This is a genomic window from Prevotella corporis DSM 18810 = JCM 8529 (genome assembly GCF_000430525.1).
GTDB classification, from domain to species: Bacteria; Bacteroidota; Bacteroidia; order Bacteroidales; family Bacteroidaceae; genus Prevotella; species Prevotella corporis.
The window spans coordinates 1-51425 of the sequence record NZ_AUME01000020.1 but is presented as its reverse complement, the minus strand read 5'-3'; the positions used below and the strand labels follow the sequence as shown (position 1 = coordinate 51425).

Annotated in this window: 46 protein-coding genes, 1 tRNA gene and 1 pseudogene; 28 read left to right on the top strand and 20 right to left on the bottom strand. The window is 44.9% G+C overall.

The window, feature by feature from the left end; translation table 11 throughout:
• On the bottom strand, positions 1 to 291 hold a 291-nt coding region (locus H515_RS0105270; protein ID WP_028901676.1), incomplete at its 3' end, for an ISAon1 family transposase N-terminal region protein.
• A 348-nt stretch (positions 292 to 639) separates the two neighbouring features.
• Between H515_RS0105270 and H515_RS0105265 the strand changes: the two genes are divergently transcribed.
• The 6 genes and pseudogenes from H515_RS0105265 to H515_RS15030 form a co-directional block, all read left to right on the top strand.
• Positions 640 to 2709, top strand: a complete 2070-nt coding sequence (locus H515_RS0105265) for a protein-disulfide reductase DsbD family protein (protein ID WP_028901675.1) — start codon at positions 640 to 642, stop codon at positions 2707 to 2709.
• Between the two features lie 157 nt (positions 2710 to 2866).
• Positions 2867 to 3895 (top strand): hypothetical protein, encoded by a 1029-nt coding sequence (locus H515_RS0105260; protein ID WP_154653651.1) that lies wholly within the window; start codon positions 2867 to 2869, stop codon positions 3893 to 3895.
• A 27-nt stretch (positions 3896 to 3922) separates the two neighbouring features.
• Positions 3923 to 4111, top strand: a complete 189-nt coding sequence (locus H515_RS0105255) for a hypothetical protein (protein ID WP_025876092.1) — start codon at positions 3923 to 3925, stop codon at positions 4109 to 4111.
• 524 nt (positions 4112 to 4635) lie between these two features.
• Positions 4636 to 4800 (top strand): hypothetical protein, encoded by a 165-nt coding sequence (locus H515_RS14485; RefSeq protein WP_154653650.1) that lies wholly within the window; start codon positions 4636 to 4638, stop codon positions 4798 to 4800.
• A 55-nt stretch (positions 4801 to 4855) separates the two neighbouring features.
• Entirely contained in the window at positions 4856 to 9454 is a 4599-nt protein-coding gene (locus H515_RS0105245; protein ID WP_028901674.1) for a T9SS type A sorting domain-containing protein, read from the top strand.
• 67 nt (positions 9455 to 9521) lie between these two features.
• Positions 9522 to 9644, top strand: a pseudogene (locus H515_RS15030) (IS982 family transposase); the annotation flags it as partial.
• 73 nt (positions 9645 to 9717) lie between these two features.
• Here the strand turns inward: H515_RS15030 and rodA are convergent.
• The 7 genes from rodA to H515_RS0105210 all read right to left on the bottom strand — a co-directional run bounded on the left by rodA (position 9718) and on the right by H515_RS0105210 (position 17194).
• Positions 9718 to 11193: a rod shape-determining protein RodA gene (gene rodA / locus H515_RS0105240; protein WP_025876094.1), complete on the bottom strand. Its 1476-nt coding sequence runs from the start codon at positions 11191 to 11193 to the stop codon at positions 9718 to 9720.
• Positions 11194 to 11226: 33 nt separating this feature from the next.
• Complete coding sequence (mrdA, locus tag H515_RS0105235) at positions 11227 to 13368, bottom strand: penicillin-binding protein 2 (protein ID WP_025876096.1); 2142 nt, start codon at positions 13366 to 13368, stop codon at positions 11227 to 11229.
• On the bottom strand, positions 13365 to 13868 hold the full coding sequence (gene mreD / locus H515_RS0105230) for a rod shape-determining protein MreD (protein ID WP_025876098.1): 504 nt from the start codon (positions 13866 to 13868) through the stop codon (positions 13365 to 13367). Before mreD ends, mrdA begins: the two co-directional genes overlap by 4 nt.
• 63 nt (positions 13869 to 13931) lie before the next feature.
• Positions 13932 to 14813: a rod shape-determining protein MreC gene (gene mreC / locus H515_RS0105225; protein ID WP_025876100.1), complete on the bottom strand. Its 882-nt coding sequence runs from the start codon at positions 14811 to 14813 to the stop codon at positions 13932 to 13934.
• An 81-nt stretch (positions 14814 to 14894) separates the two neighbouring features.
• On the bottom strand, positions 14895 to 15917 hold the full coding sequence (locus tag H515_RS0105220; protein WP_025876102.1) for a rod shape-determining protein: 1023 nt from the start codon (positions 15915 to 15917) through the stop codon (positions 14895 to 14897).
• A gap of 101 nt (positions 15918 to 16018) precedes the next feature.
• A complete protein-coding gene (locus H515_RS0105215; RefSeq protein WP_025876104.1) occupies positions 16019 to 16612 on the bottom strand; it encodes an IMP cyclohydrolase in 594 nt (197 codons plus the stop codon).
• A gap of 219 nt (positions 16613 to 16831) precedes the next feature.
• Positions 16832 to 17194, bottom strand: a complete 363-nt coding sequence (locus H515_RS0105210; RefSeq protein ID WP_025876106.1) for a hypothetical protein — start codon at positions 17192 to 17194, stop codon at positions 16832 to 16834.
• Positions 17195 to 17509: 315 nt separating this feature from the next.
• Here H515_RS0105210 and mutY point away from each other — a divergent pair, with 315 nt between their 5' ends.
• A complete protein-coding gene (gene mutY / locus H515_RS0105205; protein WP_025876107.1) occupies positions 17510 to 18499 on the top strand; it encodes an A/G-specific adenine glycosylase in 990 nt (329 codons plus the stop codon).
• A gap of 19 nt (positions 18500 to 18518) precedes the next feature.
• Here mutY and H515_RS0105200 read toward each other — a convergent pair whose 3' ends face one another.
• Positions 18519 to 19796 carry an MFS transporter gene (locus H515_RS0105200; protein WP_028901672.1) on the bottom strand — a complete coding sequence of 426 codons (1278 nt, stop codon included), beginning with the start codon at positions 19794 to 19796 and terminating at the stop codon, positions 18519 to 18521.
• A 470-nt stretch (positions 19797 to 20266) separates the two neighbouring features.
• On the opposite strand from H515_RS0105200, the gene H515_RS0105190 reads away from it, so the two are divergent.
• Positions 20267 to 21838, top strand: coding sequence for a helicase HerA-like domain-containing protein (locus H515_RS0105190; protein ID WP_028901671.1), 1572 nt, complete (start codon positions 20267 to 20269; stop codon positions 21836 to 21838).
• 235 nt (positions 21839 to 22073) lie between these two features.
• On the opposite strand, the gene H515_RS0105185 is transcribed toward H515_RS0105190, so the two are convergent.
• Entirely contained in the window at positions 22074 to 23171 is a 1098-nt protein-coding gene (locus H515_RS0105185; protein ID WP_025876112.1) for a winged helix-turn-helix domain-containing protein, read from the bottom strand.
• A 165-nt stretch (positions 23172 to 23336) separates the two neighbouring features.
• On the opposite strand from H515_RS0105185, the gene H515_RS13025 reads away from it, so the two are divergent.
• Positions 23337 to 24191: a GLPGLI family protein gene (locus H515_RS13025; protein ID WP_161625399.1), complete on the top strand. Its 855-nt coding sequence runs from the start codon at positions 23337 to 23339 to the stop codon at positions 24189 to 24191.
• Positions 24192 to 24280: 89 nt separating this feature from the next.
• Positions 24281 to 26755 carry a carboxypeptidase-like regulatory domain-containing protein gene (locus H515_RS0105175; protein WP_051274671.1) on the top strand — a complete coding sequence of 825 codons (2475 nt, stop codon included), beginning with the start codon at positions 24281 to 24283 and terminating at the stop codon, positions 26753 to 26755.
• 274 nt (positions 26756 to 27029) lie between these two features.
• Here H515_RS0105175 and H515_RS14475 read toward each other — a convergent pair whose 3' ends face one another.
• The gene (locus tag H515_RS14475) at positions 27030 to 27224 is read right to left on the bottom strand and encodes a hypothetical protein (RefSeq protein WP_154653649.1); all 195 of its coding nucleotides are present in this window, start codon (positions 27222 to 27224) and stop codon (positions 27030 to 27032) included.
• A gap of 232 nt (positions 27225 to 27456) precedes the next feature.
• Between H515_RS14475 and H515_RS14470 the strand changes: the two genes are divergently transcribed.
• The 3 genes from H515_RS14470 to H515_RS0105155 all read left to right on the top strand — a co-directional run bounded on the left by H515_RS14470 (position 27457) and on the right by H515_RS0105155 (position 28936).
• A complete protein-coding gene (locus H515_RS14470; protein WP_025876116.1) occupies positions 27457 to 27654 on the top strand; it encodes a hypothetical protein in 198 nt (65 codons plus the stop codon).
• Positions 27655 to 27839: 185 nt separating this feature from the next.
• A complete protein-coding gene (locus H515_RS0105160; RefSeq protein WP_025876118.1) occupies positions 27840 to 28325 on the top strand; it encodes an RNA polymerase sigma factor in 486 nt (161 codons plus the stop codon).
• A 14-nt stretch (positions 28326 to 28339) separates the two neighbouring features.
• On the top strand, positions 28340 to 28936 hold the full coding sequence (locus H515_RS0105155) for a hypothetical protein (protein ID WP_025876119.1): 597 nt from the start codon (positions 28340 to 28342) through the stop codon (positions 28934 to 28936).
• Positions 28937 to 29081: 145 nt separating this feature from the next.
• Here H515_RS0105155 and H515_RS0105150 read toward each other — a convergent pair.
• Positions 29082 to 29155 (bottom strand) — tRNA-Met (locus H515_RS0105150).
• 139 nt (positions 29156 to 29294) lie between these two features.
• On the opposite strand from H515_RS0105150, the gene H515_RS0105145 reads away from it, so the two are divergent.
• The 9 genes from H515_RS0105145 to H515_RS0105105 all read left to right on the top strand — a co-directional run bounded on the left by H515_RS0105145 (position 29295) and on the right by H515_RS0105105 (position 39179).
• Positions 29295 to 29690 carry an START-like domain-containing protein gene (locus H515_RS0105145; protein WP_025876121.1) on the top strand — a complete coding sequence of 132 codons (396 nt, stop codon included), beginning with the start codon at positions 29295 to 29297 and terminating at the stop codon, positions 29688 to 29690.
• A gap of 141 nt (positions 29691 to 29831) precedes the next feature.
• Positions 29832 to 31745, top strand: a complete 1914-nt coding sequence (locus H515_RS0105140) for an LptF/LptG family permease (RefSeq protein ID WP_025876123.1) — start codon at positions 29832 to 29834, stop codon at positions 31743 to 31745.
• 83 nt (positions 31746 to 31828) lie between these two features.
• Positions 31829 to 33040 carry a bifunctional 3,4-dihydroxy-2-butanone-4-phosphate synthase/GTP cyclohydrolase II gene (locus H515_RS0105135; RefSeq protein WP_025876125.1) on the top strand — a complete coding sequence of 404 codons (1212 nt, stop codon included), beginning with the start codon at positions 31829 to 31831 and terminating at the stop codon, positions 33038 to 33040.
• A 555-nt stretch (positions 33041 to 33595) separates the two neighbouring features.
• Positions 33596 to 34435 (top strand): MotA/TolQ/ExbB proton channel family protein, encoded by an 840-nt coding sequence (locus H515_RS0105130; protein WP_025876126.1) that lies wholly within the window; start codon positions 33596 to 33598, stop codon positions 34433 to 34435.
• 31 nt (positions 34436 to 34466) lie between these two features.
• On the top strand, positions 34467 to 35126 hold the full coding sequence (locus H515_RS0105125) for an ExbD/TolR family protein (RefSeq protein WP_025876128.1): 660 nt from the start codon (positions 34467 to 34469) through the stop codon (positions 35124 to 35126).
• A complete protein-coding gene (locus tag H515_RS0105120) occupies positions 35126 to 35785 on the top strand; it encodes an ExbD/TolR family protein (RefSeq protein WP_025876130.1) in 660 nt (219 codons plus the stop codon). The genes H515_RS0105125 and H515_RS0105120 overlap by 1 nt, the downstream gene beginning before the upstream one ends.
• A 33-nt stretch (positions 35786 to 35818) precedes the next feature.
• Entirely contained in the window at positions 35819 to 36706 is an 888-nt protein-coding gene (locus H515_RS0105115) for an energy transducer TonB (protein ID WP_025876132.1), read from the top strand.
• Positions 36707 to 36719: 13 nt separating this feature from the next.
• A complete protein-coding gene (locus H515_RS0105110; protein ID WP_025876134.1) occupies positions 36720 to 37682 on the top strand; it encodes a PstS family phosphate ABC transporter substrate-binding protein in 963 nt (320 codons plus the stop codon).
• A gap of 81 nt (positions 37683 to 37763) precedes the next feature.
• Positions 37764 to 39179: a tetratricopeptide repeat protein gene (locus H515_RS0105105; RefSeq protein WP_028901669.1), complete on the top strand. Its 1416-nt coding sequence runs from the start codon at positions 37764 to 37766 to the stop codon at positions 39177 to 39179.
• Between the two features lie 505 nt (positions 39180 to 39684).
• Here the strand turns inward: H515_RS0105105 and H515_RS13950 are convergent.
• Entirely contained in the window at positions 39685 to 39852 is a 168-nt protein-coding gene (locus tag H515_RS13950; RefSeq protein ID WP_081410121.1) for a DUF362 domain-containing protein, read from the bottom strand.
• A gap of 212 nt (positions 39853 to 40064) precedes the next feature.
• Here H515_RS13950 and porT point away from each other — a divergent pair, with 212 nt between their 5' ends.
• A complete protein-coding gene (gene porT, locus H515_RS0105100; protein WP_025876136.1) occupies positions 40065 to 40811 on the top strand; it encodes a type IX secretion/gliding motility protein PorT/SprT in 747 nt (248 codons plus the stop codon).
• Positions 40812 to 40841: 30 nt separating this feature from the next.
• Here porT and H515_RS0105095 read toward each other — a convergent pair whose 3' ends face one another.
• Together H515_RS0105095 and H515_RS13020 are read right to left on the bottom strand one after the other, a co-directional pair.
• Positions 40842 to 41684 (bottom strand): bifunctional metallophosphatase/5'-nucleotidase, encoded by an 843-nt coding sequence (locus H515_RS0105095; protein ID WP_025876138.1) that lies wholly within the window; start codon positions 41682 to 41684, stop codon positions 40842 to 40844.
• Positions 41681 to 42502: a 5'-nucleotidase C-terminal domain-containing protein gene (locus H515_RS13020; protein WP_025876140.1), complete on the bottom strand. Its 822-nt coding sequence runs from the start codon at positions 42500 to 42502 to the stop codon at positions 41681 to 41683. Before H515_RS13020 ends, H515_RS0105095 begins: the two co-directional genes overlap by 4 nt.
• A gap of 306 nt (positions 42503 to 42808) precedes the next feature.
• Between H515_RS13020 and rplS the strand changes: the two genes are divergently transcribed.
• Positions 42809 to 43171, top strand: a complete 363-nt coding sequence (rplS, locus tag H515_RS0105085; protein ID WP_025876142.1) for a 50S ribosomal protein L19 — start codon at positions 42809 to 42811, stop codon at positions 43169 to 43171.
• An 80-nt stretch (positions 43172 to 43251) separates the two neighbouring features.
• Here the strand turns inward: rplS and H515_RS0105080 are convergent, their stop codons facing one another.
• On the bottom strand, positions 43252 to 43536 hold the full coding sequence (locus H515_RS0105080) for a hypothetical protein (RefSeq protein WP_028901668.1): 285 nt from the start codon (positions 43534 to 43536) through the stop codon (positions 43252 to 43254).
• Positions 43537 to 43705: 169 nt separating this feature from the next.
• Between H515_RS0105080 and H515_RS0105075 the strand changes: the two genes are divergently transcribed.
• Both H515_RS0105075 and H515_RS0105070 read left to right on the top strand, forming a co-directional pair.
• A complete protein-coding gene (locus H515_RS0105075) occupies positions 43706 to 44896 on the top strand; it encodes a phosphoribosylaminoimidazolecarboxamide formyltransferase (RefSeq protein WP_262499232.1) in 1191 nt (396 codons plus the stop codon).
• 138 nt (positions 44897 to 45034) lie between these two features.
• Complete coding sequence (locus tag H515_RS0105070) at positions 45035 to 45220, top strand: hypothetical protein (protein ID WP_028901667.1); 186 nt, start codon at positions 45035 to 45037, stop codon at positions 45218 to 45220.
• 593 nt (positions 45221 to 45813) lie between these two features.
• Here the strand turns inward: H515_RS0105070 and pgeF are convergent.
• The 4 genes from pgeF to hpt all read right to left on the bottom strand — a co-directional run bounded on the left by pgeF (position 45814) and on the right by hpt (position 49003).
• Positions 45814 to 46626 carry a peptidoglycan editing factor PgeF gene (pgeF, locus tag H515_RS0105065; RefSeq protein ID WP_025876146.1) on the bottom strand — a complete coding sequence of 271 codons (813 nt, stop codon included), beginning with the start codon at positions 46624 to 46626 and terminating at the stop codon, positions 45814 to 45816.
• Positions 46619 to 47788: a GTPase ObgE gene (gene obgE / locus H515_RS0105060; RefSeq protein ID WP_202898980.1), complete on the bottom strand. Its 1170-nt coding sequence runs from the start codon at positions 47786 to 47788 to the stop codon at positions 46619 to 46621. Before obgE ends, pgeF begins: the two co-directional genes overlap by 8 nt.
• A gap of 103 nt (positions 47789 to 47891) precedes the next feature.
• The gene (locus H515_RS0105055; protein WP_025876150.1) at positions 47892 to 48464 is read right to left on the bottom strand and encodes an adenylate kinase; all 573 of its coding nucleotides are present in this window, start codon (positions 48462 to 48464) and stop codon (positions 47892 to 47894) included.
• The gene (hpt, locus tag H515_RS0105050; RefSeq protein ID WP_025876152.1) at positions 48464 to 49003 is read right to left on the bottom strand and encodes a hypoxanthine phosphoribosyltransferase; all 540 of its coding nucleotides are present in this window, start codon (positions 49001 to 49003) and stop codon (positions 48464 to 48466) included. The genes H515_RS0105055 and hpt overlap by 1 nt, the downstream gene beginning before the upstream one ends.
• Positions 49004 to 49093: 90 nt before the next feature.
• Between hpt and H515_RS0105045 the strand changes: the two genes are divergently transcribed.
• Positions 49094 to 50611 (top strand): bifunctional ADP-dependent NAD(P)H-hydrate dehydratase/NAD(P)H-hydrate epimerase, encoded by a 1518-nt coding sequence (locus H515_RS0105045; RefSeq protein ID WP_028901666.1) that lies wholly within the window; start codon positions 49094 to 49096, stop codon positions 50609 to 50611.
• Positions 50612 to 51127: 516 nt separating this feature from the next.
• On the top strand, positions 51128 to 51425 hold a 298-nt coding region (locus tag H515_RS0105040), incomplete at its 3' end, for an ISAon1 family transposase N-terminal region protein (RefSeq protein WP_028901665.1).

Sequence of the window (51425 nt, the reverse complement as noted above, 5' to 3'; positions counted from 1 at the left end):
TAAAGCAATGGGAAGGGTAAAACTCTTGCCCGTGCGCAAATCCGTCCATCGTCTGCGACGAATTTTCAAGATCACCTTATGGCCTCGAATAGGGAAGTCGGTTATATTAACTGCTTCCATGAACCCCTTGGACTCGAAGGTGGCATTACCTGACAAAGTCTTGTCCATACGTTCGTCAAGACTAATATGAAACTCAGGTCCAACCTCGCAGACAGAAACGATAGTAAAATAATCTAATATTTGAGAAGGCAAAACAAGAGTTGCCAAGGTGCGTAACATTTTTTCTTCCATAATGCGAAGGTCGGAATTATTAAGATAAATAACAAATTATTCCCCCATTGATTTTCTACTGAGCCGAAATTATTTCGAATTACACAAGCAGCAGCGAGTTTTTTTTACCCTTCAGTCATTAATCATGAACTCCCTGATGTATCATGAACGAAGAAACCGATGTACATCTGTCTCTTTTTTATTATCTGTCGTAGTGATAAAACTCAAGAAAATTCAAAAAGTCTAAAGTAAATTAAGATGTAATATTCTTTTTTAAAAAAAAATATTACCTTTGCAAGGTTGAAATAAATTCCATCAACAGTGGAGGCCATACGATCTAAAAAAAGAAAAGCAAAATTTATGAAAGCGATGAGATATAAATTATTATTTGTCCTTGTTGTTTTATTCAACCTAACAGCATTGGCTCAAAACCCCGTGCATTTCAGTGTTCAGCAAAAACAAATATCACCCACCGAAGTTGATGTTATCTTCACTGGTAAGATAAATTCAGGTTGGCATGTCTATTCAACTGGACTGCCAGCTGATGGCCCTATATCAGCAACCATTACCACAGAAAAAGCTGAAGGAGCTCAAGCCGTGGGCAAATTATTGGCGCGGGGAAAGGAACTGAATGTTTTTGATAAGGTTTTTGGAATAAAACTCCGCTATTTTGAGAATAATGTCAGCTTTGTACAGCGTTATAAGATAACAGGGAAAACCTATAACATCAAAGGCTATCTGGAATATGGCGCTTGCAATGACGAGATGTGTCTCCCACCTACCGATGTAGAGTTCAGATTCAAGGGGAATGGTCCTGCCGATGCCCCCAAGACTGTTGAAACACCAGAGGAAGAAAAAAAAACTGAAGCAGACCAATTAGCCTCCCTCGCAGCACTTTCCGCTGCCACATCTGACACCTCAGCAACGAATGTAGGCGATTCAACCATCTCGGCAGACAGTATTGGGGCAGCAGCCAATGTCGAGACGGCTTCACCTTCTGACCTTTGGCGTCCCGTTGTTAAGGAGCTGCAGGCTTTCAATTCAGGACAAGACACCAAGAATAATTCTTTATGGTACATTTTCCTAATGGGTATCATTGGTGGGCTTGTCGCATTGGTGACTCCTTGTGTGTGGCCGATTATTCCTATGACGGTAAGTTTCTTTCTTAAGCGTGCAAAAGACGATAAAAAGAAGGGTATTCGCGATGCCGTCACCTACGGAATCTCAATCATTATAATTTATATGGCACTGGCTGCCATCATTACAGCATTGTTTGGACCTCAGAAGTTAAATGAGTTGGCTACAAATGCTCCATTCAATATTTTCTTTTTCTTATTGCTTCTTGTTTTTGCATTGAGCTTCTTCGGGTGGTTTGAGCTGACTTTGCCTTCATCCTGGGGTAATGCAGTGGACAATAAAGCGTCTTCAACTACTGGATTGCTTTCTATTTTCTTGATGGCATTTACCTTGTCATTGGTAAGCTTTTCTTGTACGGCACCTGTAGTAGGACTCCTTTTGGTTCAAGCGGCAACAAGTGGCGACTGGGTAGCACCGGCTGTTGGTATGTTCGGCTTTGCATTGGCACTGGCTCTGCCGTTCACGCTCTTTGCTTTGTTCCCGACATGGCTCAAACAAGCACCGAAATCGGGTTCATGGATGAATATTGTAAAGGTTGTTCTTGGCTTCATAGAATTGGCATTTGCTCTGAAATTCTTCTCTGTTGCTGACCTGGCTTATGGGTGGAGATTACTTGACAGGGAAACATTCCTCGCTTTATGGATTGTTATTTTTGGACTATTGGGCCTATATCTTATCGGAAAGTTGAAGTTTCCACACGATGATCCCGACCAAAAGGTTATGCCCGTCCCGTCTATCATGCTTGGAATGATTTCATTAGCCTTTACAGTGTATATGATTCCTGGGCTTTGGGGGGCGCCACTAAAGGCTATCAGTGCATTTGCACCACCAATGAATACGCAGGATTTCAATCTTCAGCCACAAAAAGTTCATGCAAAATTCACAAATTATGAAGAGGGTATGCGTGCAGCTGCCCAAGCTGGCAAACCTGTTCTGCTTGATTTCACTGGATTTGGCTGCGTGAACTGCCGAAAGATGGAAGGTTCTGTTTGGACAGATCCTGAAGTTGCGAAAAAGTTGAACGATGATTATGTGCTTATCTCCTTGTACGTGGACGATAAAACTCCTTTGAAAGAGCCAATCAAGGTTCAAAGACCTGATGGAACGAGTCGCACTTTGCGTACAATTGGTGACAAATGGAGTTATCTCCAGGAAACAAAGTTCGGCTATCTTGCTCAACCTTTCTATGTGACAATAGACAATCAAGGCAATCCGCTTAGTGGAAGTTTTGCACATAAAGAAGATATTCCGGCTTATCTCGACTTCCTTAACAAGGGTATAGATAATTACAAAAACAGGTAAATTACCCCCCTTAAGGCATAATAATCTGTAGATATTTTGGACAGCAAACTTTATTTCTGATGATAAAGTTTGTTGTTCTTTTATATTAGTAGTACTTTTGTACTGAAAAAACACATGAGCAACACACAAAAAGGATAAGAACCTTAATAATATAATAATGAAAAGCATTTTACGATTTACATTTTTTGTCGTGATGTTGAGCCTGAACTGCGGTCATGCCGCTGCAGACAAAATAACGTTCAACGCTACAATAGACAAATCGACTACCGCCGACAGTGTTATTACTAAAGGAGGAATTACTATTATGGCTACAGATGCGGATTTTAGCTGCAAGGACTACGAATCCTATAATTTCCATATCACAAGGAATTTTCATATATCTTCCACTGTTGGTAAAATAACGTCTATAGATTTTGGGAAAGATGACGTCAAAAAGCTTCCCTTTTTTTCTGAATCTAATTCATCGAAAGGAAAATGGAAGAAGTCTGGCTCTCCTCAAACCCCATATCTTTGGAATGGAGATCCAACTGAAGATTTTTACGCATTCGTTGACAAAGGAGGATTAATCAATAAAATTACTATCACTTACGACCCATCAACAGCTCCAACTTTGCCGTCAACAGTCACACTCAATATCTCCAATGTGGGATATTCGACATTATCTTCAGCATATCCATTAGATTTCTCATCAATTCAAGGTCTCGAAACCTATGCTGTTACTGAGTTTAATCAGAACAAAGCCAAAATACAAGTGCTCGACCTCGGTATCATACAAGCCAACACCGCCGTGCTCATTAAGGGTGCGCCGGGTGAATATAAAATACCAGTTGCTATTGGAAAGCCAAAGGCCATTGAAAGAAATTTGCTTTTGCCGACTTCTAATTGTGATGTGATGGGTAACGGAACTCAATATATCCTCACTTATAAAAAATCCAGTGTAGGATTCATAAGAGTCCGAAAAAACTCGAAAATTGCAAAGAACAGAGGCTATCTTGTCCTTGACGGCAATGAAATCTCTACTTCAAAGGAGTTTGTCGCAGTTGATGGCGCAACCTCTGACATCAAGCATGCAGAATATAACCATACCGACGATGATGCAACGGCTTATGACCTGACAGGGAAACCTATTGGCAGGCATGCCAAAGGAATTGTCATCATCAACAATAAGAAAATAATCAGACGGTAATTTATTCAAAAAACAAAATCTTAAGCGATGTCACGAAAACGCTATATTCAACCATTAATATTCAAAATTGGTATTCAGTCCGAAGGTTTGCTGGCGGACACCGAGCTTTCCAATCAATCTGGCGAAGAAGATGGAGCTAATGCCCTTTCGAAGTTTATAGACTTTGATGAATGCGAAGATAGATCATCTGATTACAATTACAATCTCTATCAATGATTACAACATCTCATATAACGAGGAACTGCCATAAAACAGCAGAGCCTCGTTGTATGAAGTGTAATAACTGATCATTATTTCATGGAAAATTAGCTAAAATTCCCTACCTAATCCTCTTTTTTCAAAGATATATCATGTATGTTTTCTGTCACAATTCAGTTGGCGTTGGGTGAAAGCTTCGTTAACCACAAAATTTGAATGGACTATCGTTGTTCATGACCATTCAAAAACAAATTTTTAGAAATCTTCTTGAATACAGTGATAGGTTACAAACCTGTTAAACTTTCAAGCATTAAACATAATTAACGTTATGGGGGGGGTAAAATTAACAAAACTTCATAACTTTGCACCTAATTTATGCTCGTAAGACATGTGCTGCTTTCTAAATAGACAAGTTTTCTATGTGTATCGGTCGTTAACACTTTGACAATAAGATTTGTTTTTAATGATACCAGAAATGGTAAGCTACTGTCTGAAAAGACATACATGCCTTGTGTAACGAATAAAAGCTAATAATTGAAAATATGAAGAAAAGTTATGTAAGTCCCAGTATTTTATTGCTTCCCATGCAAATTGGTCCCAATGCGGGTGTGAGCGGTGAAGACAATGGGGGTATGCAACCCATTGGTGCAAAGGAAGGGCCTTTTGAAGAGGAAGTCTTCGAAAGGAATGCAGGATTGGACGAATAGGTCTCCAATGCTGTATGTATGTTTTGAAACAGTAAAAAGATTTAAAGAAAATGCAATGAAAAATTTTACGAATACGAGGTCATATAAAATTCAATTGTGGCAACGCAGTTTGCTCATGCTCGTCATGATGCTCACCTTTGGTGTGGCGGCTTTTGCCCAGACCTATCCCTACAAAGTGTCAAAGATAGACATTGGTTGTGGAGCCACTGGAGGTTCGGTTACGCTAAGTGTGACAGGCACCAACAGCGAGAAGCCTAATGGATCAGCACAACTTCGTAAGCCAGGTAATAAAAATGATGTTATCACGGTTAATGGTGTGCCGCAGGGAGATGATGCCAATTTGACGCAGTCGACAACCGATCCTAACACGTGGACTAAAACATGGTTTAACCTTTCAGAGGGCACATACGACGTGTACTTCCAAACTACCAGCGGTAATAAACAAGAGTATGCTGGGCAGGTTGAGGTGAAGAAAATCAACGAAACGTATGTTTCGCCAACCATGACCTATACCCAATCGGATTCCTATTGCTCTATCAATGGCAGCAACAACGGTAGTGTTGAGGTAACGGTGAAAAATGGTTTAGGCCCTTTCCATTATACGGCTGAAATCACAAGTACAAATGGTACGGTGACAACCCAGACTTCGGGTAGCGATGCTATTGCCGCCCGTACTTGGAAAGTTACAAAACTCTCTCAAGGTGATAAGGTAAAGGTAACAGTGTCAGACACGCAAAATGGTGTATGCCCCACTACTCAAACATCGGTAAGTGTTGAAGGTATTACCATGGGACAGGCCCCTGCACCTAAATTATGGTGGAAAAAATATTCCAGAATGTATCTTGGTAACTGTCAATACCAAGACTATGTAGCTGTTGAGGTCTATGGCAGCACGAAGGAAGCCAGGGAAGAGCAAGCCGAAATGTTGAAAAACGGTGGCGTTAGAGTGGATGCGTGGTATCAGATCAAAGATGTCTTGAATCTTGAGTATGACGAGGCGAAAAGTACGTCAGACAATTCTTCCATTACCTTGGTGTTCAAGGCAACCCCAAAGGGAAACCGACCGCAAGATAAATGGCTTGTCAAGCAATACAAGCCTTTGTGTACGGGTGAAATGACAAATGGAAAAACCTTGTATGCAAAGGATATGAACCTTGGTAGTGATGGCGGAAACGATGAAAATTTCAGTGCACCGTTTAAACTGACTCCTATCTCCAACTACAATACGGATGAGAACTGTAACGTTCTCAGTAAAGAATTTAAAATTAAATATTCTACCACGGTGAGTGGCACCCATTACTACTTTCCTGAAGGAACCAAAGCAAAACTTCAGAAAAAGAATACAGAGACGGGCAACTGGGACGAGCTGCCTGTTGAAGTGCCGATGGGTGGAGGAACATTGTTTGAAAAAGATGAAAGAACCGTAGACGTTACTGATTATGGCCCCGGAACCTACCGCTTTGTTTATGATGACGGTTGCGACGTGGTAAACGTGACCAAGGAAGTAGAAGTGACACTGCCTAAAAACTTAGACATCAAAAGTGGTTCAACTTTATGGCCTTCGTGCAATTATGGTATTCATGGCAACACCGCAGGCACATGGATAGAAGTGTCAAAGAAATCCATGCAATATGGAGTGCATATAGAGCGAAAGGACGGTGCTACATCAACCACGTTCAAGACAACACCGTTCTTGAGCAATGTTGAATATGAGCATACCTTGTCTTTCCCTATTGATTTTAAGACCACGCCTCGCAATGGCTATCTCCAAATTTACGATTTGCCCGTTGGTGAGTATGTGATACGTATCAGTCGATGCGGCGAAATGTCCTCACCGATGAGTTTGACCATTGGCGAAAGCGACGTTATTAAATATCAGCCTCGCAACGACAGCGGTTATAAGAACGGTGTAAAGGTTCAGGCGGGTTGTGGAGACAATACGGTTGGCTTCGACTTTGGGTTAGGAAAATGTAATCACCTGTCACAAGTTTATTATAAATCGAATAGTCCGGGCTCTTCATATAATTCACCTGGAGATTTTGAGGAAGACACACCGATTAAAGTAAGTCCTTATCTTCCTAATTGGCAATTTGCCATTGGTATCAATGCGCAGACAGACGATCATGTGTATTCTCCTATCGAGCAAGCGTATGTTCCTAAACATTATGGTGCAGCTATTGGTGTGAACAACTTTGCTAACAAGACATTTGCTTTCCGTTTCAATCCTTCCAAGGGTGACGGTGCTTTCGAGGTGCAAGGTGCGATGTGTGATCTTAAAAATCCAAACTCTGGTCTTATCAGTGTGGGCATCAAGAAAGGATATGAAGCTACTTATCCTTTGCACTACGAAATTAAAAAAGCTACAGAGCAGAATGGTGTGGTAACTCCAGGTGAAGATGCTCGTGAGCCTGTGGATATCACCAATAACAGTGGCGAAAACGCTTCACTTCATGTGTTCAGTGGACTTGCAGAGGGTTGGTATCAAGTAATTGCACAATATAGTTATGGTAATGGTTGCCCTGCACAGGTGTCAAACGTTTATATCTCTCCTGTAGGAATTCCTGAAGTAGAAGCAGAGTGGGCAGAGAAATGCTATGGTCAGGGACTTGCTCCCAACCATTTGGAGTTACCCGTTTCTACATATATGTATGATGTGACATGGACTCGCAAAGACCTTGAAACGCAAGAAACGGTACAGGTGGGCACAGGTAATGCCATCGATGCCACTTTCCCCAAAGCTGGAAAGTATGAGTTCACTGTAGGTACCAAGTTCGCACAATCGATACCTACCTGTGCTGGCAGCTCTGGTGGCGAACGTAAGGTAATCATCACTGTAGGCGACTGCACGGGACCGATGGAGAAAAACCTATGGGTAGGTAATGAGGACACCAAGTTTGAGAATCAAAACAACTGGACGGTCAAAGTACCAGGAGATGGTGAGGACGTGGTATTTGCCACTGAGGCAAACAATGCCAATCCCAAGAATCCTGCACAGAAAGGCGCTGCCAAGAACGACTGCGTATTGCCAGAGGGCAAGGTGCTGACCATCGGAACACTGGAAAACCAGTCGGAAAAGGCACTTGTGGTATCGAAGAAAAGTAGTGTGGTGGTTTCTACTGCGTTAGTAGGTTACAATCAGCCAGGCGATGCCAAGAAGTTGGTGATCAAGACCGATGAGAAAGGAACAGATGCTGGCGGCTCGTTTGCTGTTTCGTTTGCCGACCCATGCAAATCTGAGGTATATGCAACGGTAGAACTCTATGGACGTGGACAGAAGATTGGCACCGACAAGATAAGGACTAAGGACAATCTTCAGGGCTCGCCAACCTACGGCCGCACGTTAATAGCAGAGCCTTACACATGGCAACAGATTGGTATTCCTGTGAAGGAAATGGTACCAAGCCCTGTATTCAAAGGTTCTTACCTGCAATACTATTCCGAGGCGAAGAACAGCCCGAAGCAGTATTACCAAAAGTGGAGCTGGATGACTAAGGACAATACGATGTCTCCATTCGTGGGCTATCAGTTGACACAGGACGCACCGAAGGTATATGCCCTAACAGGTAAGTTGAACCTGTGTGACCATAACTTAACGTTGACACGCCAGGCTGCTGAGGTGACTAAATCTACCTCAACCAACGTGGGCGAGAAGCACTGGGGATTGGGACAAAACATCTTTGCCAACTCTTACACGGCTGCCATCGATATTGCCCAACTTTCCTTCCCTGAAGAGGTTGATCCTACGGTGTATGTGTACCATACGGGTAGTTTCAACAATTGGTATGAAAACAAGTCGACGAATGGAACGCAAGATTTGAATGTGGCAGCAGGTGGCTACCTGGCTGTTCCAAAGAACACAGCAGCAACCATTGGTTACAAGTCGATACCTTCCATGCAGGGCTTCTTGCTGAAGTTCACCGACGCAGAGACCAAGGTGAGTGATGTTCCTGCAACAGTTACTATTCCTTACCAAAGTGTGGTAAAGAACGAACGGGCAGCCATGGCAAAACCTTTTGAGGTCATAACGACAGAGCCTGGAGCCGTACAGTTGATTTTGGAAAGCAGCAAGAGCAGCGATGTACTTTGGCTCATCGAGGCAGAAGGCACCACCGACCGCTACGACCGTGGTTGGGATGGTCGCAAACTGTTGACAAATGCACCTGCCAGTCTGTATGTACAAACCGTTGATGGACAGATGCAGGTGAACGCAACTGCCGACCTCACGCAGCAGCAAATTACTGTAGAGGGTAGCGACAGCGAGTTGTACACGTTGACCATCCGCAAGAAGAATCTACCACAATACGAGCATCTGAAGTTGGTTGACAATTCCGCACGTCAGTTGGTTGACTTGAGTGACGATGTAACATCTTACACTTACACAATGCGTCATACGGGTGTGGATAGCAATCGCTTTATGCTGGTAAACACTACGGCAACCTCTTTCGACAATTTGCCTACCGACATCCAAGGGGTAACGACGGCAACTTGGAATGTTCCCGCTGTTGTGTACACCGTATCGGGTGAACGGGTAGCAAATGTTCGTCAGCCTGAGGACCTGATGCGCCTCAAGTCACAATTGCCAAGTGGTGTGTATATCGTCTCAATGCAGATAGACGGTAAGACCGTGAATCAGAAGATGGTCATTCATCAATGATGACCTCAATAATAGCAATGTAAAGCGAAGGGTGACAGCTTAGTGCTTGTCACCCTTTGTTTTGCTTTTTTGTGGTACTGTATCCAACAATCGTTTCGTGGAACTCATGCCACATGTTTTCTTCAGGATAATGATGTTTATGAAGCTTTATGCCTTTGGCAAATGTACGGGAATAACATTTGTCGACAGTATCCCGCACACATACGGCAAGGGGCTGCTTTCATGATGAAAGCAGCCCCTTGCCGTTGTTACAATCTGAGTAATCACTGACGAATAAGGTTTCTTCCAGCATCAATTCGCAAAAAGATGAACAGAAGCAAGGTGAATCCCCACAAAGAAGAACCTCCATAACTGAAGAACGGGAGTGGGATTCCGATGACAGGTGTCAATCCAAGAACCATCCCCACATTGATAAAGACATGGAAAAGGAAAATTCCAGCCACGCAATACCCATAAACTCGCCCAAACTTGAACGGCTGCCGCTCAGCAACGTACATCAACCGCAATATCAAAGCCAAGAAAAGGAAGAGCACTGCAGCCGAGCCAAGGAAGCCTTCCTCCTCGCCCACTGTACAGAAAATAAAGTCGGTGTCTTGCTCTGGTACGAAATTGAGCTTTGTCTGCGTTCCATTCAAGAACCCCTTGCCTCGCAAACCGCCAGAGCCTATGGCTATCTCGCTCTGATGGACGTTATATCCCGCACCCGCCAAGTCCTCCTCAAGTCCTAATAGTACATTGATACGCACTCGCTGGTGGGGCTGCATAACATCGTTCAACACATAATCGGCTGAATAGAAGAAAGCTATCGAACCAATGGTGAAGAGCGCTATAAAAAGATAGTTGCTAAAAAATGACGTCAGGGAATTATAAACAAGGTAGCCGATGATACCCGCTGACAAGACAAGCTGTACCCACACGACATCGAAGGGAATGACAAATTCAGAGAAAAGCAATGCCGAAAGGGTGACAACCAAAACAAAGGCCAACATTTTCGGGGCTTTGTCCTTGTTCTGTGTATATATCCACACCATACCAATGCTGAACAGCTGAACCAGTAACAAGACAAAAAATTTGCCCACTGACGTCGGAGTATTCCACAACATCAACCCTTCATACTTTACTCCAACTACAAAATAAACAATCATGGCTATCCCTGTAAAGAGAATTGAGCCGGGCATTCCCTCGCGGTAAAACATGAGGAAGAACGAGAGATAAACCAAAGCCGAACCCGTCTCACTCTGTCCGACGATACAAATCATCGGCAAAAGGATGATTCCACAGGCCGTGGCAAAATGCTTCCAATTATGAATTGTAAATCCGTATGATGACATGAACTTGGAAATGGCCAATGCCGTGGCAAATTTGGCGAACTCAGCTGGTTGAAGCCTCAAGGGTCCTAAAACAATCCACGATCGTGAGCCTTTTATGGAGTGAGGATTGAAAATCGTTGCAAAGAGCAGCAGTACTAACAATCCATAGATGACGTAGGCAAAAGTATCATAGAGACGGTCGTCCATCATCAGAAGCACGAAGCCCAAACAGATGGATGTGCCAATCCAAATGACCTGCATGCCGGAACGTGTGCCCAGAGAAAAGATGTCTGTATCACCATAGGTGTAACTCGCCCCGCAAACACTCACCCATCCGAAAACAAGAAGGGAAAGATAAATGCCTACCGTCCACCAGTCTAATGAACGGATGACACCTGGTTGTTTGTTTGCATGGTAATTGTTTGCCACTATCTTTGCACTTTATTTAATGTAAATGTTTCGTTAGTTTTTGTTTGGAATGGACGAACGTTCTTTCTTCTTACCGCCGTCGGTCTTGTCTTTACTCTTGTTCCGTTCTTTTTCGTCCGTTTTCAGTTTAACCTCGTCATCCATGCGGATTATTGGATCGTTGAGTGGCTGTTTTTCCTTCTCTTTTTTCTCAGCCTCTCTCTTCGCTTCTCGTTCCTTTTGCTCCTGCGCACGGGTCTGCCGTTGTTTATGAGCCTCAAGCTTCAATGAGTCTTTGATATGATTGACGCGCTTGATTGAATCCAGACGTAGCGAATCGGCAATACTCAAAGAGCGTTTGAATGGATAGCTGATGTGACGCTTCTGTATCTCATTGGCTTTGCGTGCGTCGCTTTCCGTCAGTTTGCCATTAATGTATTGTTCAATCATCAACGAACCAATTGGCACACCAAAGACAGCTCCAAAACCTCCGTTCTCAACATAGACAGCAATAGCAATTTTCGGAGTATCTATTGGTGCGAAGCCCATGAACACCGAGTGGTCTTTTCCACGGTTCTGGGCCGTTCCTGTCTTGCCGGCAAGCGTATAACCTGGATGCACGGCGTGGGCGCATGTTCCTCCTCTGACAGATGATGCCATACCGGCAATGACCTCCTGATATGAGCGAAGGCTACCTTTCGTTCGGTGTTTCTCCATGAATTTCTTGTCAAGGTTCATTCCTTGGATTTTCCTGACGACATGAGGCGTAATGTAATATCCGCGGTTGGCTATTGTTGCTCCAAGATTAGCTATCTGCAGCGGGGTAAGATTAACCTCTCCCTGACCAATGGAAATAGAAATAACGGTCAATGGATTCCATTTGCCGAAGGCATTGTCGTAGAAATGTGCATTGGGAATCATTCCACGCTTCTCCCCTGGCAAGTCAATGCCCAGCTTATAGCCAAAGCCCATTGACACCATGTAGTCGCGCCATGTATCCATAGCAACTTCAAGAGTCCTGTATTTCTGCCTGTTCGACAACATGTGGTAGAGCCCCCAGCAGAAATAGGCATTGCAAGAGGTGCTCAGGGCTGGAACAATGGAGATGGGAGAGGCATGTCCATGACAGCCTACATGAAGTCCTCTGAAAGAAAAGCCGTGCGGACAAGGATATTTTGTTGAGTCATTGACGATTCCTTCTGTAAAAAAGGTCACGGCTTGGCTTGTCTTGAATGTCGAACCAGGAGGATATTGCCCCATGATTGCCCTATTCAGTAGAGGCTTCGCTGGATCAAGAGTAAGCTTCTGCTGATTCTTACCGCGCAGTTTGCCAATCATCTCTCGCGGATCGAAAGTGGGCGATGACACCATTGCCAATATTTGGCCTGTTTTCGGCTCAATTGCCACTACCGCCCCCAACTTCCCTTCCATTAAACGCTCACCAAGCACTTGTAAGTCGGCATCGAGTCCTAACTGAATATCACGTCCAGGACGAGGCTTTTGGTCATATTTACCTTCCTGATAACGACCTTTTATTCGGCCATGAGCATCGCGAAGAAGAATCTGCACTCCTTTTTGTCCACGTAATGACTTTTCATACTCACGCTCAATTCCCATCTTTCCAATGTAATCGCCTGGCTGATAGTAGTCGTCTTCCTCAACATCACTCTGGCTTACTTCGGCCACATCGCCCAAAACGTGTCCGGCTATAGGTCGATGATATTGTCGTATGCTACGTTTCTGAATGTAAAATCCCGGAAAACGATAGAGTTTTTCTTGGAACGCACTGAATTCTTTATCACTCAACTGGCTCATGAAGAGTTGTTGGGTAAACCTTGAATAACCAGGATTCTTATTGGGGTCCTTAATTTCATTCATCCGCTGAATGAAGAACTGTTTGGTGATATTCAAAGCCCTACAGAAATCCATTGTGTCAAGTCGGTCCTTTTCCTCATTCATGACTACCATGATGTCATAAGCCGGCTGGTTATAGACGAGTAATTTTCCTTTTCTGTCGGTGATTATTCCTCGCGAGGGAAATTCAATCTTCTTGAGAAAAGCATTGGAATCGGCCCTCTTTCTATAGTCATCGCTCGCAATCTGCAATGCAAACAAACGAATTACGTAAATAACGATAATCGCTATTGCAACACCGCTGAGCACCATTCGACGTTTTTCCAAATCAAAGTTCTTCATGAGCGGTTCCTTACATGTTCTACAACTAAAATAAGGAATAAAGTCAACAACGTACTTCCAAAAACACAAGCAAGCCATTCCAGAACATTGAAGAAGCTGAACATCTCCAAAGTATAAAAAGAAACATTGTAAACCAGGGTAAGAATGGTGGCATACCAGAAATATTGCATGTAACCTAACGAGCTAATACTTGGGCGAAGGTCTTCAGCACTGTCACGAGGAATAAACGGTCGAAATACAAAGGGCTGCAAGGCGGCTATCAATGTCATAGAGCCAGCTGCCACACCAGGAGTATTAGAGAAAGTATCAATGAAAAATCCCATGAAAAAACCACACAGCATCATGGCCCATTGTGGATAATTACGCCTGTAAAGCAAGACAAAATAGATATAAAGCAATGGTGTGGCGACACCAAACAAATGTATGTGATTAAGCACAAACACTTGAGCCAATACCAATACTATGAACCACACTGAGTTCTTTAGAAATTCTATAGTCATCTCTTACTTCAAATGCACATTCACCATCGGCCCGTTAGTGAGCCTCGAAAATCTTTCCCAGAATTAATCTGACTGGCTGATGCCATCACCCATCTTCTTTAAAGAATCCTGAGCAGCTACCATCATCTCCCGTTGTTGACGAATAGAGGCATCATCAATAACACACACGTCGCGAAGATTGCCGAAATCAGTTGAAAGTTGTATTGCCAAACGGTAGGAAAGTCCGTCATCCGAATTATAAACATGTCGCACTTTTCCCACCAAAACGCCCTCAGGGAAGATGGAAGAATACCCACTGGTCACAACCCTATCGCCTAATTTGAAGCGTGCATGGCGTGGCACATCATCCAAATAAGCCATGTCGGTTGCACCCCCAGTCCAATGCAGATAACCGAAATAACTGCGGCCCAGTATGGCACAACTGATGTTGGATTTGGCATTCAACACTGGAATTACAACCGAATAATGGATACCGACTAGATACACCGTGCCGACAACTCCGTTTCCGCAAACCACACCCATGTCTCGGCGAACCCCGTCCCAGCTTCCCTTGTTAATTGTGATGAAATTCTCTGACTTGTTCAAAGAGTTAGACACCACTTTAGCCTGAATCAACTTGAAAGGAGACAAGAATCGATACTGCCCTTTTTTCAAATACTTAGGGTCTCGCGTATGCTCATAGAGTTTCTTCGACAATTCATTAATCTGCTGTTCGAGTTCAACATTTCTCAGAGTCAGTTCCTCGTTCGTTTTGCCCATCGTCAGGAATGAGCCCACTTTTGAGCTAATATCATAGGCCTTGCCAGCCACAATGTTAGCAGATGTGAACCACACGCTCCCTTGATAGTTGTTAAAACGGAACAACAATACGAGACTGGCTACTTCTAATAGAACGAAAAGGAACCAGTGCTTGTACTTTGAAAGAAACTCCGCCAGATTGTGCATGCCAATACTTAGTGGATAACCAAGCACCGACTATTGAAATGACGACAGACACCCCAATCGTCAATGCGAATTATCCCTTGTTTATCTCATTAAGAATGAAAAACGATCAACGTTGTTCAATGCAATGCCTGCACCCTTGGCAACACTGTGCAACGGATCTTCGGCAATATGGAACGGAATATTTATCTTGTCGGTCAGTCGTTTGTCGATACCACGCAGCAAGGCGCCACCACCACTGAGATAGATTCCGTTTTGAACAATATCAGCATACAACTCAGGTGGTGTGCTCTCCAATGCCGACAGGACAGCGTTCTCAATCTTAGCTACCGTCTTGTCCAAGCAATGGGCAATTTCCTGATAACATACTGGAACTTCCATTGGAAGTGCAGTAATTCTGTTCGGCCCATGAACGACGTAATCCTCTGGAGCCTCCTCGCCTAAATCAGTCAATGCCGATCCCACGTGTACCTTGATTCGCTCGGCCATTCTTTCGCTGACTTTTACATTGTGCTGACGGCTCATATATTCCTGAATATCGGCAGTCAGGTCATCACCGGCTACTCGAATGGAGTTATTGCAAACAATTCCTCCCAATGAGATAACAGCAATTTCAGTACTACCACCGCCAATATCGACAATCATGTTGCCCTCCGGCGCCTCAACGTCAAGTCCCATGCCAAGCGCAGCTGCCATTGGCTCAAAAATCAAATAGACATCCCTACCGTCGGCATGTTCAGCAGAGTCGCGAACAGCGCGAAGCTCAACTTCAGTAGAACCTGAAGGTACGCCGATTACCATTCGCAACGAAGGAGTGAACAGACGATTTCCGCTGTGCACCATCTTGATGAGTCCACGCATCATCTGCTCGCAAGCCGTAAAATCTGCTATCACACCATCACGAAGCGGTCTGATGGTACGGATATTAGGATGCTCCTTCTCGTACATCATCTTGGCATCACCTCCCACTGCAATCATCTTGTCCGTGCGACGGTCAAGCGCAACCACAGAAGGTTCATCTACAACGATTTTGTCATCACTGATAATAATCGTGTTGGCTGTTCCCAGGTCCATTGCTATCTCCTGGATAAATGAAAAAAATCCCATTCTTTATAATTTGATAATAAGTGTCGAATCGAATTAAACCCGATCAACAGGTAAATGATTAATACTATCTCTCAATGCCATTCCCTAAGGAATAGTAATTCTTACCTTGCGAACCAGTTGTGAATAGCTGTGTCATACTGACTGCTCACCCCAAAGGCACGCTCTGCAAACATCTTGCGATCCTCAAAATCAGTCATGGCACCCTTAGTGTTCAACAACTGAAGCAGTACTGGATACTCGGCTTTGCTTGGTACAATGACAACATCGTTGAAATTCTTCGCACCGGCACGAATAAGGGAAATGCCACCGATATCAATCTTTTCGATGATGTCCTGCTCACTGGCGCCACTGGCAACCGTCTGTTCAAACGGATAAAGGTCAACAATAACCAAGTCAATCTCAGGAATATCATACTCCCTCATCTGCTTCTGGTCGCCCTCGAAATTGCGACGCGCAAGAATTCCACCGAAAATCTTCGGATGTAAGGTCTTTACCCGACCACCCAAAATAGAGGGATAGGTTGTCACATCCTCAACTTTCTGACATTCATAGCCCAAGGACTCGATAAACTGTTGCGTGCCTCCAGTACTAAGGAACTTAACGCCCTCTTTGTTCAGCTTTTCCAACAGGGCATCCAACCCATCCTTGTGGAAAACAGAAATGAGTGCAGTCTTGATTTGTTTTGTACTTGCCATTGTAAGAGATATTTAGATTTGATGTGCAAAGTTACAAAAACCAAACGACTAAACAATATTTTTAGTTCAAAAAAACTAAAATATGCCCTCATTATTGTCTGATATCAATTTCGCTGATAATTCACCTATTGAAGAGCGAACTTGCGAATAAGGATTATCTTTGCAAACATCCCATCTATTCGCTCACGAAAAGAAGCACGACAACACAGCTATGAAACATCAGTTTGAATAGCCAATTCCGTCGAGTATTCCTTGTATTTCCTTACCGAACACTAATATATTATCGAGCGCCCCATCTTTCGCACCCTGAACCATATACTTGGCACACTGCCCCTCTAATCTTCCTATCTCCTCCCGTTCAGAAGCCGTGTAGTCGTGTTTTGAAATCCGCTTGCGTATCTTGACAAACCTGTCGGCAGCTCCACGCCACTCCCTGACCGTATAGTTGCGGCTGTTATCTCTGAGATCATAAGACAACCTCTGTAAGTCGTTGATTGCCGCTTGCTTTGTGGAGCAAGAATCCAACATGAGTGCCGGCATCAAGATGACAAAGCTCATGGATATTTTCTTTAAGTATTGCATATCCAATAAAAATTAGTCGGGTTCTATAAATTAGCCTTGTCAAATTTTGTTTACTTTTCAAATTCAATGTGCCTACAAACGAACGAGTGCAGCGGCCTATGCGACCGAATGCGCTCACACATCAAACTGAAAAGAAAAGAAAAGCCAACAAGACGTAACCCACATTCCATTTATGACTTGTTACGGTGGTAATTTATAGAACCCACCTTTCATTAACACTCCCTTATCATGGCAAAAATAGAAAATTATCTGAACCTATCCAACTTTTTTTCTGTTAACTTTTTGCAATTTATGTCTTTTCCCTATCTTTGCAACATGAATTTCACTCATACAATCCTCCATTGGTTCGCCGAAAATGGGCGCAATCTCCCGTGGCGCGAGACAACAGATCCCTACGCAATCTGGCTGAGCGAAGTCATATTGCAACAGACACGCGTTGCTCAAGGCCAAGCCTATTGGGAACGATTTATCGCCCGTTGGCCTCACGTGTCCGCCCTTGCCCATGCAAGCGAGGACGAGGTGTTGCGCGAATGGCAGGGACTGGGCTATTACTCACGTGCCCGCAATCTCCATGCGGCAGCCAAACAGATTGTCGAAAGAGGTTCATTTCCCAAGACTTTCAATGAAATAAAGATGTTGAAGGGTGTAGGCGATTATACTGCCGCAGCCATTGCCTCCATTTCGTTCAACGAGCCAATTGCTGTGGTTGATGGTAATGTCTATCGCGTACTGTCAAGATACTTCGGTATTGGAACTCCGATAGACTCGACAACGGGGAAAAAGGAGTTCAAGACCATGGCACAAGAGCTTATAGACAAGCGACAACCTGCGACATTCAACCAAGCGATCATGGATTTCGGAGCAATCCAATGCACTCCCTCAGCTCCCCGATGCGACAGCTGCCCACTGCTCGAAACATGCGTGGCTTTCAGAACTCACAAAACTGAATTGCTGCCTGTGAAGAGTAAGAAAATAAAACTAAGGGAGCGCCATTTCACTTACATCTACACGAAGAACGGAGATGAGATCGCCATCCGGAGACGAGGAAAGCGAGACATCTGGCAAGGGCTGTGGGAATTTCCTACCACCAAAGATATCACATTGCCCACGGAAGCCAAGCTCCTGAAATCGAAAGTCAAGCACGTACTCACCCATCAGATAATCTTCGCCGACTTTTACTTATGGAACACGGAAATCCGCCCAGAAAACTTGCCGGGAGACTTCATTTGGATAAAAGAGAATCAGCTCGACGGCTATGCCCTGCCCAAACTGATTGAAAATCTTCTCAAATCACTGTCACAGTAAGACATAACCAGCCGATCGACTATTCTTTGCCTTTCTTTCCAAACTCAGGGTCTATCTTCAACAAAGACGCAACCAAGAATGGGAATACGCATGACACCATGACAATCACGAAAAACCAATCGTAGCCTACCCAGTCTGCCAATGCTCCAGCAAAGAAACCCGGCAACATCATCGACAGCGCCATAAATCCCGTACAAAGGGCGTAATGACTGGTTTTGTGGTCACCCTGACTGAAATAAATCATAAAGAGCATGTAGGCACTGAATCCGAAACCATAGCCGAAATTCTCGATAAAGATGGCCAGACTGATGGCAAAAAGACTTGTAGGCATCACAAAACCGAGATAAACATATGCCATATTCGGCAGCGTGATGGCAATGGTCATCGGCCAAAGCCACTTTTTCAGTCCGCCTTCACTGGCTACCAGTCCACCAAGAATGCCTCCCAAAAGCAACCCCACGACACCCACCGTTCCGTTCACCATACCAAAGGCCTCAAGTGACAACTGCAAACCACCGACATGTTTTGGCGCTTGCAGGAAAAGAGGCGACACAGGATTGAGCAATGCCTCTGGAAAACGGAAAAGAAGCATAAAGGCGATGGCCACCCAAATCTGTTTCTTCTCGAAAAAGGTGACGAATGTGGCTCCGAACTCCCTCAACAGACTTGTGGCGTCTAAGCCTCCGCGCTCCGAATCCTCTGCTGGTTTGGGCAAAATGAAGTTATGATAGAGCGACATACCGATGAAGAGAGCCGCTAAAGCATAGAAAATCAACGCCCACGACATCTGAATGTTCATCGTTTCCTGCAAGAGTCCAGCCAAAGCCACCAGACCTCCTTTGCCCACAATCCACGATACACGGAAGAACGTGGAGCGGATTCCCACGAAGAATGCCTGCTCGTGCTGCTTAAGGCCCAACATATAGAAGCCGTCAGCACCGACATCGTGGGTGGCACTTGAGAAAGCCAACAGCCAGAAGAAGCAAATTGACCCTTGTAGCCACCAAGAAGTATTGACCGTGAAAGCGACACCGGCAAACGCCGCACCTAACAACGTCTGCATAGCGACAATCCACCATCGCTTCGTTTTCAGCAAATCGAGGAACGGACTCCACAAGGGCTTTATCACCCACGGAAGATAGAACCACGAAGTGTAGAATGTTATCTCAGCATCGGTCAACCCCATCTGCCGATACAATACGAGGGAAAGCAAGGTCACCGCCACATTGGGTAATCCCTCAACGAAATAAAGCGTTGGCACCCATGCCCAAGGCGATGTATTATAATTTGATTTCAATGTTCCGTTTATTAATTTGGTTCATCATTATGCTGTGCCGCGAAAGCGCAACGCTTGCAAAGATAAAGAAAAAAGCTCAAACAACGTTCATTCCATCCCACAAAATAGCCTAAGAATCTGTCAGGCAGTCTGCATCCGTTGGCCCGCAACGGTCCGAAAAGTACGGAAAAGAAAAAACTTGACAAAACAGCCTCGGCAGACAACTTAATAAACAGCTGATTTACAAGCAAATATATTTTACCTTCAAAAAGCTCATCTTTGACCGTGTGAAACCTTACCTTTCGCAATACCATAGCTTACCAACGACAACATAAAAGCCAAGTTATCGTAAGCTAATGATGAAAATTCTTGACAAGATAATGGCATTATTAAAGAAAATATAAATATTATCAACTATTTAATCCATTAAATTTTCAATTGTCAAGGGAAAAACTTAACTTTACGGACAAATAGCAAAATTAGAGGACATTATGTACACACAAGAACAAGGATTATACATTGCACATGGGACCAATGGTCCAATCGTGATGAACGGAAAGATGGCGAATCGTCATGGCCTCATCGCCGGTGCGACAGGTACAGGTAAGACCGTGAGCCTTCAGGTGATTGCAGAGTCGTTCTGCCAAGCAGGAGTACCTTGCTTCATGGCCGACATGAAGGGCGACCTATCAGGTATCAGCCAAGTGGGCAAACTTTCAGACTTCATCGAGAAGCGCATGACCGAGTTCGGCATTGCCTCACCACAGTTCCAGTCATGTCCGGTGCGTTTCTTCGATGTGTTTGGCGAGCAGGGGCATCCCATGCGCGCAACAGTTTCGGAGATGGGCCCCGAACTTCTCACCCGCCTATTGGAGCTTAACGAAACCCAAGCAGGTGTCCTCAATATTGTTTTCCGGGTGGCCGATGAACGGGGACTACTCATTCTCGACATGAAAGACCTCCGTTCCATGCTCGACTACGTGGGGAGTCATGCAGGCGAATATACCACAAAGTACGGCAACATCTCGACAGCCTCCATCGGAGCCATACAGAGAGCCTTGCTCACGTTGGAAGGACAAGGAGCCGACAAGTTCTTTGGCGAACCGTCATTCGACATCAACGATCTGCTGCAAACCGAGGGTGGTAAGGGTATCATGAACGTTTTGGCCGCCGACAAACTGATGATGCAGCCCAAACTTTATTCCACTTTCCTATTGTGGCTGATGTCGGAGCTATACACCTCGCTGCCGGAAGTGGGCGACCAGCCTCTGCCAAAGCTGGTTTTCTTCTTCGACGAGGCCCACATGCTGTTCAAGGGAACATCCAAGGCACTCACTGACAAGATAGAACAGGTCATCAAGCTGATCCGTAGCAAGGGCGTGGGCATCTACTTCATCACGCAGAGTCCCACTGACATTCCATTGAACATTCTCGGACAGTTGGGTAACAGGCTTCAGCATGCGCTCCGGGCCTACACCCCAAAAGACCAGAAAGCTGTGAAGGCTGCCGCCGAAACATTCCGCGAGAACCCAGCTTTCAAGACCGACGAGGCCATTATGAACCTCGAAACCGGTGAGGCTCTTGTGTCATTCCTCGATGAGAAGGGTGCCCCACAGATTGCCGAACGGGCCAAGGTGCTGTTCCCGTTGAGTCAGATTGGCGCCATCACCGATGACCAGCGAAAGGAGATCATACAACATTCCAATGTTGCGGGGAAGTACGACAATCCAGTGGATCGCGAAAGTGCTTACGAGCAACTCCTGAAAATGGAGCAACAGGTTGCCACGCAGCAGAATGAGAAGAATATAGAGAAAACAGAGCAGGCAACAACGCAGAAGAAAGGCTCGTCGGTCATCGGTAAAATATTGAAGTCCATCCTGACTGCCATCACCGCAACGCTGGCGACGGTTTTGGGGACAGCTATTTCAAACAAAGTGACGGGCAAGAAGTCGCGTTCCACCACAAGCGCCACTGGAAGAGTCGTGAAGAACGCCACTTCCGCCGCTACCCGCACCATGACACGTGAGCTAACTCGGAGCATATTGGGCAACTTGATAAAATAATTAGACAGCAAACCATCATGAAAGACTGGGCCAGCAAACCTATTTTATAGAAATATCGGATTCGGTGGCTGGCCTGTCTTTTCCGTGTTTCTGAAAAGTCATGGCCCGTCATACCGTTGACAGGAAATGGAAAGATGCCGAATAAAAACAAGAAGGCACAAAGAAAAGGAAGGCTGTCACGACGTTTCGCATAACTGAAACTGATCAGAGCCATGTTGAATAAGAAAGCCTGCGGTCATGACTGCCTGCAGGCTTTCTCCTTTACATTCAGTATATATCCTTTCTTATAGACAACCTCAATGGCCAGTCGCTCATCCGACCTAATGGCCTGGCGCAGGTAACTTATCTGAACGTTCAGTGCCATGGAGTTCGAATAGGAGTCATCGCCCCACGCTGCAAGCAAAATCTGCTCGCGTGGTACGATTCTATTGGGCGAATCGCTCAGAATCTTGAAGATTTCGGCTTGCCTTGAGGTGAGCATCACTCGTTCGGACTCATGCTGAAGCTCATTCATGCTGTACCTGAAATCAGTATCGCCGATACGTAGCACATCTTCGGCGGCATTAGGCTCAACGGGTTGTTTCATCTCGAATATCATATTTTTCATGAACTCATGACGCATGGCGTCGATTCGTTTCTGAATCATGATGGTTTTAATCTGATAATAGAGACAAAAAGCCAAAACGAGCAAGAGCAAAAGCGACGCACCCAACTGCCACGTCAAGGTCTTTATAATTGTATTGACGGGGATTGGAATGGCGAAGGTGACAGCCTCCTTCCTCAAAGGATTGCTGCAATAAGCTACTTTCAGCATCTTTCTCAATCCTGTTGTTACCTCATATTGCGGCAACATCACAACACCCTCCTTGCGAATGGTCCTGAAATCCCTCATGCCGGCATAGCCCTTGCTTGCCATCACCGAATCAATGGTCTGTGCTTGGATGGGCTTGAAGCAGGCAATTATGTATCGGTCAAGAATCATCGACAACTCATCATTGCTCAATCCTTTCACCCTGATGAAATAACGGGTATTGTCTCCCAACGTGTAAGTGACGTCAAGTATTCGGTTCGACTCGTTGGCATTTTTATTTACGGACTTCGATGCAATCCTGATCTTGTTGAACCGATTGTCTTTTTCTGTTTCCTTCATGCGCCTGACCTCCCTGATTCCTTGCTCGTCCTTGATGGCCGTGGTGCATTCTCTCTTCATTTGTTCTGCCAACATATCGCCGGCATATTGGTATTGGGAATAAATCCAGTAGGCTTGCCCTACGAAAATGAGCAAGATGGTGGTGACACTGAGATACCAAACTATTTTTATTCGCTTGTCCATTAGATTTAATTGTTTCGACAAAGATAAACCATTTTCATCAGATAAATAGCTATAGTAAGAATTTAGTAAGAAAAATAATGGCTGGAAGTAAGAAACGGATAAGAAAAAGAGACGGTTTCATCGATGGTTAGCGATAACTTTGCCCGAAAACAAATACAAATGATTATGAAAAGAATTATCTCCAGTATCGTCTTGTGTGGACTGTCGGTATGCAGTTGGGCACAGTCGGCCATGTCACCGGGGGAGTCTTTCAGCTCAACCAGTGAGCCAATAGACCGGATTAGGTACGAAATTTTGTACGACTTGAGACAAGTCTATGACCGAACGCCCGGCAACAATAAAAGCATTAGCGAGCGAATGCTCCTTCAAGTGGGCGACAGCTCATCGGCTTTCTTCAGCTATCTTGCGTTCCAAGTTGACTCAGTCATTTTCGCTATGTCCGACAAGGAGGGGTCGTTTGAGATAAATGCGATTCCAAAAGTGAGCTGGCAATATTATAAGAACTATCCCACGGTAGGAAAATCCATGTTCCTTGACAAGGTGGCGATGAGCGGATTTGCCGTCGAAGAGCAGATGAACACTCCCGATTGGACATTGATTGCCGACAGTTCGAAAGCCATTTTGGGGTACGACTGTCGATTGGCGGTGGCAAACTTCAAGGGTCGAACGTGGTATGCTTGGTATGCGGAGAACATTCCCATTGATAATGGGCCGTGGAAGCTGCAGGGACTTCCGGGACTGGTACTCTCCGCCAACGATTCAGACAATGAATTCGTGTTCAAGGCTGTGGGACTGAAGAATGTTCAGGGAGGCGCCGCCATCGTTTACAAAGGAAAAGACTTTGAATTAATCAGCCGAAAAGCATTAAACAAAGTGTATAAGCAGTATTTTTCCGATCCAATCGGATACACGCTGATGATTTATCCCGCCTCGGTGCGCAACTCCATCACAATAACCGATGGCAACGGGAACGCTCTCAAGCACTCGAAAGCCAAACCGTACAACTTGATTGAGTGGTAGGAAAGGGAAGCTACAGCCTCAATTCGAACAGTAGCAGAGCGTTGCTTATCAAACGAAGACGCCCGTTAGGCTCACAAAACTATTGGCACATGAAACGATTCATTTTGTTGATCATCGCATTTCTCGCAGTCCTTGCGGTACAGGCACAGTTACTTATCACCGGAGTGGTTGAAGATTCGACTACGAATAAAGCCGTGAAGGGTGCATCGGTAACGCTGGTAAGGCATGGAAAGCCACTGAAATTTACCAGAACCGACCAACAGGGACAGTTCAGAATCAGTGTTGAGGGATTAGAGGCGGACGACTCGTTGCTGGTCAGCAGTCTCGGATATGCCAAGACCAAAGCAAAGATTGCTGAAAGAGGTGCGACCAAGGTGCTGATGACGGAAGAGGCCTTTGAGCTGAACGAAGTGACCGTAAAGGGCAGAAGGATTCTCGGCAGACAGGACACAACTGTCTATGACCTCACGAGATTTGCCAACGAGCGCGACAATTCGCTGAAGGATGTTTTGAGAAAGCTGCCCGGTGTGGAGGTCGGCGATGGCGGAGAGCTGAAGGTTAACGGGAAGGCGCTCAGCCGATTCACCGTAGAGGGATTGGACCTGACTGGTGGACGCTACAACCAACTGGAGGAGAACATCAAGGCAAAGGATGTGAAGAATGCAGAAATCATCAACCATGACCAACCCATCAAGGCTTTAGAGGGCAAGGTTCTGACCGATGCAGTGGCAATGAACATCGTGCTGAAGGACGACACGCGCGACAAACTCCTCTCCACCTTGCGTCCTCATCTGCTTGTCGGCAAGCCCACACATCCGGGAGGCTCTGCCAATATTCTCCAGATTGGAAAGAACAGGCAATGGATGTACGGACTGGCTTACGACAGAACGGGCCGCGACTTATCGACAGGGATGAACGTTCTGACATCGTCGGGAAGAGCACAGTCGCAAGCCACGTTGCCACAGTGGTTCTCCACGCCTTCCATCTATACCCCGATTGATGCCGAGCGACTGCGGTTCAACACTTCGCAGCGGTATGGAGCAAGCAGAATACAGAAGCTGAGGAACGATGGCGAACTGCGATTTACGGCCAACTACCTACGGACAGTGGAGCGACAGGAGACCATGAATGAGTCGGTCTATGACTTCGGAGCGCCCATTCCCACGACAACAAGTCAAAAACAGCACCTCACTCTGAGGCACGACCTTCTGACCTCAGAAATTGAGCACAAAGTCAACACGCAAACGACATACGGAAAGGACGTACTTGAAGTTTCGGCAAGTCAGGTGGATGCCTTGTCCGTCATGAACGATTCGCTGACCCAGCGCATCAGAACTCCGCAAATCGACGTGGCTGGAAGCCTCTACCGCCTTTTCACCGTCGGCAAGGGGCAGCTGTCGGTGCAGACGGGCATCGACTTCCATCACTCCAATCCCGACCTTTACATCAACGATGGAAAGACGCGCCTTAAGACCAATCTATGGCATTTGGCACTGTCGGCCGGCTGGCTGCGCAAGCGCCTCTACCTGACACAACAGTACTCTGCCGGCATTGACGTCCAAAACCTGAATACGATGGGCAACAACACCAAACTGTCGGCCTATCTGACACCGTTCTTTCAATACGAAAGAGGCAAGCTGCAGGCTGCCATCACTCCCCGACTGTCCTTTGAGCGCCTCACACACCAGCAAAGGTCTTTCCTACTCTGGCAACCTTCCATCTACCTGAAATGGAAGGCTGGACGGAGAAGCGAATGGACACTGACCGGCAGCTACAGCGAACTGACGGGGCAGATGAGCAGCTTTGCCTTGAGCCGATATCAGCAGAATTACCGCACTTTCTATGAAAACGAGGGGCTGATGCCCCAGACGTCGGGACTGTTCGCTACACTGGACTATGTTTACAAACGACCTATCAAAGAGTTTTTCTTCAATTCCAACATGACGATGGGACGGAATTGGCGAAACACCATCACCGACTTTACGATTGCCGACGGCAAATATTATCTATCGATGAGAGAACACGACACGCAAAATGACTATTGGCAGGCCGAGGCATCGGTGTCGAAAGGGTTCTACGACCTACACCTAAAGACACGGCTCGGCGGTAGTTTCATTTACGCTAACGGACAACAGCTGGCGGATGGCAACCTGTTGAAATACCACTCACGCACCTACGACCTGATGCCCAACATCGAATTTTCGCCGGCATGGGGAGCGCTCAGCTATCAAGGCCGTTTCAGCTGGAGCAACACCTCTGCGATGACCACGCTGTTTGGCTGGAAACATAGCCTGTCGCTCACCTCCACTTTCGGGGCAATAGACCTGACCTGCGCCATGACACATTATCGCAACGAACTGCAACAAGGCAATTCTGTCAACACTTTGCTGGCCGACGCTAAAGCGGTATGGCGCATGGAGAAGATTCGCATCTCACTGTATCTGACCAACTTGTTCAATAAAAAGGAATACATCGTCAGCCAAATAACAGGAATAAGCTCATCAACCGACTATTACCACCTAAGAGGGTGCGAGATTCTGCTGAGCCTACAGTATTCGCTTTAAATGGATTCCATGAATAAGCCTTTCTGGATTTTACACTTCTTGCTGAACAAATAATGTAAGGGAGCAAAGGAACGTAATGGACAAAAGGGCTGAGCGAACCTACACTTTGAGTCGAAAGGAATGCAAAAGAAGAAAAGACGCAACGCACGATGATTCCACTTGCAATTGCGTTGGTGATTTATAGAACACACCTTTGGAAAGAAACAGACGCTTCGCAGTGAGCTTAGGGCGCCCGACGAATTATGCCCGCCATACGTTTCATCATCTGTCAAAGTCAAATCAGAGTGGCACTGACAATCTGATGATCACACCATCGGAAACATCCTCTTCCGTTTTTCACTCCGAACAGGGTCTGATGTGGATTCCAGCCTCCACCAATAGTCTTGCCGAAGCTCAACAGCCATAAGTCGAAAAGCCAGCCTACACGCATCGGGCAGACCATACCGACTGTCAACCTCAGGTCTTTCACAACCACCCTTATAAAGCACTGTCAATCAACACCTTAGAAAACACATTCCAAAAGGTCAGCTTTCGCAAGGTGAAAGGTGACCTTTCGTCATGTCAAAGCTCACCTTTTGATTCAAAAAACATCACCGCTGAAATTCCGACAGTTTTAACCCAAATCGGTAATTTGAGCATATACTGATTTTGCTTGATTGCAGAGCAGCTTGTTTGTCGTTCGATTGGAGACGTAGCGGACTATGGCCAGAGAGAACGAGAAGAAAGATGCCGACAAGCGAATGAAATCAGGCAGGAAGCATATTTTCATCATCTCATTGCGAACATACGATCCAACGACCGACGATGCGGGCGTAAGCGGACAAAAGAAAGGAAGAAATGTGATGACCGTCATCACTTTTCGAAAGACAAATGACAGACGAATGCGGAGATTTGCTTAACTTTGTATTCGACATGCGCAGCCGTTGCCACTTCCGGCCCATTCAAGTGGGACATCGGGGCATCAACACCGGTTCGGGGACATGTTTCCAATAGATTTTACATCAAATATCAAAAAAAATATGAAATTCCTGTAGTTTTTCGTCCACTTCTTGCGACTTAGAGTCAGAACATTTAAAAAACGAAAATGAGCAATGTAGAGAAAGAACGGCAGTTCGAACAGATGGTACGCGAACATCGTAGCACGATTTACACGATTTGCTACATGTTTTCAAAAGATCAGGATGAGGTCAGCGACCTGTTTCAGGAAGTCCTCATCAACTTATGGAAGAGCTTCGACTCATTCGAGGGCAGGAGCAAGGTCAATTCATGGATTTATCGCATCAGTCTGAACGTCTGCATCTCGCTCGACCGCAAGAAACGGCGGCACCGAACAGAACCTTTAGTAATGGACATCAACCCCTTCGAGGAGGACGACCGCAACTCGCGGCAGATGGAAATGCTACGCCAGCGAATTGGACGGCTGGGAGCTTTTGACCGCGCCATCATCATGCTCTGGCTTGAGAACATGAGCTATGAGGAGATAGGGGCCATCGTCGGCATCAAGCCAAAGAATGTCTCGGTGCGTCTCTATCGTATCAAAGAGGAATTAAAGAACATGTCAAACGATTAAAACCAACAGGAAAAATGGAAACAACGATTCAAAATCAGGATTTGGAACAACTTCGCGCCGAGCTCAGAGAGTTCAAGTCGCGATTGGAGAAACAGCAAATTGTCAATCAGCAGATGATTCGGAATGCCATGAAACAGCATGTGACGTTCATCAATCAAAAGTATCTGGTCATGACGATTCTAAGTATTGTCATGATACCCTACTGCATCTGGCTCTTCTACTTTATTTTTCACCTGTCGATAGCTTTTTCAGTATTCACCGCCACTTTCTTCCTCTTGACGCTGGTTTACACTTACTTCAACGGAAAGGACCTGCGCTCAGACAGACTGATGGAGATGGAACTCACAGAAGTGGGGACACGGGTGGCAAAAGCCAAGAAACTCGATCACGACTGGCTGAAGATCGGAATCCCAATAGCTATCGCATGGTTTCTGTGGTTCCTTATCGAGATAACCGGTCAGGGAAATACGGAGATCGCCACCAGCATGGCCATTGGCGGAACGATAGGTGGAATCATCGGAGCAATAATCGGATTTCGCGTCCACACCCAAATACAGAAGAAATACCAGTCCATCCTCGATTATGTGGAGGAACTGAAGCGCCCTATGTAATCGTGATAGCAGTGTCTCACAGAGGATTCCACGGAACTTAAACGGGTTTCTCTCAACAAGTAGAATTGAAGTCCTCACCTGTTTTCTGACGAGACGAAAAAAGGAGTTGCGAATTTCTTCGCAACTCCTCTTTTAATTACCAATGTAGCGGGACGGGGCTACGATCCCCGGACCTCCGGATTATGAATCCGACGCTCTAACCAACTGAGCTATCCCGCCATCATTTTCAGCTTTCATTTTGAAAAGCGGTTGCAAAGGTATTAAAAAAAAATGAATCGAACAAATTTATCTTAGATTTTATTTTGCGAGATGGAAAATTTCTTAAATTTGCAAATAACAAATTTAGACAAGGGTCTGCATGAAGGAAAAAATCGAATTAGAATACGAGTTGAGGTCTAAGTCTGCTAAATTGATTTGGGCACTCATCAGTACGGACAACGGACTAAAAAAATGGTTGGCCGACGATGTTCAAACCAACGGTGAACGAACAACCTTTACTTGGGGAAATCCAGAACAACTGTCACAAACCCATACCGCCAAGGTTCTGGAGACCGTCAACAGAGACAGAATACGATGGTACTGGGAATACGAAGACGACAAGAAAACTTATTGGGAGATAAGAATGTCGAAGGGCGAAGTGACCGAAAACTACCATTTGCACATCACTGACTTCGCTTCCTTAGAAGACCTCGATGAACTTCGGGAGATTTGGAATGGCAATATAGACAGGCTCAGGTTATCGACAGGAATGTAAAACTGGCAAAGCATCGTCGCCATCATTAGCAATGCGTGAGCGCTACCACGGTAATAAAAAAATAAAAAACGGTGGCTACTCTAATTATTTTGTGTACTTTTGCACGAGATTTGCAAATGAATGCATTTTCTGCTTTTGACGATGTTCAGAATCAAGAAGTTAGACATATTTATTGCAAAGCAGTTCGGGATGCTCTTTGCGGGAACTTTCTTCATCAGCTTATTTGTTCTGATGATGCAGTTTCTATGGAAATATGTTGACACCCTCATCGGCAAAGGACTTTCCATGGACGTCCTTGCACAATTCTTTTGGTACATGAGCCTTATGATGGTGCCACAAGCACTTCCTCTGGCAATTCTTCTCTCTTCACTGATTACTTATGGCAACCTTGGAGAGAGTTCGGAGCTTACAGCTATCAAGGCATCTGGTATTTCGCTGATACAGTCATTCCGCGGACTGATTATCGCCACTGTTCTGATTGCTTTAGGTTCTTTTTATTTTCAGAACAATATAGGTCCTGACTCTCAGAAACACATTGCGCAGTTGCTCATCTCAATGAAACAAAAGAGTCCGGAGTTGGAAATACCAGAGGGCATCTTCTACGACGGTATTCCACAGACGAACCTCTACGTAGAAAAGAAAGACCTGAACACGGGGCACCTTTACAACATCATGGTTTACAGAATGACCGACAGCTACGAAGACCAAGCTATCATTCTGGCTGACTCTGGCATGTTGCAGTCAACAGCAGAAAAGAAACACCTCATCCTAAACCTATGGAACGGGGAATGGTTCGAGAACATGCGTTCGCAAGAGCTGGGCAGCAGTGCCAGTGTTCCTTACAGACGAGAGACTTTCACGCATAAAAAAATAATCATGGACTTTGATGCCGACTTCAACCTGACTGACATGGCGGGCATTTCGAACAAGGCACAAACAAAGGGCATTGGAAAGATATTGAAAGACAAGGATTCACTGGTTCACGTATATGACAGTATCGGAAAAGCATACTACAAGGATGCACAAGCCCTCTACTACCCGATTCAACGCCTGAAACCAAAGGAGTATGCGGCGGTTAAGAAAAGGGTGGCCGACAAGGATTTCAATATAGATTCCATCTACAACAAGCTGAGGCCAGACGAAAGACGCATGATTGTTGACCGTGCGCTTTCGGACGTACAACAGGAAATCAGCGACTTGGATTTCAAGAGCATGATAACCAAAGACGGCGACAATCTCATCCGCCAACACGAGATTGAAATCATCAACAAATACTTGCTGGCGCTTACTTGTATCATCTTCTTCTTCATCGGAGCACCGTTGGGGGCAATCATCCGGAAAGGAGGGCTCGGTGTCCCCATTATCATCAGCGTGCTTGTGTTCATCATTTACTACATCCTGCAAAACACAGGCTACCGTATGGCACGTGCTGGAGACTGGGCCATCTGGTTCGGAGAGAGCTTGTCGCCGGCCGTACTCATCCCGACGGCTATTTTCATCACCTACAAGTCAAATAACGATTCAGCGGTGTTCAACATCGACATGTATCGCAATATGTTCATGAGAATATTGGGATTGCGCATCAGAAGGCATATCAGCAGCAAGGAGGTCATCATTCATACACCCGACTATGCTAAAGATGCTGACATCTTAAGCAACATGAGCGAAAGTCTTGTTGAATATGCAAGAAAAACGAACTTGAAATCACCTCCGAACATCATCAGAACATTCTTCGTCTTTCAGCCCGACCATGAGATTGAGAACATCAGCAAACAATTGGAAGAGGTGATTGAGGACTTGGCGAACACTCGCAACAAAGCTATCATGTCTGAGCTGAATCGGTATCCAATACTTGTCACTAAAGCGCACACACGCCCATTCGAGAAGCGATGGATGAATATTGTGGCGGCCGTCATCATACCTGCCGGATTGTTCTTTTACTTCCGCATGTGGAGATTCAGGCTGAGGCTATACAGAGACCTCAAAGTAATCAAGGACGTCAACGAGAATATAATCAGAGAGATAAGAGATAATTTTAGTTCTGAAAGGAGTTGACATCCCGAAGGAACATACATATATAATACAACATTTAAGGAGACGGGAATACAGACCTACACCTTATATTATAGATCGTAAATATGGAAAACTTCAAACTCAGTAGCATTGAAGATGCTATAAAGGATTTTAAAGAAGGAAAATTCGTTATTGTAGTGGATGATGAAGACCGTGAGAACGAGGGAGACCTTATCATGGCTGCTGAAATGATTACCCCTGAAAAAGTAAACTTCATGCTTAAGAACGCACGTGGCGTACTCTGCGTGCCCATCACCTTATCAAGGGCTGAAGAACTCGACTTGCCACATCAGGTGTCTGACAACACATCTATGCTCGGTACTCCTTTCACCGTAACAGTAGATAAATTGGAAGGATGCACCACTGGTGTGTCTGCCACCGACCGTGCAGCAACCATTAAAGCACTGGCAGACCCCAGCTCCACACCGAAGACATTCGGTCGTCCGGGACATATCAATCCCCTCTACGCACAAGATAATGGAGTGCTGCGGAGATCTGGCCATACGGAAGCCTCTATAGACCTTTGCAAACTCGCAGGATGCTATCCCGCAGGTGTGTTGATGGAAATAATGAACGAAGACGGAACAATGGCACGTATGCCAGACCTTAAAAAGAAGGCGAAGGAATGGAACATGAAGATTATCAGCATTAAAGATATCATCGCCTATAGGCTCAAAAACGAATCAAGCATCGAGGTGGGCGAGGAAGTGGAACTGCCGACTATTCATGGCGACTTTCATTTCATTCCATTCCGACAGACAAGCAATGGTGTTGAACACATGGCACTTATCAAAGGAAAATGGGAAAAGAACGAGCCTATTTTGGTACGAGTCCACTCGTCATGCGCAACTGGCGACATACTCGGAAGCCGTCGCTGTGACTGCGGAGAGCAACTCCATAAGGCAATGGAGATGATTGAGAAAGAAGGCAAAGGAGTAATCATCTATATGCAACAGGAAGGTCGTGGCATTGGGCTGATGAATAAAATAGCCGCCTATAAACTTCAACAGGAGGAAGGTCTTGACACTGTTGATGCCAATATACACTTAGGCTTCAAACCCGACGAGCGCGACTACGGCTGTGGCGCACAGATGCTTCGCCACCTCGGTGTGCATAAGATGCGACTGCTGACCAACAACCCAACGAAGCGAGTTGGCTTGGAAGCCTATGGATTGGAAATAATTGACAATGTTCCCATTGAAATCACCCCTAATCAGTATGACTACAGATATCTGAAAACAAAGAAGGAACGAATGGGACACAAGTTGCACCTATAATCAAAGAATAGTTGTTGAGGATCCAGCTAAAAACGATTTTCTAAGCAAAATGGCATTATTTCACATCGAAAAATGAAATAATGCCATTATTTTTTCGTTAAAACCATATAATTGAGTAAATTTGCAATGAAGAGATATGAGGAATAAAAGAAAGAGATGCAGCTTCAAACACCGAACAAGTGCACAAATTCACTCTATGTGGAATCAAATTATTGGAATACATCCTTAAAACGAACAAGCAATGCAAACTTGAAACAGCTTTTTAAATGGCAAAGTATAAGAAAATAACAAGAATTTCAAACATGAATTGATTCTCTTCGAATCTTGAGCAATAACCTTTTAAAACCTAAGAAAAAAGGCATAAAATGTTAGCAAGAAATTAACAGTTAAAAGTTATTAATTGTAGTTTTAGTTCTTCATTAATTGTTATCTTTGCCAAGAATGCGGAGAAAAGCAAAGGCTGCAAAAGCTTAGGATTTTTCCAAATACTTTAAAATCAATAAGATATTAACAATTTAATTCATTAATAACTAAAAATTAAAATTTTATCAAATTATGGCAACTACACAACAGAAAGCAGCCCAACAGAAAAAATCAGAGGGCTTCAACGGAGTTAGAGGTGCATTTTGGATCATTGTCGTTTGTGCAGTCGTAGCATTCGTATTGTTCTTCACATGGTTCGGAAATGACATGCACTTCCAGGACCCAGGTACAAGAGAAAATCCAGCAGACGTTTGGGGTACTATCTTCAAGGGTGGAGTAGTCGTTCCTGTTATCCACACATTGTTACTCACTGTGCTCGCTATGTCAATCGAGCGTTGGTTGGCTTTGAAGACCGCATTTGGCAAGGGTGCTCTTCCAAAGTTCGTAGCTAACATCAAGACAGCTTTGAACAACAATGACCTCAACAAGGCTAATCAGCTTTGCGATCAGCAGAAGGGTTCTGTTGCAAACGTTGTAAAGGCATCTTTGAACGCTTACAGAGATATGGAAACCGGTGCAAACGCAAACCTGAAGAAAGCTAATAAGGTTGCTAAGATTCAGCAGGCTCACGAAGAAGCAACTCAGCTTGAGATGCCTACTTTGACTATGAACCTCCCAATTATCGCTACCATCGTAACCCTCGGTACTCTTACCGGTCTTCTTGGTACTGTAACGGGTATGATCAAGTCATTCTCTGCTTTGTCTGCAGGTGGTGGTGCTGACTCTGCTGCACTTTCTGCTGGTATTTCTGAGGCTTTGATCAACACTGCATTTGGTATTGCAACATCTTGGTGTGCGGTAGTTTCTTACAACTACTTCTCAAACAAGGTTGACAAGTTGACATATGCCCTCGACGAGGTTGGTTATTCTATCGCTCAGACATACGAAGTAAACCACACAGAAGAAGCTTAATTTTTGCTAACCCTTTAAAAATTTTATCGCTATGGGTAAAGTAAAGATTAAGAAAGAGGACGTCTGGATCGATATGACCCCAATGTCGGACGTTATGACCTTGTTGCTTACTTTCTTCATGCTGACATCAACATTCGTAAAGAATGAGCCAGTGAAAGTAAACACTCCTGGTTCTGTTTCCGATATGGTCGTACCTGAAAACGGTGTCTTGACAATCCTCATCAGCCCCCAAAAGGGAGCCGATGGAAAACCGACTGGCGAAGGCCAGGTATTTATGAGTTACGACAACACAAATGAGTTGAGTCAGATTCTTGATGCAATGCCTACAACGCTCACTGATCAGCAGAAGAAGACATTCCTGACAGAGTCAACTTTCGGCGCTCCACTCGACAAGCTGGCAGCTTATTTGTCAAAGCCTGTTAGAGCTCGTAACGCAGAACTCCCCAAGATGGGTATTCCACTCGATAGTATCCAAGGTCAGGAGATGACAGAATTTCAACAGTGGGTCAATGCAGCCCGCAACGTCAATCCAAAAGTTAGAATTGCGTTGAAATCTGATGCCGATACTCCTTACGGAACGGTTAAGAAAGTAATGAGCGAACTCCAGGACATGGATGAAAGTCACTACTACATGATAACACAGTTGGACGCTAAAAAGGCTGCAGGGGCAGCTGCCAAGGAGGAAAAATAATGGCAAAAGAAGTAAAAAGTAAACAGAAGAAGATGAATGTCCGCGTGGACTTCACTCCTATGGTTGATATGCTTATGTTGCTCATTACCTTCTTTATGTTGTGTACAACACTGAGCAAGCCTTCAACTATGGAATTGACCATGCCAAGCAAAGACGTCAACCAACCTGATGTAAAGAAGAACGAGGCTAAAGAGTCTCACTCTATTACAATCTTCATTGGTGATGGTGACAAGATGTTCTATGGAGAAGGAAAGCCAGAATTGAACAATCCCAACTGGCTGAAACCAGCAGATTGGACATCTGGCAAGACAGGCATTCGCTACGTACTCCAGCACAAGGAAGTTGACAATGGTGCAAGCGTTCCTTATGAAGACTTGCGTATCGCTATGCAGGAGTTAAAGAAGAAGAAGGCTGCAAATGAGGCAGCTTATCCAGATTCTATCTATCAAGCAGAGGTGGCTAATATCAAGACAGGTAATATCAACGGCAAGAAGGTACCGACATTGACCGTTATCATCAAACCGACTGATAAAGCTGCTTACCGTCATCTTGTAGATATTCTCGATGAAATGCAGATTTCATACATTGGAACTTATGTCATTGACAAGTTAAGCGCTGAAGAGAAAGCCTTACTGGCAAAGAAGGGCATTCAAGCTTAAACAATGATGTATAACAATTAAAGAAAAATAACAATGGCAAAAATAGATCTATACGATCCTAAATGGGTCGAAATGGTATTCGCCGATAAGAACAAAACTTACGGAGCCTACAACCTCCGCAAGACCGTTTCACAGCGAAATATCAAAGCATTAGCTATTCTGCTTATTGCTGCATTCATCGGTGGTGGCTACTTAGCATGGCAGATTAAAAAGCACAATGATGATTTAGCAGCACAGGAAGCTTACGCAGCTAAGATGGAGCTTGCAGCTCTTGAACAAGCTAAGAAAGAACAGCAGAAGCGTAAGGAACAGCAGAAGAAACCTGAGCCCAAGAAGATTGAGCCAGAAAAGATTGTTCCTGAAACTCGTGCTACTGTGAAGTTTACAGCCCCTGTCATCAAGGATGATAAGGATGTAAAGGAAGAAATGCCTCCAATGGTCAAAATGAACAATACGGACAAAGCGGTAGGCTCTGAAACAAAGGAAGGTGTTAATGACCGTAGTACTACTGCTGCAAAAAGCACAGTTGTAACTCCACAAGACATCGTACCTAAAATTGAGAAACCAGTTCAGGAAGCTCCAAAGATAGAGGCTCCAAAGGCAGAGGTCGAAAACAAGATTTTCACCGTAGCTGAGCAGATGCCAGCTTTCAAGGGTAACGTGAACCAATGGCTCTCATCACACATCCAATACCCAGCAGTTGCTGCTGAAAATGGAGTCCAGGGACGAGTTATCGTGAAGTTTGTGGTAGGACGCGATGGTAGCGTTAGTCAGGCACAAATTGCTCGCGGTGTTGACCCAGCACTTGATAGAGAGGCGCTTCGTGTTGTAAACAGCATGCCGAGGTGGAACCCAGGTATGAACAACGGTCAGCCTGCCAACGTCTGGTTCACACTTCCTATCACGTTCAAACTCCAGTAAGCTGAAAAAAATTATGAAACGATCCACATTCTACATTTCAGTAGGATTGATACTATCCCTAACCTTTCTCTTCTCCTGTGGGAAGAGGAAGGCCAAGGACGGTAGAACAGATACACCGACGTCAGGGACGATAAAATTCGCCTCTGACGAAAGTTTTAGCCCAATCATCGAGGAAGAGTTGCAAGTATATCAGTACCGCTTTCCTCAAACCCATTTATTGCCAGTCTATACAGACGATAACACTGGCATGAAAATGTTACTTGACCAGAAGGTCAATCTTTTCTTCACCTCTCGAGTTTTAGAGAAAGGCGAAGATGCAATCTTAAGAGGCAAGGGGCCCATCCCTTCCGTTTTTCCAATTGGCTATGATGGAATTGCCTTCATCATTAACCGCAGCAACACCGATTCGTGCATAACCGTTACGGATGTCAAGAAGCTTTTGAAAGGCGAAGTAACCAAATGGAACCAAATTTATCCCAAATCAGACAAAGGTGATATTCAAGTAGTATTCGACAATAAAGCATCTGCAACGCTCCATTACGTTGTAGATTCCATATTAGACGGAAAAAACATCAAGAGTGAGAACATAGTCGCTGCAAAAAACAGTAAGGCAGTAATAGAGTATGTCCACAACACTCCTAACGCAATAGGTGTTATTGGCTCAAACTGGCTGAACGACAGAAGAGACAGCACCAACACCACATTCACAAAAAAAATCCGAGTGATGGCTATCTCAAAGACGAGCAAGGCCATTGACAGTAACAGTTGGCAACCCTATCAGGCTTATCTGCTCGATGGTCGTTATCCTTTTGTCAGGACTATTTACGCCATCGTCGCAGACCCCCACAAGGCATTGCCTTGGGCTTTTGCCAATTTCATCACAGGGCCTATCGGCCAGAAAATCATCTTCAAGGCTGGTTTACTCCCCTACCGAGGTGAAATCAACATTAGAGAAGTAAAAGTAAAAACTCAATAAATCATTAACCATTAAACTTCTGGAGAAATGGAACATCAAATTAGTAAAAGTCCACTTGAAGTTTAACTAAATAATGGAATTATGAAAACGAAGAAATATTTATTAGCTGGAGTATTGATACTAAGCTTATCAACTCCTGCAATCGCTCAAGACGACAGTTATAAGGCTGCTCTCAATCCTATCATCAGTGCAATGGAAGCTGCACCGAACGACCCGAAGGCAGGAAAGGACCTTATCAAGGATTACATGAAAATGTACAAGAAAAACGAAAAGGCCCTTATCGCTTTAGGTAATATTTTCTTGGCACAACACAATTACGACGAGGCTTCAAAAATTGCCAACCAAGTTGTCAACAACAAGAAAATGAACGGTAGCGAAGGTTACCTCCTTCTTGGCGATATAGCTGCGCTTCAGGACAGTATTGGTAATGCGGGTGCTGCAGCAACCCAGTATCAGACAGCCATCAGCCTTGACCCACACAACATCCAAGCTTACGAGCGCTATGCCAAAGTCTATCGCCACGTGAACGCAGATGTGGCTGTCCAAAAGCTGGAGGAGCTCAGAAAAGTAGAACCTAACTATCCTGTAGAAGCTACAGCGGCTGAAATCATGCTCAATGACGGCAAGTATGCCGAAGCACTCGCATGGTTTGACAAGGCACAGCTGTCCAACATGAGTGAGGAGAACTTCTATAAATATGGTTACACTGCATTCATCTCACGCATGTACGACAAGACATTGGATGTTGTAAGAGCTGGTTTGCAAAAGTTCCCAAGCAGTGAGTACATTGCGCGTATCGGCATGATGGCCGCAACGGAAAAGGGCAACTACACCGAAGCCCTTTCGTATGCAAAGACCATGTTTGCTGGCAATGGCAAGAAGGTTGCCAACGACTATGCAGTTTGCGGCAAGGCGCTATGTGGCAACAAGCAGTTCGACGAGTCGCTCGCAAACTTTAAGAAGGCAATGGAGATGGACAAGGAAAATCTTGAGCCACTGAAGGGTATGGCTGATGTTTACGCTGCACAGGGGATGGAAGACAAAGCGCTTGAGATTCAGATGGATTACCTCAACAGATGTAGTAAAGCGAATTCAACTGACTGGTCGAAACTTGCCCAGACCTATATTGACAAGGCAGAAAAATTGACCGACACAGCTGAGAAAAACGCTACCTTAGACAAGGCCATTGGCGTATATGAAAATATGATAACCAAATTCCCATCCATCTCTGATTGGATTTGGTTGAACGAGGCCAATGCAGCCCAGATGAAGAATGATCCAGACATGGTTGCTGACATCTTCAAGAAAGTAGCAGCATACGAAGAGGCAAAAGCTTCACTGACAAATGAGGATAAGAGCTACTTGGAACAAGTTTACTACGGACTGGGTTACTACTACTCAAAGAAGGGCAACAAGGAAACAGCTGATTCCTACTTCAAGAAGGTTCTACAGGTGAACCCTGAAAATGAATACGCTAAGAAAGCACTAGGTATGTAAATAAAATTATCTAAGATACAAAAAGCGGTGATTTATAAATCATCGCTTTTTTATTTGTCACATATCGAGAAAATAAATCATATTGTTCGAACGGGAGCATACAAATAGGCTGTAATGGTACAAAGTACTGATTATCAGCCATTGGCCGTCTATCATGCAAAAGCTAATGTTTTACAACACGAAAGGTCATCTATCACCACCCAATAGCTTACCTTTCATTTTACGATTGATAAGCATCGAAAACAACAAATGCCAACTGACGCAATCTTTGAGGACAATACCCTTGAGAAAAACAAATCTTTACTGAATGATTCCAAAGAGAATTAGAGAATCGGAGCAAGTTTTAGCTTGTCAGAACGAGGACGACTTGGTGAACTTTTGGGACTCAGTGGAATAGGTTCCATTCCACCTTTTTGCGCGACAACTCAACCAAACAAGATCGAGCATAAAAAAGCGGACTTTAATGAGCCCGCTAAAATTTAATCAGTTACGTTTATGCGTTTTCCTATGGAAGGCTAATAGCCTCACTTGGACAAACATCTGCACATGTTCCACACTCTGTGCAAGCATCAGCGTCGATCTTATAGATTTCGCCTTCAGAAATTGCACCTACTGGACACTCATCAATACATGTACCACAAGCGATACAGTCATTGCCAATTACGTAAGCCATAATAATTATACTCCTTTATTTTTATTAATAATGTTTTTGTATAGATATCTTGTATCTACTTTTGTATGTTGCAAAGGTAAAAACATTATTTGAATTTAATCATAAGAACGTTACTTTTTTTCTGAATTTAGACGTCATAAAAATAGAGCCGCCACCAAACTCTTGTATGGCAAATACAATAACCAGCCACGTACAACGTTATTGTTTCAGATATGAAAAAAATATTCTACATAGCCATTTTATCGTTGTGTGCAATCAATGTGTTTGCACAGACCAGAACAGTGCAAAACAGACCTTATACCGATTTGAGAAAGTTTCATTTTGGAGTCATGGTCGGTGCACACATACAGGATTTGGAACTATTGAATGCTGGGCCGCAAATGGTCGACTTGGACGATGGGAATGGTCTCGTTCAAAAGACTGTTTCTGCTGATCAGGACCGATGGGACGCCGGCTTCACAGTGGGTGTGCTTGGAGAACTCCGAATCAACACAACCTTTCAATTCAGGGTTGCGCCAGCCATGTATTTTGGAACACGACACATCACATTCCGCAACCTTTCAGATCGTGACGCAAACGGTGAGCCCACCGAGCAGGTTCAAGACCTCAAGTCTGCTTACATCTCATGTGCACTCGACTTGATAGCTGCAGCCCCACGTTTCAACAATCACCGTCCGTACGTCATGGTGGGCATCAATCCCATGCTGAACTTGTCGGGGAAGGACGATGATTACCTGAAACTAAAAGGCGGTGATGCGTATCTTGAGGCTGGAATAGGCTGCGACTTCTACCTTCCCTACTTCAAACTCAGACCAGAACTCAAGTTTATGTACGGAATTGGGAACTGTCTGAACACCAATCATGCCAAGGACCTCAGAGACAAGAGTATGCTGATGTACACCAACTCTGTCAAAGAGGCCCATTCCAAGATGATTGCACTGACTTTCTACTTTGAGTAGAAAGCCGATGCAGTCAGCGTTCAAATCTGTTTATTTCTTCTTTTTATCAAAGTCGAGCAGCATTTTTCCTATATAAATACCGCTCTTGCCATTCTGGTCTATGCCTACAGGTTTCCCGTCAAGGTTCTTCACATAAAGAAGTTCTTGCAAGAAAGTGTGTGAATGGCCACCGAGTATTAAATCAATACCACGCGTTTCAGCTGCGAGCTCTTCATCGCTGACACCTTCGATATTGACTCCTAAATGTGTAATACAAATGACCAAATCGCATCCCTTGCCTTTTAGAATGTCGGCATACTTCTGCGCACAGGTAATAGGATCAAGGAACTTCAATGGGCCATAGTTGGCTTTTAAAACCAATCCCTCAAGTGCCGGAGATAATCCTATAACTCCTATTTTAATTCCCTTGCGTTTTATGATCGTGTATGGCTTCACAATCTTTGCCAATTCTGTACCAGCAAAATCATAGTTGGAGCAAACAATCGGATAGTTCAGACCTTTGAACAATCTTATCATATTCTCTAACCCAAAATCAAACTCGTGGTTTCCAATCGTTCCGGCATCATAATGCATTTGGTTCATCAGTCCTACTTCAACATCACCTTTATACATGGTGAAATAAGGTGAGCCTTGACAGAAATCGCCACTATCGAATAATAATAATTTAGGGTCTTTGGCACGTTCCTGCCTCAACAATTCAATTCTCCTAACAAAGCCTGCTCTTCCAGCCTTTAGGGTATCAGCCAATGTTGACTTGAAAGGTATTATCTGACTGTGGGTGTCGTTTGTGTGTAAGATCGTCAGCTGTTTCCTTTGCCCCATTGCCACCACACTCAACATACAGAGTGCTGTCAATAATATGTATCTTTTCATAATTTCCTTATTTGTTTATGGTGTGCTACTCCTATTGCCACTTCTTTATTTGGAATCAAATATACAATTCTTCCTTCAGTCCGACTTTCGACGACTTTTCCCTGCGAAGTTAGTTCCTTAAAATAATTAAGGATAATGTATCGCGAATTATTGGATTCCTCTTGTGGGGAATTGAAGTCGGTTTTAGCCTTAAATGCCTCCAACTTATCATTGCCCTGTGCCAGGTAATCAATTGTAGCGATCCGGTATTTGGCATTGAGATCTATCTCCTTACCATTCAAATAAGCGCGCAATAAAGTATTGTTCTTACTCAAAACGAGCTTAACTCCCTTACTTACACCTTCTCCGCCAACATGCGCTATCTGTTTGAAAAGCTCCATTACCTTATCACCTGTGAGCGTAAGAAAACAAATCTTGTTTTCAAAGGGTGCGATGTCCAACACATCGCCATAGGTAACGTCGCCAGCTGGTAAGCCTGCACGGATGCCTCCCATGTTATAGACTGCGAAATCAACCTTTTCATTGTAGGCTTTCGCCCCCCACACCATAATATCGGCCAGCAAATTAGAGAGATCACTCTCCGGTCTTTCAGCTTTCATGTAGTGGTGAGAGTGTGCCACGACCGGTCCCATTATACTATCTACCTGATGCTTGTAAGGAGCAAGGAAGGCAACGGCCTTGGTATCTTGCCTCACATCGTAACGTTGGTCTATCAGTATTCTGCTTCGGTCGATCGTTGTCAACTGATAGTGGGTGGTACAGCTTGTAAATGCCATAATTACCCCTAATCCACCCATTAGAACAAATTTTTTACTCATAGTTTTATGTATTATATAATGTAGATAACGCACATAAATATTTTACAGATTCGCTCATCAATAGAACACTTGCACCTTTCCTTTGCAAAGGTAACAAAAACTTGCTATTTAGTCATCTTTAAAAGAATGCTTATAAGACAATTATCTAAAAATTAGTTAAAGACCAAAGATGAAAGAGCTCATTTCCCTATGTTATTCAATAAATTATCGTAACTTTGCACCGCTTTTCGGTATAACCGCTGGCCTTGGACGAGTCTTGAGCTATGTTATATTGGAACGACAAACAATATTTAATTATCAAACAAAATGGATTTAATTAAAGTTGCTGAAGAAGCATTTGCAACCGGCAAGAAGTTTCCAGAGTTCAAAGCTGGTGATACTGTAACTGTCGCTTACAAAATCGTCGAGGGAAACAAGCAGCGTATCCAGCTCTATCGTGGTGTTGTTATCAAGATCAGCGGTGTAGGTGAGAAGAAACGCTTCACTGTTCGTAAAATGTCTGGCACCATTGGTGTTGAACGTATCTTCCCATTGGAATCACCAAACATCGATTCTATCGAAGTGAACAAGCGTGGTAAGGTTCGTCGTGCCAAGCTCTATTACTTGCGTAAGCTCACAGGTAAGGCTGCACGCATCCAGGAGAAGAGAACAATTACCACAGAAAAGTAATTCCCTTCGTAAATCCAAGGAAATAAAAAAGGTTCAGAGCAATGCTCCGAGCCTTTTTTCTTTTTCAATTAATCCCTCGCTCAATCATCATAATTCAACTGTCCATCGTTCTCACCATGAATAGCTTTCTGAAAATCTTTCCAGCTCTGGAAGCCAGCAAACAATGCCATTCTGTCCAGCGCTTTCTTAGAGGGCTTCTCCTTCGATGCCAAATAACCCCAAAGCTTTTTCAGCGATTTGGAATTCAGATGGATATGATATTTTGCCAGTTTTGCAGACACCTTCTCGAAATCGGCTGCCACCGCATCATAAATCGGTGCTTTATGGCTAAACTCCTCCATCAGACTCTTAACACTTTTGTCCATCTCAACAAAACTAAACTTTACATGTGCAAAAGTACTAAAAGATTGGATAATAGAGTAAAAAGTCATTAGAAAAAACAAAGAAAATCAGCCACGCCGCAAAAATAATATCGAAGTGCCCTACTATCTCCTATCTTTTGAGTATCTTTGCACTATCGATAACATCTATCCAATTAATTTTATGAAAGAATTAGCTCTTAAATACGGTTGCAATCCCAATCAGAAGCCATCCAGAATATACATGGACAACGGCGATTTACCTATAGAGGTGCTCAACGGCCGTCCAGGTTACATCAACTTCTTGGACGCCCTCAACAGCTGGCAACTGGTCAAAGAACTGAAGGCAGCCACTGGTATGCCTGCCGCAGCTTCGTTCAAGCACGTCAGTCCTGCTGGAGCAGCCATCGGATTACCACTCAACGACACACTTAGAAAGATATATTTCGTCGATGACATCACTTTTGAATTGACCCCTTTGGCTTCAGCATACGCCCGTGCGAGAGGTGCCGACCGCATGTGCTCCTACGGCGATTTCTGCGCACTCAGCGATACTTGCGACGAAGCTACGGCACGACTCATCAACAGGGAAGTGAGCGATGGCGTGATAGCACCAGGCTACACTCCTGAGGCATTGGAGATTCTGAAGAACAAGAGAAAGGGCAACTACAACGTCATCAGAATAGACCCTGATTACACCCCCAAGTCTATCGAACGGAAACAGGTTTTCGGAATAACTTTTGAGCAAGGACGGAACGAGGTGAAGCTGGATGATCCCCAACTGTTTGAGAACATTCCTACACAAAACAGGAACTTCCCTGCAGATGCCAAGCGCGACTTGATTATCTCATTGATAACACTGAAATACACCCAGAGCAATTCTGTTTGCTACGTTAAGGACGGACAGGCTATCGGCATTGGAGCTGGGCAGCAGAGTCGAATCCATTGCACACGTCTGGCAGGCAACAAGGCCGACGAATGGTGGTTGCGCCAGTGTCCGAAGGTGATGAATCTTCCGTTCAAGGAAGGCATCAGACGTGCCGACCGTGACAATTCTATCAATATCTATATATCGAATGAATACGAGGACATCTTGCAAGAGGGGACGTGGCAGCTGTTCTTTACCGAGAAGCCGGAGCCACTCACTGCCGAGGAGAGACAGGACTGGATAGCCCGCAACACCAAGGTGGCACTGGGTTCCGACGCATTCTTCCCCTTCGGCGACAATATCGAACGTGCACACAAGAGCGGTGTTGAATACATAGCTCAGGCTGGAGGAAGCATTCGTGACGACCATGTCATCGACACATGCGACAAGTATGGCATCGCAATGGCATTCACAGGCGTACGACTGTTCCATCATTGATTAATGATTTTGAAAGGAAAGAGTTTAGCGAGATTTCTGACTCCTCGGATTATTTGATTCCGACTGCCGTTGTCAGAACTATTTATGGCCGAGGATTGACGAATCTCCTGAATTTCCACTCAAATTAAAGGAAATAACATGAGTGAAATAGATGATATAATTGAAGGCGGAATGGTATTCCGTGGTGCTCCGAAACCAAAAACCGATGATGGCAAGGTGAAAACCAAAGCCAAGAAAAAGAAATATATCACTGGTGCACACGGTTCTGGAAGCGCAAGGCAAAAGGCCAAATACCGCCAACAGAGAGCCAACAGGCATAAATAGCCATGTCAAGTTAGTTGGGGCATGGAAACATGCGGGTACTGGGCGGCTGAAGTGGCATCGCACATCAGCCGTCAATCAAGTTTGAACATCCCATGTGGGTGGTCTGGACTGGCAACGGCATTAAAAACTTATCGGATTCAAAAGGAGTCACTGCGTGATTTTCTACCAAAAGGGATGTTGATTTTCGCAAATGAGAAAATGAAACATCTCTTTTTTTATTACATCAACCATTGCAGCAAACCCTCCAAGGCATTAAACAGATTTCGTTTTATAATCAACTGGTTACCAATAACATAAGAACCTCCATGTGAAAGGTGAGCTTTTACGATGTGATAGATCAGGTATCACCCTTCAAAAGCTAAGCTTTTAAACGAGGATAGCTCTGATGACATCCGACAGCATTCATTTTGTAGCATGTCTTAAATCAGCAAAACAGACTTGGTGTTGGATTATTTTGTCTTCAGACGACTATTCAGACTGTACGTTGTGTCGGAAAACAAGAGAACTTTTACTTAACCATGCATATAGAATCGCATGACAACGATGGACTGTACACAAATATCAATTACATTTTCAGTGGTGTCTTTTCAGCACTAACGTAAGATAAGGGCATTGTAGATGCGCCCCGAATCGATTCCAAGCCTACGTGCGGAGAAATAATCCTCCACAGAATCGAAAGTGCAGATAGCCGAATCCATTATTTTCGATGAGTCGAGGCCTGCCATTTCCAAATCCATGCGATTACAGCGCTTCAAGTCGATGTGCCATTTCATTGGTGGTTCCCCCTCCTTCTTTTCCCTCACGGGATAGAGTTGCGCAATAGCATCCATATCGAAGTCAGCACTGGCAAACTGGTCGTAAACCTCTTGCCCTATTTCGAAGTGCTTCAGCGAGATGCCAGGACCGATAACAGCCATCAGCTCGTTGGCAACCGACCCAAAATTAACTGTCATTTCCCTGACCGTCTTGAGGGCAATGTGTCGCAAAGTTCCACGCCAGCCAGCATGAATGGCCGCAACCGCATGACGATGCCAGTCGTAAACCAGCACAGGAATGCAGTCGGCCGTCGAGACTCCTACGCACACACCGGCCTCATTCGTCATCACGGCATCGACTCCATCCAGTATTTGGTCGCGGACAGGCTGCGAAAGTGAAAAGAAATCGTTGGCAATAAGTTGCGACTCAACACCGTGGACTTGGTGAGGGACTATCAGCCGCTCAGTTTCGATTCCCAACTCAGAAGCCAGAGCCTTGCGATTGAGGGCGATCGCATCAACATCGTCACCACAGTATTTGTTGATGCTGAACGATGCATGGGTGTCTGTCCCCACTCCACCATGCCGGGTAGAGCTGAATGCAACCACTCCGCTACCCAAATCATAATAATGCAGTTTAGGTTTAATCATCGGTATATTCAAAATCGTCGAGTTCCTCCACGTCTTCGATATCCTCATCATCGACGAACTCCACTTCTTCCACATCCGCACCCTCAGCGTGCATTTCGGCTTCGAACCGCAACATATCCTTATCGCGATGCACCAGCGTGTCCTCCGATGTAATGTCTTGCAGCTTATTACTCTCTGCATTAAGTTCTTTCCAAAGAATATCCTTCAGTTCGCTGATGCCCATTCCCGCAACCGCTGATATGAAAACTACGGGAAGGTCGGTCGGCAGCGTCTCCTTCAACATCTCTATAAGCTCATCATCAAGCAAATCCGACTTTGTTACTGCCAGCACACGATGCTTATCGAGCATCTCCGGGTTGAATTGCCTGAGCTCGTTGAGCAAAATCTCATACTCTTTCTTTATATCGTCAGTATCTCCGGGCACCATGAAGAGCAGCAACGAGTTGCGTTCTATATGCCGTAGGAATCTCAGACCGAGCCCCTTGCCCTCGCTTGCTCCCTCGATGATTCCGGGAATATCAGCCATCACGAAACTTTGGTTGTCGTGGTAGCTCACAATGCCGAGCGAAGGCTCCATCGTGGTGAACGGATAGTTGGCGATCTTTGGTTTGGCACTCGACAATGCGGAAAGAAGCGTTGACTTTCCAGCATTCGGAAAGCCTACCAAACCAACGTCAGCCAAAAGTTTCAACTCAAGAATGATGGTCATTTCCTGCATCGGCTCTCCTGGCTGCGCATATCTGGGCGCTTGGTTGGTTGCCGTTCGGAACTGGAAGTTTCCCAGTCCGCCTCGTCCTCCTTTCAGTAAGATTACCTCCTGACCATCATAGGACACATCGCAGATAAACTTTCCCGTCTCAGCGTCATAGACCACCGTACCACAAGGTACATCAATGTACATATCCTTTCCGTCCGTTCCGTGACACTTGTCGCGCCCGCCGTTCCCTCCATGCTCGGCATAGACGTGACGTTGGTACTTCAGGTGGAGCAGCGTCCAATAATTGTGGTTACCGCGAAGGATAATACTTCCGCCCTTACCGCCGTCACCTCCGTCAGGGCCACCATTGGGATTGTACTTGACATGACGAAGGTGCATGGAGCCTCGGCCACCCTTTCCAGAGCGACAATATATCTTAACGTAATCTACAAAATTGGATTCCATAATAAATAAGAGAACCTCCCCAAGGCTCTAAAGTGGGGGATGTCTCTCGCTTGCTGCTGTCAACATTCCCTGCTTTAGAAGGGCTTGGGGAGGCTTTGTTTTTTTACAAATTATCAATAACTTTTGCTATACGGGCAAAAATCTCGTCGATTGTACCCAAACCCTCAACGTGATGGTGGATACCTTCTGCCTCATACCAGTCAATCAGAGGAGAAGTCTGTGTATGATAGACGTTCAGACGCTTCTTTATCGTTTCCTCATTGTCGTCGGAACGTCCGCTTTCCTTACCCCGGAGAAGCAGTCTCTTCATCAATTCCTCCTCTGGCACGAAGAGTTCGATCATGGCTGCCACCTTATGGCCGCGTTCCGACAACATTTTCTTTAATGCTTCGGCTTGTGGTATTGTACGTGGGAAGCCATCGAAGATAACACCTTTGTGTTCTTTGCCAAAGCTATCGTAAACGCTTGCCAGGATGTCGATCATCAACTCATCAGGGATGAGCTGCCCATTGTCGATATACCCTTTTGCAGTCTTACCGAGTTCAGTACCGTTTTTGATTTCAGCACGAAGCACATCGCCAGTTGAGATGTGTCCGAAGCCGTACTTTTCAATCATCTTGTCGCTCTGAGTACCTTTGCCTGCACCAGGAGCGCCGAAAATTACAATATTTTTCATTATTCTTTCACTAATGTGTAAATGTCTCTCAAGTTCCTTCCAAGCTGGTCATAGTCCAGTCCATATCCCACAATGAAGTCGTTTGGAATTTCCATTGCAGCGTATTCAATGTTCAATGGCACTTGCAATTTTCCAGGCTTCACCAGTAACGAGCTGATATGCAGACTGGCGGGCTCGCGTGTTCCCAGTGTTTCCAGCATACGTTTCATGGTCGTTCCGGTATCGACAATGTCTTCAAGAATCACCACATGGCGGCCATGAATATCTTCATTGAGCCCTATCACCTCCTTAATCTTGCCCGAAGAGGTGGTTCCCTCATAGGAAGCAAGCTTAACGAATGATATTTCGCAAGGAATTTTAATAAACTTCATCAAGTCAGCAGCATACATGAACGAGCCATTCAACACGGCGATAAAGAGCGGGTTCTTCCCTTCCATGTCATGGTTCAACTTGTCTGCCACACGCTTGACACTCTCCAGAATCTCCGCTTCGGAGATTGAAGTCTCAAACGTTTTGTCTTTAATTGTTACTCGACTCATTTTACTAATTCTGTTATTTTGCGCAAATTTACGAAAATTATGGCAAACTATCCATAGGATTAGCATTTATTTTGTAAATTTGCGTACGATATGAAGATATTCACAAGCGCTCAAATACACGAGCTTGACAAACATACCATCGAGCACGAGCCAATACGCTCGGTTGATTTGATGGAGCGTGCGGCCAAGGCTATCGTCCATTGCATCATGGATGAATGGAGCACCAGTACCCCAATCATAGTCTTTGCCGGACCAGGCAACAATGGTGGCGACGCACTGGCTGTGGCCCGACTGCTACTGGCAGAGGGTTTCAAAGTGAAAGTCATACTCTTCAATATCTCCAACAAACTTTCCGAAGATTGTGGAATCAACAAACAACGCCTGATTGACCTCAAGTATTTCAATGATTTTACAGAGGTCACCACGACATTCGACCCACCCGAACTGACGGCAGACATACTGGTAATCGACGGATTGTTCGGTTCGGGGCTGACAAGGCCGCTGGCTGGCGGTTTTGCATCGCTGGTAAAGTACATCAACCAGAGCCCTTCGAAGGTGGTGAGCATAGACATCCCATCGGGATTGATGGCAGAGGACAATTCGTTCAACGTCACAGCCAACATCATCTGTGCCGATCTCACATTGACACTCCATCAGAAGAAATTGTCATTCTTCCTGAGCGACGCGCAAACGTACCTTGGAAGAACCAAAGTGCTTGACATTAGGCTAAGCCAAGACTTCATAGAAAAGGCTGAAGCGCAATTCACTTTGTTAGAGGAAAGCATGATTCGCTCACGCATGATTCACCGTAACGACTTTGCCCACAAAGGTCAAATGGGCAACGCACTCATTGTTGCAGGAAGCTATGGGATGGCTGGAGCATCCATATTGGCCACTCAAGCATGTCTGAGGTCAGGTGTGGGAAAAGTGACGGTGCACACTCCGAAGAAGAACTATAGCATCATGCAAATCTCCGTACCAGAGGCCGTTATGCAGATGGACCACGAAGAAACAACATTCTCTGAGGCTGTTGACACAGAAGACTTTGATGCACTTGGCATCGGGCCAGGTCTCGGACAGGTGGAGAACACGGCTATAGCCATGATCACGCAAATCCGGCGCGCACAATGCCCCGTTGTGGCTGATGCCGACGCACTCAATATGCTCGCCAACCACAGAGCCTGGATGCAGCAACTGCCCAAAAACATCATCCTCACCCCACATCCGCTGGAGTTTGACCGACTTAGCGGCAGCCCGGCCAACAGCGATTACGAACGGCTACAGCAAGCACGTGAAATGGCGCAGAACCTTCAGGCCTTCATTATTCTGAAAGGACACTACAGCGCATTATGCATGCCCAACGGGAATGTGGTTTTCAACTCAACGGGCAACAGCGGAATGGCAACAGCTGGAAGCGGCGACGTGCTGACAGGCATCATCACAGGCTTATTGGCACGTGGCTATAGTCAGCTTAATGCTTGCACCGTTGGAATGTATCTGCACGGACTTGCCGGCGACCTTGCCATGAAAGAGACGGGCAAGGAAAGCCTCGTGGCCAGCGACATCATTAGATTCTTGCCCGAAGCATTCAAAAAGGTGAACGACTAAGAGAGCAAAGACATTCAAAGCCGTCAGCTTTTCCTACTTGAAACCGAGTTTTATCAATAGATTCATAGTCTGTTGTGCATCAATGCTTCATGAACTGATTTGTGAGCTATCTTATATCATGACAAGATTTGATAACTACTGATGATGCCCAAAGAAACTCTTCCCCAACCGAAATACGTGCGAATTTGCTGTTAATCTGGCATTTTCGCATTATTTTTTGAAGGTTTCGATTCAATTGAATATACGAAAGCTACAGAAGGAAAACACCTCCGAAACTCAATTGCATAACCAACTTAAATTCAGCCAATTAACCACAGTCATGCAATAGGTCAGCTTTCACGCAGCGAAAGATTAGCTTTCGCACATCAAAAGGTCAGCTTTCGGAATGCGATGGCTGACCTTCCATCGACAAGAGCTCATGCATAATCGAAAAACGAATGAACGAACCAATGGCTCAGTAGAAAATCAATGGGGGAATAATTTGTTATTTATCTTAATAATTCCGACCTTCGCATTATGGAAGAAAAAATGTTACGCACCTTGGCAACTCTTGTTTTGCCTTCTCAAATATTAGATTATTTTACTATCGTTTCTGTCTGCGAGGTTGGACCTGAGTTTCATATTAGTCTTGACGAACGTATGGACAAGACTTTGTCAGGTAATGCCACCTTCGAGTCCAAGGGGTTCATGGAAGCAGTTAATATAACCGACTTCCCTATTCGAGGCCATAAGGTGATCTTGAAAATTCGTCGCAGACGATGGACGGATTTGCGCACGGGCAAGAGTTTTACCCTTCCCATTGCTTTAGACATGG

Excerpts from the sequence above, each read along its gene's own strand:
- H515_RS0105265 (WP_028901675.1), top strand. The coding sequence starts at position 640 with ATGAGATATAAATTATTATTTGTCCTTGTTGTTTTATTCAACCTAACA.
- H515_RS0105260 (WP_154653651.1), top strand. The coding sequence starts at position 2,867 with ATGAAAAGCATTTTACGATTTACATTTTTTGTCGTGATGTTGAGCCTG.
- H515_RS0105255 (WP_025876092.1), top strand. The coding sequence starts at position 3,923 with ATGTCACGAAAACGCTATATTCAACCATTAATATTCAAAATTGGTATT.
- H515_RS14485 (WP_154653650.1), top strand. The coding sequence starts at position 4,636 with ATGAAGAAAAGTTATGTAAGTCCCAGTATTTTATTGCTTCCCATGCAA.
- H515_RS0105245 (WP_028901674.1), top strand. The coding sequence starts at position 4,856 with ATGAAAAATTTTACGAATACGAGGTCATATAAAATTCAATTGTGGCAA.
- mrdA (WP_025876096.1), bottom strand. The coding sequence starts at position 13,368 with ATGAAGAACTTTGATTTGGAAAAACGTCGAATGGTGCTCAGCGGTGTT.
- mreD (WP_025876098.1), bottom strand. The coding sequence starts at position 13,868 with ATGACTATAGAATTTCTAAAGAACTCAGTGTGGTTCATAGTATTGGTA.
- mreC (WP_025876100.1), bottom strand. The coding sequence starts at position 14,813 with ATGCACAATCTGGCGGAGTTTCTTTCAAAGTACAAGCACTGGTTCCTT.
- H515_RS0105220 (WP_025876102.1), bottom strand. The coding sequence starts at position 15,917 with ATGGGATTTTTTTCATTTATCCAGGAGATAGCAATGGACCTGGGAACA.
- H515_RS0105215 (WP_025876104.1), bottom strand. The coding sequence starts at position 16,612 with ATGGCAAGTACAAAACAAATCAAGACTGCACTCATTTCTGTTTTCCAC.
- H515_RS0105210 (WP_025876106.1), bottom strand. The coding sequence starts at position 17,194 with ATGCAATACTTAAAGAAAATATCCATGAGCTTTGTCATCTTGATGCCG.
- mutY (WP_025876107.1), top strand. The coding sequence starts at position 17,510 with ATGAATTTCACTCATACAATCCTCCATTGGTTCGCCGAAAATGGGCGC.
- H515_RS0105190 (WP_028901671.1), top strand. The coding sequence starts at position 20,267 with ATGTACACACAAGAACAAGGATTATACATTGCACATGGGACCAATGGT.
- H515_RS0105185 (WP_025876112.1), bottom strand. The coding sequence starts at position 23,171 with ATGGACAAGCGAATAAAAATAGTTTGGTATCTCAGTGTCACCACCATC.
- H515_RS13025 (WP_161625399.1), top strand. The coding sequence starts at position 23,337 with ATGAAAAGAATTATCTCCAGTATCGTCTTGTGTGGACTGTCGGTATGC.
- H515_RS0105175 (WP_051274671.1), top strand. The coding sequence starts at position 24,281 with ATGAAACGATTCATTTTGTTGATCATCGCATTTCTCGCAGTCCTTGCG.
- H515_RS14470 (WP_025876116.1), top strand. The coding sequence starts at position 27,457 with ATGGCCAGAGAGAACGAGAAGAAAGATGCCGACAAGCGAATGAAATCA.
- H515_RS0105160 (WP_025876118.1), top strand. The coding sequence starts at position 27,840 with ATGAGCAATGTAGAGAAAGAACGGCAGTTCGAACAGATGGTACGCGAA.
- H515_RS0105155 (WP_025876119.1), top strand. The coding sequence starts at position 28,340 with ATGGAAACAACGATTCAAAATCAGGATTTGGAACAACTTCGCGCCGAG.
- H515_RS0105145 (WP_025876121.1), top strand. The coding sequence starts at position 29,295 with ATGAAGGAAAAAATCGAATTAGAATACGAGTTGAGGTCTAAGTCTGCT.
- H515_RS0105140 (WP_025876123.1), top strand. The coding sequence starts at position 29,832 with ATGTTCAGAATCAAGAAGTTAGACATATTTATTGCAAAGCAGTTCGGG.
- H515_RS0105135 (WP_025876125.1), top strand. The coding sequence starts at position 31,829 with ATGGAAAACTTCAAACTCAGTAGCATTGAAGATGCTATAAAGGATTTT.
- H515_RS0105130 (WP_025876126.1), top strand. The coding sequence starts at position 33,596 with ATGGCAACTACACAACAGAAAGCAGCCCAACAGAAAAAATCAGAGGGC.
- H515_RS0105125 (WP_025876128.1), top strand. The coding sequence starts at position 34,467 with ATGGGTAAAGTAAAGATTAAGAAAGAGGACGTCTGGATCGATATGACC.
- H515_RS0105120 (WP_025876130.1), top strand. The coding sequence starts at position 35,126 with ATGGCAAAAGAAGTAAAAAGTAAACAGAAGAAGATGAATGTCCGCGTG.
- H515_RS0105115 (WP_025876132.1), top strand. The coding sequence starts at position 35,819 with ATGGCAAAAATAGATCTATACGATCCTAAATGGGTCGAAATGGTATTC.
- H515_RS0105110 (WP_025876134.1), top strand. The coding sequence starts at position 36,720 with ATGAAACGATCCACATTCTACATTTCAGTAGGATTGATACTATCCCTA.
- H515_RS0105105 (WP_028901669.1), top strand. The coding sequence starts at position 37,764 with ATGAAAACGAAGAAATATTTATTAGCTGGAGTATTGATACTAAGCTTA.
- H515_RS13950 (WP_081410121.1), bottom strand. The coding sequence starts at position 39,852 with ATGGCTTACGTAATTGGCAATGACTGTATCGCTTGTGGTACATGTATT.
- porT (WP_025876136.1), top strand. The coding sequence starts at position 40,065 with ATGAAAAAAATATTCTACATAGCCATTTTATCGTTGTGTGCAATCAAT.
- H515_RS0105095 (WP_025876138.1), bottom strand. The coding sequence starts at position 41,684 with ATGAAAAGATACATATTATTGACAGCACTCTGTATGTTGAGTGTGGTG.
- H515_RS13020 (WP_025876140.1), bottom strand. The coding sequence starts at position 42,502 with ATGAGTAAAAAATTTGTTCTAATGGGTGGATTAGGGGTAATTATGGCA.
- rplS (WP_025876142.1), top strand. The coding sequence starts at position 42,809 with ATGGATTTAATTAAAGTTGCTGAAGAAGCATTTGCAACCGGCAAGAAG.
- H515_RS0105080 (WP_028901668.1), bottom strand. The coding sequence starts at position 43,536 with ATGGACAAAAGTGTTAAGAGTCTGATGGAGGAGTTTAGCCATAAAGCA.
- H515_RS0105070 (WP_028901667.1), top strand. The coding sequence starts at position 45,035 with ATGAGTGAAATAGATGATATAATTGAAGGCGGAATGGTATTCCGTGGT.
- pgeF (WP_025876146.1), bottom strand. The coding sequence starts at position 46,626 with ATGATTAAACCTAAACTGCATTATTATGATTTGGGTAGCGGAGTGGTT.
- obgE (WP_202898980.1), bottom strand. The coding sequence starts at position 47,788 with ATGGAATCCAATTTTGTAGATTACGTTAAGATATATTGTCGCTCTGGA.
- H515_RS0105055 (WP_025876150.1), bottom strand. The coding sequence starts at position 48,464 with ATGAAAAATATTGTAATTTTCGGCGCTCCTGGTGCAGGCAAAGGTACT.
- hpt (WP_025876152.1), bottom strand. The coding sequence starts at position 49,003 with ATGAGTCGAGTAACAATTAAAGACAAAACGTTTGAGACTTCAATCTCC.
- H515_RS0105045 (WP_028901666.1), top strand. The coding sequence starts at position 49,094 with ATGAAGATATTCACAAGCGCTCAAATACACGAGCTTGACAAACATACC.